Origin of the sequence: Bacteriovorax sp. BAL6_X (assembly GCF_000443995.1) — a bacterium.
GTDB lineage: Bacteria > Bdellovibrionota > Bacteriovoracia > Bacteriovoracales > Bacteriovoracaceae > Halobacteriovorax_A.
This window is the reverse complement of the sequence record NZ_AUMC01000006.1, coordinates 1-57671: the sequence shown is the minus strand read 5'-3', so window position 1 is coordinate 57671 and position 57671 is coordinate 1. Positions and strand designations below refer to the sequence as shown.

The 57671-nt window shown below is 37.6% G+C and carries 51 protein-coding genes and 2 tRNA genes; 30 read left to right on the top strand and 23 right to left on the bottom strand.

What is annotated here, in order from left to right; genetic code table 11:
• Positions 1-1309 precede the first annotated feature (1309 nt).
• The 3 genes from M902_RS16815 to M902_RS04660 all read left to right on the top strand — a co-directional run bounded on the left by M902_RS16815 (position 1310) and on the right by M902_RS04660 (position 4449).
• Positions 1310-1414: a hypothetical protein gene (locus M902_RS16815; RefSeq protein WP_369793813.1), complete on the top strand. Its 105-nt coding sequence runs from the start codon at positions 1310-1312 to the stop codon at positions 1412-1414.
• A 1555-nt stretch (positions 1415-2969) separates the two neighbouring features.
• On the top strand, positions 2970-3941 hold the full coding sequence (locus M902_RS15755; protein ID WP_021267124.1) for a hypothetical protein: 972 nt from the start codon (positions 2970-2972) through the stop codon (positions 3939-3941).
• A 43-nt stretch (positions 3942-3984) separates the two neighbouring features.
• A complete protein-coding gene (locus M902_RS04660; RefSeq protein WP_021266609.1) occupies positions 3985-4449 on the top strand; it encodes a cyclic nucleotide-binding domain-containing protein in 465 nt (154 codons plus the stop codon).
• A gap of 60 nt (positions 4450-4509) precedes the next feature.
• On the opposite strand, the gene M902_RS04655 is transcribed toward M902_RS04660, so the two are convergent.
• On the bottom strand, positions 4510-5751 hold the full coding sequence (locus M902_RS04655) for a CinA family nicotinamide mononucleotide deamidase-related protein (RefSeq protein WP_021266676.1): 1242 nt from the start codon (positions 5749-5751) through the stop codon (positions 4510-4512).
• Between the two features lie 90 nt (positions 5752-5841).
• Between M902_RS04655 and M902_RS04650 the strand changes: the two genes are divergently transcribed.
• The gene (locus tag M902_RS04650) at positions 5842-7392 is read left to right on the top strand and encodes an NAD(P)/FAD-dependent oxidoreductase (protein ID WP_021266828.1); all 1551 of its coding nucleotides are present in this window, start codon (positions 5842-5844) and stop codon (positions 7390-7392) included.
• On the opposite strand, the gene M902_RS04645 is transcribed toward M902_RS04650, so the two are convergent.
• Positions 7389-14216, bottom strand: a complete 6828-nt coding sequence (locus M902_RS04645) for an Ig-like domain-containing protein (protein ID WP_021266754.1) — start codon at positions 14214-14216, stop codon at positions 7389-7391. The genes M902_RS04650 and M902_RS04645 overlap by 4 nt on opposite strands.
• 185 nt (positions 14217-14401) lie before the next feature.
• Positions 14402-16312, bottom strand: coding sequence for an ABC-F family ATP-binding cassette domain-containing protein (locus M902_RS04640; protein WP_021266823.1), 1911 nt, complete (start codon positions 16310-16312; stop codon positions 14402-14404).
• 131 nt (positions 16313-16443) lie between these two features.
• Between M902_RS04640 and M902_RS04635 the strand changes: the two genes are divergently transcribed.
• The 6 genes from M902_RS04635 to M902_RS04610 are packed head-to-tail and all read left to right on the top strand — an operon-like array spanning position 16444 to position 22206.
• Positions 16444-17592, top strand: a complete 1149-nt coding sequence (locus tag M902_RS04635) for a hypothetical protein (RefSeq protein ID WP_021266697.1) — start codon at positions 16444-16446, stop codon at positions 17590-17592.
• A gap of 25 nt (positions 17593-17617) precedes the next feature.
• The gene (locus M902_RS04630) at positions 17618-19057 is read left to right on the top strand and encodes an NAD(P)/FAD-dependent oxidoreductase (protein ID WP_021266562.1); all 1440 of its coding nucleotides are present in this window, start codon (positions 17618-17620) and stop codon (positions 19055-19057) included.
• Between the two features lie 18 nt (positions 19058-19075).
• Positions 19076-19816, top strand: coding sequence for a 3-oxoacyl-ACP reductase FabG (gene fabG, locus M902_RS04625; RefSeq protein WP_021266760.1), 741 nt, complete (start codon positions 19076-19078; stop codon positions 19814-19816).
• A complete protein-coding gene (gene fabZ, locus M902_RS04620) occupies positions 19816-20217 on the top strand; it encodes a 3-hydroxyacyl-ACP dehydratase FabZ (RefSeq protein ID WP_021266642.1) in 402 nt (133 codons plus the stop codon). The genes fabG and fabZ overlap by 1 nt, the downstream gene beginning before the upstream one ends.
• 9 nt (positions 20218-20226) lie before the next feature.
• Entirely contained in the window at positions 20227-21009 is a 783-nt protein-coding gene (locus tag M902_RS04615; protein ID WP_021266580.1) for an enoyl-ACP reductase, read from the top strand.
• A gap of 42 nt (positions 21010-21051) precedes the next feature.
• Complete coding sequence (locus M902_RS04610; RefSeq protein WP_021267083.1) at positions 21052-22206, top strand: hypothetical protein; 1155 nt, start codon at positions 21052-21054, stop codon at positions 22204-22206.
• Here the strand turns inward: M902_RS04610 and M902_RS04605 are convergent.
• On the bottom strand, positions 22203-22631 hold the full coding sequence (locus tag M902_RS04605) for a hypothetical protein (protein WP_021267085.1): 429 nt from the start codon (positions 22629-22631) through the stop codon (positions 22203-22205). The genes M902_RS04610 and M902_RS04605 overlap by 4 nt on opposite strands.
• A 48-nt stretch (positions 22632-22679) precedes the next feature.
• On the opposite strand from M902_RS04605, the gene M902_RS04600 reads away from it, so the two are divergent.
• From M902_RS04600 to M902_RS04590, 3 genes are all read left to right on the top strand, one after another.
• A complete protein-coding gene (locus tag M902_RS04600; RefSeq protein WP_198011867.1) occupies positions 22680-24356 on the top strand; it encodes an ABC transporter ATP-binding protein in 1677 nt (558 codons plus the stop codon).
• The gene (locus tag M902_RS04595; protein WP_021266925.1) at positions 24356-26161 is read left to right on the top strand and encodes an ABC transporter ATP-binding protein; all 1806 of its coding nucleotides are present in this window, start codon (positions 24356-24358) and stop codon (positions 26159-26161) included. Before M902_RS04600 ends, M902_RS04595 begins: the two co-directional genes overlap by 1 nt.
• Before the next feature lie 96 nt (positions 26162-26257).
• Positions 26258-27313 carry a methyltransferase domain-containing protein gene (locus M902_RS04590; RefSeq protein ID WP_021266811.1) on the top strand — a complete coding sequence of 352 codons (1056 nt, stop codon included), beginning with the start codon at positions 26258-26260 and terminating at the stop codon, positions 27311-27313.
• 6 nt (positions 27314-27319) lie between these two features.
• On the opposite strand, the gene M902_RS04585 is transcribed toward M902_RS04590, so the two are convergent.
• Together M902_RS04585 and M902_RS04580 are read right to left on the bottom strand one after the other, a co-directional pair.
• Positions 27320-28357: a Ppx/GppA phosphatase family protein gene (locus M902_RS04585; RefSeq protein ID WP_021266948.1), complete on the bottom strand. Its 1038-nt coding sequence runs from the start codon at positions 28355-28357 to the stop codon at positions 27320-27322.
• The gene (locus M902_RS04580) at positions 28344-29519 is read right to left on the bottom strand and encodes a DNA cytosine methyltransferase (RefSeq protein ID WP_021266891.1); all 1176 of its coding nucleotides are present in this window, start codon (positions 29517-29519) and stop codon (positions 28344-28346) included. Before M902_RS04580 ends, M902_RS04585 begins: the two co-directional genes overlap by 14 nt.
• A 161-nt stretch (positions 29520-29680) precedes the next feature.
• Between M902_RS04580 and M902_RS04575 the strand changes: the two genes are divergently transcribed.
• From M902_RS04575 to mnmA, 3 genes are read left to right on the top strand one after another with little or no spacing between them, the layout of a single operon-like run.
• Positions 29681-31054 carry a tRNA methyltransferase gene (locus M902_RS04575; RefSeq protein WP_021266979.1) on the top strand — a complete coding sequence of 458 codons (1374 nt, stop codon included), beginning with the start codon at positions 29681-29683 and terminating at the stop codon, positions 31052-31054.
• On the top strand, positions 31055-32203 hold the full coding sequence (locus tag M902_RS04570) for a M28 family metallopeptidase (RefSeq protein ID WP_021266961.1): 1149 nt from the start codon (positions 31055-31057) through the stop codon (positions 32201-32203). It begins immediately after the preceding gene.
• A gap of 25 nt (positions 32204-32228) precedes the next feature.
• Complete coding sequence (mnmA, locus tag M902_RS04565) at positions 32229-33374, top strand: tRNA 2-thiouridine(34) synthase MnmA (protein ID WP_021267129.1); 1146 nt, start codon at positions 32229-32231, stop codon at positions 33372-33374.
• Here mnmA and M902_RS04560 read toward each other — a convergent pair.
• Positions 33363-34085, bottom strand: a complete 723-nt coding sequence (locus tag M902_RS04560) for a Fic family protein (protein ID WP_198011866.1) — start codon at positions 34083-34085, stop codon at positions 33363-33365. The two genes, mnmA and M902_RS04560, sit on opposite strands and share 12 nt — an antisense overlap.
• Positions 34051-34593: a hypothetical protein gene (locus M902_RS04555; RefSeq protein ID WP_021266975.1), complete on the bottom strand. Its 543-nt coding sequence runs from the start codon at positions 34591-34593 to the stop codon at positions 34051-34053. Before M902_RS04555 ends, M902_RS04560 begins: the two co-directional genes overlap by 35 nt.
• 568 nt (positions 34594-35161) lie before the next feature.
• Between M902_RS04555 and M902_RS04545 the strand changes: the two genes are divergently transcribed.
• Positions 35162-35491 (top strand): hypothetical protein, encoded by a 330-nt coding sequence (locus M902_RS04545; protein WP_021266608.1) that lies wholly within the window; start codon positions 35162-35164, stop codon positions 35489-35491.
• A 295-nt stretch (positions 35492-35786) separates the two neighbouring features.
• On the opposite strand, the gene M902_RS04540 is transcribed toward M902_RS04545, so the two are convergent.
• Positions 35787-35871 (bottom strand) — tRNA-Leu (locus M902_RS04540).
• A gap of 112 nt (positions 35872-35983) precedes the next feature.
• On the opposite strand from M902_RS04540, the gene M902_RS04535 reads away from it, so the two are divergent.
• A complete protein-coding gene (locus M902_RS04535; protein WP_156979716.1) occupies positions 35984-36652 on the top strand; it encodes a hypothetical protein in 669 nt (222 codons plus the stop codon).
• Here M902_RS04535 and M902_RS04530 read toward each other — a convergent pair.
• The 7 genes from M902_RS04530 to M902_RS04500 form a co-directional block, all read right to left on the bottom strand.
• The gene (locus tag M902_RS04530; protein ID WP_156979715.1) at positions 36649-37212 is read right to left on the bottom strand and encodes a zinc-dependent peptidase; all 564 of its coding nucleotides are present in this window, start codon (positions 37210-37212) and stop codon (positions 36649-36651) included. The two genes, M902_RS04535 and M902_RS04530, sit on opposite strands and share 4 nt — an antisense overlap.
• A gap of 24 nt (positions 37213-37236) precedes the next feature.
• Positions 37237-37878, bottom strand: coding sequence for an NAD(P)H-dependent oxidoreductase (locus tag M902_RS04525; protein ID WP_021266894.1), 642 nt, complete (start codon positions 37876-37878; stop codon positions 37237-37239).
• Complete coding sequence (locus M902_RS04520) at positions 37868-38308, bottom strand: MarR family winged helix-turn-helix transcriptional regulator (RefSeq protein WP_021266583.1); 441 nt, start codon at positions 38306-38308, stop codon at positions 37868-37870. Before M902_RS04520 ends, M902_RS04525 begins: the two co-directional genes overlap by 11 nt.
• Positions 38308-38784: a glutathione peroxidase gene (locus M902_RS04515; protein ID WP_021266818.1), complete on the bottom strand. Its 477-nt coding sequence runs from the start codon at positions 38782-38784 to the stop codon at positions 38308-38310. Before M902_RS04515 ends, M902_RS04520 begins: the two co-directional genes overlap by 1 nt.
• A gap of 101 nt (positions 38785-38885) precedes the next feature.
• Positions 38886-39176 carry a hypothetical protein gene (locus M902_RS04510; protein WP_021267032.1) on the bottom strand — a complete coding sequence of 97 codons (291 nt, stop codon included), beginning with the start codon at positions 39174-39176 and terminating at the stop codon, positions 38886-38888.
• 30 nt (positions 39177-39206) lie between these two features.
• Complete coding sequence (locus M902_RS04505; RefSeq protein WP_021266691.1) at positions 39207-39428, bottom strand: hypothetical protein; 222 nt, start codon at positions 39426-39428, stop codon at positions 39207-39209.
• Positions 39429-39534: 106 nt separating this feature from the next.
• A complete protein-coding gene (locus M902_RS04500; protein ID WP_040314137.1) occupies positions 39535-39798 on the bottom strand; it encodes a hypothetical protein in 264 nt (87 codons plus the stop codon).
• 123 nt (positions 39799-39921) lie between these two features.
• Here M902_RS04500 and M902_RS04495 point away from each other — a divergent pair, with 123 nt between their 5' ends.
• From M902_RS04495 to M902_RS04485, 3 genes are all read left to right on the top strand, one after another.
• Positions 39922-40851, top strand: coding sequence for an alpha/beta hydrolase fold domain-containing protein (locus M902_RS04495; protein WP_040314136.1), 930 nt, complete (start codon positions 39922-39924; stop codon positions 40849-40851).
• Between the two features lie 537 nt (positions 40852-41388).
• A complete protein-coding gene (locus M902_RS16425) occupies positions 41389-41598 on the top strand; it encodes a hypothetical protein (protein WP_156979714.1) in 210 nt (69 codons plus the stop codon).
• 48 nt (positions 41599-41646) lie between these two features.
• A complete protein-coding gene (locus M902_RS04485) occupies positions 41647-42069 on the top strand; it encodes a thioesterase family protein (protein WP_021266784.1) in 423 nt (140 codons plus the stop codon).
• 37 nt (positions 42070-42106) lie between these two features.
• Here M902_RS04485 and M902_RS04480 read toward each other — a convergent pair whose 3' ends face one another.
• The 6 genes from M902_RS04480 to M902_RS15750 form a co-directional block, all read right to left on the bottom strand.
• On the bottom strand, positions 42107-43147 hold the full coding sequence (locus M902_RS04480; RefSeq protein ID WP_021266702.1) for a hypothetical protein: 1041 nt from the start codon (positions 43145-43147) through the stop codon (positions 42107-42109).
• A 110-nt stretch (positions 43148-43257) separates the two neighbouring features.
• Positions 43258-44652 carry an L-serine ammonia-lyase gene (locus M902_RS04475; RefSeq protein WP_021266692.1) on the bottom strand — a complete coding sequence of 465 codons (1395 nt, stop codon included), beginning with the start codon at positions 44650-44652 and terminating at the stop codon, positions 43258-43260.
• Between the two features lie 37 nt (positions 44653-44689).
• Positions 44690-46204, bottom strand: a complete 1515-nt coding sequence (locus M902_RS04470; protein ID WP_021266694.1) for a LamG-like jellyroll fold domain-containing protein — start codon at positions 46202-46204, stop codon at positions 44690-44692.
• Positions 46205-46276: 72 nt separating this feature from the next.
• Complete coding sequence (locus M902_RS04465; RefSeq protein ID WP_021266788.1) at positions 46277-46549, bottom strand: hypothetical protein; 273 nt, start codon at positions 46547-46549, stop codon at positions 46277-46279.
• A 58-nt stretch (positions 46550-46607) separates the two neighbouring features.
• Entirely contained in the window at positions 46608-47201 is a 594-nt protein-coding gene (locus M902_RS04460; RefSeq protein WP_021266842.1) for a 3'-5' exonuclease, read from the bottom strand.
• The gene (locus M902_RS15750; protein ID WP_021266934.1) at positions 47191-48216 is read right to left on the bottom strand and encodes a serine protease; all 1026 of its coding nucleotides are present in this window, start codon (positions 48214-48216) and stop codon (positions 47191-47193) included. The genes M902_RS04460 and M902_RS15750 overlap by 11 nt, the downstream gene beginning before the upstream one ends.
• A 123-nt stretch (positions 48217-48339) precedes the next feature.
• On the opposite strand from M902_RS15750, the gene queA reads away from it, so the two are divergent.
• The 7 genes from queA to M902_RS04420 all read left to right on the top strand — a co-directional run bounded on the left by queA (position 48340) and on the right by M902_RS04420 (position 54661).
• Entirely contained in the window at positions 48340-49395 is a 1056-nt protein-coding gene (gene queA / locus M902_RS16600) for a tRNA preQ1(34) S-adenosylmethionine ribosyltransferase-isomerase QueA (RefSeq protein WP_021266939.1), read from the top strand.
• A 6-nt stretch (positions 49396-49401) separates the two neighbouring features.
• Positions 49402-50520: a tRNA guanosine(34) transglycosylase Tgt gene (gene tgt / locus M902_RS16595; protein ID WP_021267052.1), complete on the top strand. Its 1119-nt coding sequence runs from the start codon at positions 49402-49404 to the stop codon at positions 50518-50520.
• Positions 50521-50546: 26 nt separating this feature from the next.
• Positions 50547-50885 (top strand): preprotein translocase subunit YajC, encoded by a 339-nt coding sequence (gene yajC / locus M902_RS04440; RefSeq protein WP_021267106.1) that lies wholly within the window; start codon positions 50547-50549, stop codon positions 50883-50885.
• A 2-nt stretch (positions 50886-50887) separates the two neighbouring features.
• The gene (locus tag M902_RS16740) at positions 50888-51211 is read left to right on the top strand and encodes a twin-arginine translocase TatA/TatE family subunit (RefSeq protein ID WP_021266935.1); all 324 of its coding nucleotides are present in this window, start codon (positions 50888-50890) and stop codon (positions 51209-51211) included.
• A gap of 122 nt (positions 51212-51333) precedes the next feature.
• Positions 51334-53043: a protein translocase subunit SecD gene (gene secD / locus M902_RS04430; RefSeq protein WP_021266670.1), complete on the top strand. Its 1710-nt coding sequence runs from the start codon at positions 51334-51336 to the stop codon at positions 53041-53043.
• Positions 53044-53058: 15 nt separating this feature from the next.
• The gene (gene secF / locus M902_RS04425) at positions 53059-53985 is read left to right on the top strand and encodes a protein translocase subunit SecF (protein ID WP_021267025.1); all 927 of its coding nucleotides are present in this window, start codon (positions 53059-53061) and stop codon (positions 53983-53985) included.
• On the top strand, positions 53972-54661 hold the full coding sequence (locus M902_RS04420; RefSeq protein WP_021266618.1) for a FlxA-like family protein: 690 nt from the start codon (positions 53972-53974) through the stop codon (positions 54659-54661). The genes secF and M902_RS04420 overlap by 14 nt, the downstream gene beginning before the upstream one ends.
• A gap of 3 nt (positions 54662-54664) precedes the next feature.
• On the opposite strand, the gene M902_RS04415 is transcribed toward M902_RS04420, so the two are convergent.
• Positions 54665-56374, bottom strand: a complete 1710-nt coding sequence (locus M902_RS04415; protein ID WP_021266669.1) for a hypothetical protein — start codon at positions 56372-56374, stop codon at positions 54665-54667.
• A gap of 282 nt (positions 56375-56656) precedes the next feature.
• On the opposite strand from M902_RS04415, the gene M902_RS04410 reads away from it, so the two are divergent.
• Both M902_RS04410 and M902_RS04405 read left to right on the top strand, forming a co-directional pair.
• Positions 56657-56962, top strand: coding sequence for an HU family DNA-binding protein (locus M902_RS04410; RefSeq protein WP_021266755.1), 306 nt, complete (start codon positions 56657-56659; stop codon positions 56960-56962).
• A 130-nt stretch (positions 56963-57092) separates the two neighbouring features.
• A tRNA-Cys gene (locus M902_RS04405) sits at positions 57093-57169 on the top strand.
• Positions 57170-57671 lie beyond the last annotated feature (502 nt).

Below are 57671 nucleotides of genomic sequence, written 5' to 3'. Positions count from 1 at the left end.
TCTCATCAAAAACAGCAACAGAATACAAAAATGGGTTATGAGTCGAAAATTGCAAATCTTAATAAGAAGCACCAGTCTGAACTCGATACAAAAGAAGCTCAACTTGCAGGAACGATTAAAAAGTCTCAAGAAACTATTGCAAAACTAAACTCTGATCACGCTAAGAAGATTACTGATCTAGAAAAAATGCATAAAAAATCTGAGGCCAAGCAAAAGGCAGGATATGAATCAAAGATTGCTGATCTTAATAAGAAGTATCAATCTGAACTTGATACGAAGGAAAAGCAGCTTGCTGGTGTGAAAAAAGATGCTCAGTCGCAAATTGCAAAGTTAAACTCTGATCACAAGCGAGAGCTTACAGATTTAACAAAGCAATATGAAAAGAATAAGGCCGATCAGAAAATGGCCTATGATAATCAAATTAAGGATCTAAAAGGTAAGCACGCTCAGGCGATGGATTCTCTTACAGCACAAAAAGACTCTCAAATCAAAAAACTAAATGCTGATGTTAGCGCTCGTGATGGGAAGATTGCAGGGCTTAATGAGGATGTTAAAGGTCTTAAGTCGAACCTTGCTCGCTCACAACAAAACAACCAAGGCCTAAAAGGTGATATTAAAAACCTTCAATCTAAACTTGCACAAGGGGACGCTAAGAATAAGGGTCTTTCTGGGGAAGTTGATCGTTTAAAAGCGATGGTAGGTAAACTTGAAGGTGATAAGAAGTCTCTAATGGCACAAAACGGTGGACTTAAAGATGCCCTAGGGCAAGCTGAAGGAAAGCTTAAGGGGATGTCAGAAGAGAATGGTGGACTTAAGAAAGCTCTAGGTCAGGCCCAAGGAAAACTTGCTGGTATGTCTGAAGAGAATGGTGGGCTTAAGAAGGCGCTTGGCGAGGCCAAGGGAAAACTTAAGGGAATGTCTGAAGAAAACGGAGGGCTTAAGAAAGCTCTTGGAGAGGCCCAAGGGAAGCTTGCTGGTATGTCAGAAGAAAATGGAGGGCTTAAAAAAGCTCTAGGACAGGCAAAAGGCAAGATGAAAGGTATGGGTGAAGAAATCGGTGGACTTAAGAAGGCCCTTGGTCAGGCCAAAGGTAAGATGGCCGGTATGGGTAAAGAGATCGGTGGCCTAAAAGAAGCACTTGGACAGGCCAAAGGCAAGATGGCCGGAATGGGCAAAGAGATCGGTGGTCTTAAAGACGCTCTTGGAAAAGCTAAGGGTGAGCTAGCTGGTCTTGGTAAAGAGAACGGTGGACTTAAAGAAGCTCTAGGGCAAGCAAAAGGTAAGCTTGCCGGTATGGGTAAAGAAATAGGTGGACTTAAAGAAGCTCTTGGACAGGCCAAAGGTAAGATGGCCGGAATGGGTAAAGAGATCGGTGGTCTTAAAGACGCTCTTGGAAAAGCTAAGGGTGAGCTAGCTGGTCTTGGTAAAGAGAACGGTGGACTTAAAGAAGCTCTAGGGCAAGCAAAAGGTAAACTTGCCGGTATGGGCAAAGAAATAGGTGGTCTTAAAGACGCTCTTGGAAAAGCTAAGGGTGAGCTAGCTGGTCTTGGTAAAGAGAACGGTGGCCTAAAAGAAGCTCTTGGTAAGGCACAAGGTAAACTTGCTGGACTTGGTAAAGAGAACGGTGGACTTAAAGAAGCTCTTGGTAAGGCACAAGGTAAACTTGCCGGTATGGGTAAAGAAATCGGTGGACTTAAGGATGCTCTTGGAAAAGCTAAGGGTGAGCTAGCTGGTCTTGGTAAAGAGAATGGTGGACTTAAAGAAGCTCTTGGTAAGGCACAAGGTAAACTTGCTGGACTTGGTAAAGAGAACGGTGGACTTAAAGAAGCTCTAGGGCAAGCAAAAGGTAAACTTGCCGGTATGGGCAAAGAAATAGGTGGTCTTAAAGACGCTCTTGGAAAAGCTAAGGGTGAGCTAGCTGGTCTTGGTAAAGAAAATAATGATTTAAAAGGGAAGGTTGCAGGACTTGGTAAAGAGGTAAGTGACCTACAAAATGCTCTTGCTAATAAGAATGATGAAAATGGTAATCTTGGCCGTAAAATCGCCTCTCTTGGTGAAGACCTAAATGCTTGTGAGTCTGGATCAAGTATCTTGAATCAGAAAGTCACAGAGCTTGGTAACGGACTTGATGGTGCTAATAAGAAGCTTAATTCATGTCTAGCTGAAGTTAATGATAAGAAAGACTTCATGAAGCAAGTTAAGAAGATTGCAAAAAAAGTTGAAGATCAGAAGAAGAACTTACGTGCAAATATTGCGAGAAATCTTGCTGACAAATTTAGAAATAATAATATCGATGCAGCGGTTGATCCAAAAACAGGTAACGTAACACTTCTAATGGATAAGAACTTACTTTTTGAAACAGGTTCTTCAAGACTAAGTAGGCATGCTAAGAAGAAGCTTAAATCGCTTATTCCACTATATTCTGAAGTTTTATTTGCTGATGATACAGTAAGAGAGCAACTTGATAGCTTCAATGTTGAAGGTCACGCCTCACCACTATTTGCTGGTAAGGCCCTTGACCCAATGATGGCAGAAGCTTACTCGTATAACTATAACTTAAACTTATCATCACGTCGTGCCCTAGCTATTTCGAATTATATTTATAGCGATGGTATGAACTACCCATATAAGTTCTATATGAGAAATGTGACGAAGTCGATTGGGTATGGTTTCTCAAGACCGATTCCTCTTGAGACGGTAATCGAAAGACAAAATGAATCGATTGCAGCAGAACTAATTGAGCCTAAAGGGTTTATTGTTGAAGAAAGAAAGCCGGCGAGTTTTGCAGTACCACTTGCAAACGAAGACATGAAATGTGGCGAGTATAGTTGTTCACAGTCACAACGAGTTGAGCTGAGCTTTACATTAAAAGATGATCCAAAAGCGATGGAGAGGTTACTGCAACTGTCTCCAAAAGTGAAATAGAATACCAATAGTCGAGGATTGGTAGACCTAACAAAGAGGTACGTATGATTGAGATTGTTTTAGGGTTTTTCGGTACATATCTTATCGAATTTATGATGGGGCTTCTTGTATGTGCCCTTGTATTCCGCTACTTAGCATACCGTCACAGTAAAGACGACGATGCTTACTATTCGCGATTTACAAGAGAGCTTGATGCGGCCATCGATGATGACAAGCAAAAGAATATACCAATCGATGATATCGATTCTTATATGTCTAATCTTTTAGGACGTGTAAACGCGGCCCTACCAGATAATGCTCTTCGTTTTAGTAATAACGCCAATATTCAAAACCGTCATTACGACGGAAAAGAAGTGATGCAACAGCAGCAAAGACAGATTGATAAAGAAATCGATCAAACAGATGGATCAAGTATATCTCTAAATCAGTATATTGGCTCTAAGCACGGTCTTATTGCTTCGATTCACGGGGAGAGTTCCGTTTTTAAATCAACTGTTCCTCCAAATTACACTGAGCTTACAGATCGTATTATGAGTGATGATAAAAACTGGACAAAGTTATATGGACATATTCCAATCGATGGTGCTTCTCGTATGATCGATATTCTACCAAACCTGTTTATTGTATTTGGGGTTTTCGGAACGTTTATTGGTATTGCCATGGCCCTTCCTGAAATTGCGGCCATTGACTTTAATAATATTGAAAAATCTTCAGATAACCTTACTCGTTTCGTTATCAACGTTGCCTTCTCGATGAAGACTTCGATTGCGGGGATTTTCTTTTCTCTAATTTTAACTTTCCTAAACACACTTTTCCCTTTGCCAGAAAAGCGTTACAAAATTTTTAAGAAAGTTGAAACTTCAATGCAGAATCTTTGGTATCACCTACAAAGAGGTAATGCTAAGGAGCAGAGTACAATGCAAGGTGTACTTAAAGTTCTTCAAAGTATCGAAAGGTATATGCGTGAAGATGCTCCAATTAAAAAAGTGGACTCTGATAAGAAGAATGTTGCTTAACCAAGTGTTTACTTAAAGCTGACTTTAATTCTGGAGATGAGAAATGAGTGTATTATCAATCGTTAAGGGTTGCCCGCTATTTTTCGACCTATACGACAATGAAATTATGACTATATGTGAGCACTGTAAAGTTCTTACGCTGAAGCCAGGTGACTATGTTTTCAAACACGGTGATATTGGTGAAGAATTATTTCTCATCTTAAATGGTTCCGCAAAAGTTTTTAATACTGATGAGAAGGAAATTGCTCGATGTAAGAAGGGGGACCTCTTTGGTGAGATGGTACTCCTAAAAGAGAACGTTCGCTATGGAACCGTTCAATCAGATAATTATACAGATGTTCTCGTCATGAACTACTCGGACATATTCGGCCTGTACAAAACCAATCCTCGAATCTTTTCACTCTTGATACTCAATCTATCAAGATTACTGGCCGGACGTTTACAAGGCGCAGGTAAACGAATTTCAACCCTAATCATGGAAATGGAAGAAATTAAGAAAGCTGCCTAAAGCTAGCGCTGAGATGGGGGGAGGGGCAGTTCACTGAGCTGCCCCCCTTATTTTAGTACCTTAAAGGTCGCGTACCTTCGCAAGTAGTAAGATTAAGCCTTGCTGACAGAATTTATTTTTTAAACGCATGCGATCACCACGAAACTCGTATCTTTCTGCCGAAGCACCTTCACTTGTGGCAACACCGATGCAAACAGTACCAACTGGCTTGCCTGGTGTCGCACCACCTGGCCCAGCTATTCCAGTATAAGAGATTGCAATGTCAACACCTAGGGCCTTGCGAGAACCTGTTGCCATCTCTGTTGCTGTTTCAATGCTGACTGCACCATGGTTTTTGAGAGTTTCTTCTTTAACGTTAATAATATTTTCTTTCACTGAGTTGGCGTAACTAACGACTCCTCCAAGAAAGACTGAAGATGAGCCAGAGACATTTGTGATTGTTGAGCTGGCAAGTCCGCCAGTACAGCTTTCTGCAAAACCAATTGTAAGTCCTTTGGTCTTTGCTTCTTCAACAATCACTTCTTCAATTGAGCGAAGTCCGTATGTCCAGATATTATTTTTAATTTCAGTGGCCTCAATAATATCGCGAATCTTTTGACGAGACTCCTCATTTTGGAATTCAGGCTTAAGGTTAATTGTAATATCAACTCCTGAAATGATAGGAAGAGAGCTAACTTTTCCAAATTCTTCTAAGTCTTTCCAGAGGTTAGGACAAAGTTTGAAAAAAATTGTTTCTTCTGGGATGCTGTGAGTACGGCAAACAAAAAGTTCATGAGCGCTTTGTGCACGATCCTTAAGCATTGGAACAATACTGTCACGAATCATTGCTTCACATTCGCGTGGGACACCTGGTGTACAAAAGATTTCACAGCTTCCAAGCTTTGCATGAATTCCTGGTGCGAGTCCTGATGGGTTATAAATTGGAGATGTATCTTTTGGGAGCATATGGTAATTGCTCGATTCACGTGAAAATACTCTGCCAAATGCTTTGTATTGCTTAATCGCTATCTTTTCTGCCTCAAGATTTTCAACTAGTTCAACTGCTAGAGCATTTGCAACAATGGATTTTGTTAAGTCATCTTTTGTTGGCCCTAGCCCTCCCGTAATGATAAGAAAGTCATTTTCAGTGGCCTGTTTTTTTATTTCTTGAGTTACTTGATCAAAATTGTCACCTAGGACTGTGCACTTTTTAAAGTCAAATCCAAGAGGAGCAATCTCTTTTGCAAGTATTTGCAAGTTAAGATCATTAATTTTTGCATTTAGTAGCTCATCACCAATGATTATTTGGGAAATTTTGGCCATGTTAATCCTTTAATTTGGGCAAGATAGGTTATAATATACGCTGATTATTTTATCACATAACTATATCATATAGAGAAAGAAAGAGTACGAATGAGTAAAATTACAAATTTTAAATTAGACTTCGATCAAGACTTAGAGTTTTACCTAAACAAAAACTTCCCTGGTTTTGCAGATTATCGAATCCATAACAAGGCCCTTGACGCTCGTGGTGCAAATCGCGGCAAGAAGCCTATTTATAATTATAAAGTAGAAATTATTTATCCTGGAGAAGAGTTTGCGGCTTACCGTGAGCAATTCAATTTTCTTGATAACTTTTCTCAGACGCCTGTCATTATTGGAGCGGGGCCCGCTGGCCTTTTTTGTGCTTTACGCTTGGCCGAGTATGGGATTAAGTCCATTATCATAGAAAGGGGAGATCGTGCTCATAATCGTATGAAGCATATTGCACGTTTTTGGCGATATAATGAGTTTGATGATGATAATAACGTTTGCTTTGGTGAAGGTGGCGCTGGACTGTTTTCTGATGGAAAGTTGATTACGCGAATTAAGTCACCTTACGTTCAATATGTAATGAATCGTTTTGTTGACTTTGGTGCACCTCCTGAGACGGCCTATGTTTCTAACCCACACTTGGGATCAAATAAGATTCGTGGCCTAATTAAAAAAATTACTGACCATCTTAAAGATAAGGGTTGTGAGATCCACTACAATGTAAAGGTTGATGAAGTTCTCTTTGAAGAAGATAAGAAGGTTGCAGGTGTAAAGCTTAGTGATGGTAGACTTCTAGAGACTAATAATGTTGTTCTCGCTACAGGTCACTCAGCAAAAGAAATATACTATCATTTGAAAGATAAAGAAGTTGCGATGGAGGCAAAGGACTTTGCTGTTGGTGTGCGTATTGAGCACCGACGGTCGCAGGTCGACTTTCTTCAGTATGGGCGCTTTGTTCAAGAGGACCTAGGGGCCGCTCGCTACAAGCTTACTTACCATAATAAAGAAGTAGATAAAGGGACTTACTCTTTTTGTATGTGTCCTGGTGGTTATGTACTTTCTTCCGGTACTGATGCTGATGGAATTGTTGTAAACGGAATGAGTAACTTTGCTCGAAACTCACCGTGGTCAAATTCGGCACTTGTTGTCTCTGTTAATGCTGGAAAAGACTTTGGCCTTGATGATGTATTAAATGGACATTACTTTCAACGTGATATTGAAAAAAAGGCCTATGAGGCTTCTCTTGCAAATGCTACAGGAAAAGAGATTCCTTCTCAAAGAGTTCAAGACTTTCTTGATGGGAGAATCTCAAAAGATCTTCCAAAGACATCTTGTCCTTCAGGGATATTCTCTCATAACTTAACAACGATCTTACCTGAATTTATTTCACAAGGCTTACGTGAAGGTTTAGAGTCTTTTGATAAGAAAATGAAGGGCTTTGTGAATAATGATGCTCTTTTATTAGCGCCTGAAACTCGTACTTCAGCGCCTGTTACAATTAAAAGAAGTCGTGCAACATTTGAATCAGATTCTCACAAAGGTCTATATCCTTGCGGAGAAGGTGCCGGATATGCAGGTGGAATTACATCTGCTGCTGTTGATGGTGTTAAAGTTGCCATGGCCATGATTCGAAAAGAAAAAAATATTTAAAGAAAATACTCTGCAACCGCAAATAGTCCATTCTGTACTACTAAGAAGTGAACAGAGTGATTAGTTGGGTTGTAGAGAATCTTTCTCTGTGAAGAATAACAGCTAACCTGTGCATCCCAACTTAATTCAGTTTCAATATCGTCTGTAAAATTATACTGCCATAATTTATTACTAGAGCAGTAATAGTAGTATTCCTTTGAATTGTGGCGTACGTGTGTGAATCCGTTAGTTGTTCTAGGTAGTATAGTGTAGTCAACAATATTTCCATCGCCACCTTTTACCATAACACGGGCAGAACCTGTTTGCTTGAACATCCATCCTAGTGTTGAGTCGTAATGTGCATTAACCATACCACCATATGTTGGTACACGAGAAGTTGCTAGAGGTGTTCCTGCACCATAGAAGCTTCCACGTTCTGTACTTGGCATTCCTGCAAAGTGTGACTGACGGTAGCTATCATTCATGTCATAAAGTTTAATGAATGCATCAGATGTTGTTGTGCCATTATATCGTGACTTGTGAAGCATAAGTTCTCCATTTGCCACTCCAAGAATTTGCTCGTTATACCAATCAAATTTAATATCTGTTCCGACTAGGCCATCTGATCCTGCATCAAAATACCAAGTTGCACCACTTCCAATAACGCGTGTATTCGTTAATGTTGCTCTGCTGTAGCGATTTACACCTGAACCAACATCATCAAAAATATCTCCAGTTGTTCGATCAACAGAAAAACTGTATGAGCGAGCTGAGTAACCACCTACGATATTTTCGATGGTTCCACCAATTGTGAATTCTCGATATGTTCCGGAAACATAATCCCCAACGACAATTGTGTTGTCTAAGCCGTTATCTTTTCCCCAATCAATTTGCCATGAGGCAGAGATACGGGCCGAGAGTGCACTTTCTCCATCTCCTGAAGATGAGAATTGACCAGCTAGAGTTATGACATTACCACTGTCATCTAATGTTCTAATAAGGCCGTGGTCATTAAAATAGATTTTACCTTGTTGGTTAATAAAATAACCTTGAAGATCAATAGGGCATGACGTTGCCGCAGTCCCATCTGCACATGGCGTACTTGAAGTTGAGTCTGTACCTAGAACTCTTGTGTACGTATTTGTTACGTGATCATAGAGCATGAGATTTCGGCCGTGTTTATAATCAAAGTAGATTTTTCCATCAAGACCAGTTTTATAGATTGAACGATAACCTGTATAGATATCATAAGGGGCAATTGCATTATAAGTTGTTGTTGGCGTTCCTGAAGCGTAATCGAGCCTTGCCACTCGGTAATGAGTATTTCCTGGTACTGGCTTGTGAACTGATACATGCATATGCTCCAGTGCTGAGTTTACTGAATTAAATGCAATGGCCATATTTGTAACACTTCTACCTGACCAACTATAAGTTTCCTCATTGTAGATACCGACACCATCAATTTGTACTCGATTAACGATATTCTCACTTGCATCGAAATGAAACCAATTTCGATCAGTATTACTTGAAGTACTTCTAAAGTAGAGGTCGCCGTTTGGTAGGGGAACAAGTGTACCTAGAAAACGGTGAAAGCTCGCAATATCAATTGCATTCGGTGCAAAACTAGATCCTGGATTTGAGCTTGCACCTCCACCGATTAGTGTCGAAATTTGCCAAGGAGTGGTATTCATATCAATACGCCTAATACTTCCTTTATCGACAATTAAAAGTCCATTGTTATAATCAAGCGTAATGGCACTTGCAAAACCAATTGTGGCATTGTCAATTGATCCGCCATCTCCACTAGGTGTCCCCGTAGTCGGAATTAATTCTGTGATTATCCCAGTTGTGGGATCAACCCATAAGAGACCAGCATCTAGGTCACGGTAGAAAATATCACCACGATCAGTGACCACCGTAGAAAATAGGTCAATTTCATATGTTGAATTTCCATCTTTGAAAATAACTGAACGTCCACTTCCGCCAATTCCTTTTTCAGTACTTCCTGCAATAATTCTAAAGTTAGATTCATTAAGAGGGGCCGAAGTCATGAAAGTTTCACTACCGTCACTATCAAGGGCTACAACTCTAATCTTATAAACAGCGTTAGTTGGTGAAAGTGCTGTTAGCTTGATACAGCCTGTTTCTTGGGCCGAAATAGTACAACCGCTTCCTTGAATATTGGCAACACTATCCATTAGAAGTTCATATTTCTCTTCTGTCCCATCCATATAAGAATAGTAAATACTAATTGGATTCGTTGCTAATCCCTCATTATCAATGGCCTTCCATTTGACATAGATATCACTATTTTGAGGAGCCTGAAGTTGTGCAAGTGTGGCCGGTGAGCTTGGCGTATTTGTATTTGTTGCACTAATATTAAAAATTTCAGGAGGTGTTCCTGGTATATAATTAATCGACTCTTTATCAACACCAGCTACTTGAGTATTAGTGGAAATATTTCCAGCGGCATCGGCCGCCCACGCATAAACACTATAGCTATTAGTGACAAAACCAACTCTTACATAAATATTATCTGCACTTGAAATTGTTAAGTTTTGTGTTCTTTTCGCTTCTGGTAGGGTCGTGAAGCATTCATCGCTAATACTCATTGGCTGAGTTGTATCATCATACTTTAAACAGATATATGTGATATCAGAAGCAGAGTCGTTTGCAGCAAGGTCAACCTGGACGTTATTATTCCCAGTTGTCGTTGCACCACCATTTAATGAGATTGATGAAATTGTTGGTGCTGTTCCATCAATGACAAATGTTTTTTGAATTGTTGTGTTATGTCCTGCTGCATCGGTGAAACTCACTTCAAAGATTGCATTATTGACCTCACTACCTAAGCTAATGTCAGTTGAGTAGCTCTTTGAAACATTTTCACTTGTTAGCGCCGCTACTGCTGTTAGGTTTTGCCAAGTGCTTCCATCATAGAATCTAAGTGCAAAGTTATTAGCGCCAGCATCAATATGTTTTTCTGTTAGTGTCCATGAAAATGTCTTAGTTGAGCTTTGTCCATATGATGTAAAAGTATCATGGGCGATTTGCGGCGCTGTCGAATCTATCCAGAATGTATTTGATTCTACTGTATTAGTATTTCCAGCCAGGTCGCTAAGAGAAATCCTTATCTTTGCGTCTTCAATATCAAGGTTTGGTACAGTCCAAGATTGTGTGAATGTTGTATTTGATAATGGGCCAACACTTGCATTATGAGCGGATGTGATATTTACCCAAGAACTACCATTCCAATAGTCGATTGTATGAGTTTGAGAAGCTGAAATATAATCTTCCGTAATATCCCAAGAAAGAGTAATACCATTTGATCCTGCTTGATTGGCAACTGTAGCAATAGAGATCGCTGGTGCAACTGTATCATAGTAAACAGAGATATCTGTAGATGTTAATGATACGTTGCCATTTACATCTTTTGACCATGCCTTAAGAGTATGGAGTCCTTGATTTGTATTGGCCAGGATATATGTAATGGCCGATGCTGAAGTTGTACAAGACTGCCAAGAGCTATCTGCAGGAGTTGGTTGAGTTCCTTCATTAATTAGGACAAAACTTATATCACTACATGAACTAACTGTAAGATTAGTGTTTGTCGAATTTGTATAAAGAGCAGAACTAAGTGCAATACTAGGTGGTGCAGAAGGAGTTTTGTCTGCTACTGTAATTGTAATAGTCGCTGAACTAAGGGCATCGGTTGCTGAGTCATTGGCGATGAAAGAAAATGAATCAACACCATTGTAGTTTACGTTAGAAGTGTATGTACAAGTTAGATCTGTTCCGTAACTTCCTGCCGTAATACAATTTGTTAATGTTCCGTTTGTCGGCAATGATGTAATTTTATAAGTTAAGCTATCCCCATCAATATCTGTTGCATTTGTTAGAGTAATACTTAGTGGAGTGTTATCATCAGTTGTGAAGCTCTGATTTGAGGCCATTACTGGTGCATCGTTAACTGCTGTCACGTCTATTGTTACTGTTGCAGTATTTGAGTCAAGGCCCGGGTCATTTGCTTTATAAGTGAATGTGTCTTGACCATTAAAATTTACATTCGGAGTATAAGTACATGCTCTTGAACTACCTTCGTCACATACAAGTGTACCACTCGTAGTTGTTGAGACGATAGTGTATGTCAGAGCATCGTTTTCGATATCTGTTGCCGCGTTTAAATTAAAACTGATTGGATTATCTTCGCTTGTTAAAACACTTTGTGTTGCCGCAAGTGCTGGAGCATCATTTACAGCAGCAATAGTGATTGTAACTGTTGCTTCTGTTGGAGAGTCTGCTTGAGTGTCATTAGCTCTATATGTAAAAGTATCAGTACCATTAAAATTAGAACTAGGAGTGTAGTCACAAGTAATGTCTGTTGTGTAGCTTCCAGTAGTAATACAGTTTGCAAGGGTACCATTAGTAGGGCCAGTAATGAGCTTGTATTGAATTGTTTGTGCCGGTACATCAATATCTGTCGCACTATTTAGCGTGAAGCTTACAAGAGTATCCTCATTTGTTGATACACTTTGATCACTGCCAATTAGTGGAGCATCGTTTTCAGAAGAAATCGTTATAGATACAGTTGCGATATTTGAATCGAGGCTTCCATCATTAACTTTATATGTAAATGAATCAACACCATTGAAGTTTGCTGAAGGCATGTACTGACAATCTCTAGAAGTACCTCCTGTACAAGTTAAAACACCATTAGAAGTCGTTGATACGATTATATAAGATAGGGGATCGGCCTCAATATCACTTCCTGTATTTAGTGTGAAGGCAAGAAGTGTGTCTTCTGCTGTTGTAAGTGTCTGCGTTGAAGAAAGTGTCGGAGCATCATTTACAGCAGTTGTATTTATTGTAACTGTTGCTTGGCCAATTGAGTCGTATTGGCCATCATTTACGATATAAGTAAATGTGTCTGAACCGTTATGATTTGCATTTGGTGTATACGTACAGTTTAAGTCTGACAGATAGCTTCCCGTTGTAAAGCAATTAGAAAGAACCCCATTCGTAGGAGGTGTAGTTAGCTTATAGCTAAGTTCAGTGCTTGTATTATCAATGTCTGTCGAGTCAGAAATAGTAAAGTTTAAGGCATTGTCTTCGACAGCAGTAAAAGTTTCATCTGCTGCAATTGTTGGCCTATCATTCACGTTAGCAACATTAATATTAACGATAGCAATATTTGAATCCAGCTCAGAATCATTAGCCTTATATGTAAAGCTGTCACTACCTGTAAAATTAAGATTAGGTGTATATGTACAAGTTGTTGTACTAGTACTACAGCTCAGGGTTCCATTTGTCGGTTGCGTTTCAATTGAATATGTTAATGAGAATGAGTCTGGGTCAACACCTTCTGTTAAGCTAAAGTCTAGATTTGAGTCTTCTGTTGCACTAATTGTTTGTGGTGTTGATAAAGTAGGGGCGTCATTGACTTGATTAATATCAATTTCATAACTTTTTTCGTGAAATGGAAAATTTGTATCGACACGATCATTACCACTTTGTTTCTTTCCAACTTTAAGTGTGATTGTTGCCTTTGGAAGAGTATTTGTTGGAGGAGTGTAGCTCCATGCATTCCCCGTTCCAGCTGATATACCATCAACAAACCATTCATAGGCAATTTGATAAGTCGAGTCCCAGTGATCTGCAAGTGCAGAATACGAAGCCGAAACCCCTTCATCCATAAAGGTTGGTGTTAGAATTGTTTTAATCTTAGGTTTAGAGCTTTTTAGAACTTCTAAGTTTTCACCATCTGTTAGCTCGTTAAAAGTATTTTGTATTTCGCTATCACTTTCAATTTGCGTATAGGCATCTTCAAGATTAGTAAGGTTCTCATCAAGAGTTTTTGATAGCGCCTCTTCTGCTTCTTCTAATTTTTTTGTAAAGTTTGCATCAGTCGAGTAATCAACATTAGTAGAAGGAAGTTGCGCAAGTATTGTTGAAGCTGCTGTAATATTTTGGTTCCTATAGAAACTTGTGACAATTTTTTCGAGTTCAATGTCACAACCTAGAAGCTTGATCTTGTAGCGCGCTGGTGCTGTTAAGTCTAAATCAAGGTCACTAATATTAAACTCAAATTGTGTCGTTGTCGCAATTGTCTCTAAATCAATCGGATTGTCCTCTAGTATCGTCATTGTCACCGTATCAAAAACTGCTACCTTTGGATCAGGGCAAGTAGTCGCTGCATAAGCACTAAATTGACGAGAGAAGAAGTTTGTATGTGTAATAACGCCATTTAGCGGTGGTACTAGTCCCTGTAGCCTTGGTGTCGGTGGGATATATGGATCTGATTTAGAAGAAGACGAGGAGTTTGAACTTGAGCTTGACGATGAACTCGACTCTTCTTGTGCCTGTACTGTTGTTTGGTAATAAAAGCTTGAACTAGATGAAGTTGATGACTCTTGATCGATATCTTTGTTGTTGCTTAAATCTCTAGACGGCGCAGTTGGATCATAATTCGAAGAACTTAAATTATTAGAGTTTGTATATGCTGGACTAGCATCTCTTGATAGATTTAATGGATTCTCTCTAGTATTAACTTCCGTATTCGAGTGAGTCGAGTCGCTAGAATTATTATTAATATAGGCCGGTGTGTTGTGATCGTTACCTGCAGTCTTGTTAACAACGACAGGCCTCTTTGGAGCGAATATTTTCTTTTTCGAATTTACTGACGCAGAAGCAGGTACACGATTGAGATTATATTCTTTATTCTCTTCAATAGTATTTGTGTTTTTTAGTTTGCTAGAAATAACTAGACTTTCGTCCTTTGATTCTTTATTCGTCAATAGTAAGGCCAGCGTTAGTATAACGATGGCCGATATTGCCTTAAGTTTCAAACTTGTTCCTATCCTGTTTACGTACCACTTTTATACATCAAGTTCTTATCGGGAATTTTATATATTTTTTAAGTCTTTTTTATCGTAACAGAAAATTGGAGTAGTAAAGAATTCAATGACTTAGGTAGGTAATATGGCCATTTCCTCTAGGAAGTAGCCACTCTTATTTGGCAGTTGGAAACTATTTATGATAACAGCTCAAAAAGTTCTTCAATTTTTTCATTTAGAACACTCTTTTTTTGATTTAGCCCTGCAATCAATTGGTTCTTTTCATCATCCATATTTGAATAGTCAAAGCGTGATAAAAGCTCGTCAATTTTTGAAATTTGTTCTTCAATATCCATGATTTCAGCTTCAACTTTATCTGTATCAACTTCAGGTTTGTTTTCAACTTTAATTTCTTCAACTGCTTGAGGCCTAACTTCTTGCTCGTTTTGCTGATTCTCAAGATCTTTTTCAATCTCGCGGGCCTCTAAATATGGACGTACAAAAGTAAATCCACTTGAAAACTTTGTGACTGATTGTTTTTCAATTAACCATACACGATTTGTGATATTTTCTAAGAATGATCGATCGTGAGATATGATAATAACTGTACCCTGAAACTCAGAGAGCTTTTGTTCTAAAATTTCAATCGACTCAATATCAAGATCGTTTGTTGGCTCATCAAAGATCCAAATATCCGCTTCGTTCTTTAGGTTTAGTGCCAATTGTAGTCGATTTAGCTCTCCTCCTGAAAAACTAGAAAGAGGACGATGAAGTTCACCGCGATCAAAGAGGAAGTTTTGAAAATAACTGGCGACATGGATTGAGCGGCCATTTTTGAAATGAATAAAGTCTTCACCTTCACCAAGTAGGTCATATGGTGATTTTGTTAAGTCAAACTCATCTCTTTTTTGTGAAAAAAGACAGACCTTTAAATCATCTGCTCTTTTGATAATTCCGCTTGTGTTTGTAAGACGGTCTGCAACTAATTTCATAAGTGTTGACTTACCGGCCCCGTTCTCTCCGAGAACACCAATTTTATCGCCTTTAAAAATTGAAAGATTTATCCCATTAAATAATGGGGCATGATTTTCAAAACCAAATGAAACATCTTTTAATTGGACAAGTTGTTTTGTCTTTCGATTGCTATCATTCATTGCAAGATCAAGTTGACTTCGTGCCTGATCTTTTAGTTTTTGAACTGCTTTAGATAGGTCGTTAAAGTTTTCAACACGCTTCTTTGAGCGTGTCCCGCGGGCCTTGATTCCCTGGCGCATCCAAGCCGTTTCGCGCCTAAGTGAGTTCTTCAGTTTCGTTAAAGAGTTTAATCGCATTTCTTCTTGTGCGGCCGTAAACTCTAAGTACTCTGCGTATGTTCCTTTGAAAGGTGAAACAATTCCTGCATGTATATGAAAAATCTTCGTCGTAACTTTTGAAAGTAAGTATCTATCATGGGAGATGATTACGTGAGTCTTATTTGACTTCATGATCTCATCTTCAAATTGTTCAATGGTTTCAAAGTCTAAGTGGTTAGTTGGCTCATCCCATAGAATGAGATTTTCCTTAGCAGTAAGGCCAAGACTTAGTTGAATCTTTTTCTGTTCTCCACCTGATAATCCTTTCACCTTCAGATGAAGATCAGTTAGGCCAAAGGCCTTTATGTAACTTTCATAGTTGTTTTTGAGCTCCCAATAATTTCTATGCTCAAGCTCTTCCATGATATTATTTTGCTGCTCAAGACCTTTGTCTGTTGATAAGTCTAGAGCAACTAAATCATCATTAAGTTTTTTAAATTCACGATATTGAAAATAAAAATATTCAGCAATAGTGATATCGTCATTAGGTATCGTAAAGTTTTGATCAACTTTGAATACATTAAATTCGAGAGTCGCTCCCTGTGCCTTAGTGGCCTTTTCAAATGTAAATGGGGGCGTTGATGAATCTGGTGCTAATTCTTCATTTATAATCTTTAGAAGTGAAGACTTTCCCATACCGTTTAGGCCTATGAGACCAATTTTGTCCCCGTGCTCAATATAGAATTGTGCGTTATTGAAAATGACTTTCTGCCCAAAGGCAAGATTGATGTTTTTTAAGTTGCAAAGGATCGACATGTGTCAAATCTAACCTATTTTTAGTCATTTGGCCCAAAAAATTCTTATCCATTTTCTAGCCGAAATGATGCCTCTTAGGTATGATGATGCCTTTAATAACACATACTTTCACTTATTTCGGGGTAAATATTATGAAGAATTTATTTAAAATAGCATTGGCCGCTTTCGCAATGTTCAATGCACAAGCAAGTTACGAATTGTTAGCAAGTAGTGGTGAATTAAAACTTAATCTTCCTGATCAAACATTTTGGATCAGTACATCTCTTAGGTTAGAGAACTCAGGTAAAGTTTGTTTTTCTCTTAGTGGTGCAGACAACGGGATTTCTAAATACGGAATTCTTTGTGGTAATCATGGCGATAATGTGAAGCTTTATGCTGGAAATGGTGATGAGGCCATTAGTGAATTCTATCTTTTTAATGATGGATCAACAGGACAAGATCACGTCGTTTTCGCACCTAATAATGGCTATGAACACACTGGCATTTATACGATCAACTTAGAAACAGGTAAGCGTATTGAACATGAAAATTTCGAAGGGATGTTTACCGGTGTTTCTGGTGTTGCCATGAATAGTGAAGATACTCTGGTATATCGTCATTCTTTTGGAACAAGCAAAGCAAAAGTTGTGATGAAGAACCTTGATGGTCAAAAAGATGTGTTTACAAGCTTTACTAAAGAAATGGGATATATCTTTTCTCCTGTAATGGCCGGCAATTTTGTTCTAACAAAAGTGAGAATGGGAGAGTCTACTGCTGAGTCTCAACCAGATCGCCTCTACCTTTACAATATTAAAAAGGGTAGCCGTCAAATTGTTATGCAAGATAGAGATGGACAACCATCTTCAAAAATTAAAGCGATTCAAAACCAATACACTGTGAATAAAAATGGTGATATTGCAGTTTGGGCACAAACAAGTGAAGGTGTAAAATTATTTGCTTCTAAAAATGGAATCGTTAAGCCTATTTTAACTTTAGGAAAAGTTATTTCTAAGTTTGACGGCTTTGCTCCTTCAATGAACGCAAATGGAGATATCATTATCCGTGGCTATGATAAGGCCGGTGTTGCGGCGATCTTTACATACAGCAACGGACAGTGGTCAAAGCTTATTGGCGAAGGAGATGCTCTTTCGTTCAATGGTATCGATTATGAAGTTGTTGATGCAACGACTTCGCCATTTGTTCATGCTCCACGTATTAACGATAACGGTACCGTTGCATTTATTGTTTATGTAATTAATCCAAAAACAAAAAAATTATCAACAATGGTATTAAAGAAATAAGTTGATAAAAAAGAAAAGTTAAAAAATGGCATTACTGAAAAAGAAAGATTCGATTACAAAGTTTTATGACGTTATTATTGTAGGCTCAGGTCTTGCAGGGATGACGGCCGCTAATAAATTGGCCAAAGATGGAAGAAGTGTACTTCTTCTTGAGGCCCATAATAAATTAGGTGGCTTTGCTACTTGGTTTAGACGTCCAACAAATGAAGGTGAAAGACATATTTTTGATATCTCTCTTCATGGTTTTCCTGTTGGGATGATTAAGACATGTCGCCGATATTGGTCAAAAGATATCGCTGACTGTATTGAGCGTGTAGATAAGATTCGTTTTATCAATCCACAGTTTGAGATTGATACTGATTTTACTAAAGAAGACTATATCAATATCATGGTTGAAAAGTTTAATCTTGAGCGTGATTACGTTGTAGGTTTCTTTAACGAACTTCGCGCCATGAATTTTTATGATGATGAGGCCATGACGAATGGCCAGTTATTTGAAAAATATTTTCCTGGTCGAAACGATGTTGTTCGTTTTTTACTTGAACCTATTGCTTACGCTAATGGTTCAACTCTTGAAGATGAGGCCATTACATTTGGAATTGTTTTTTCTAATTTCATGAATAAAGGTGCCTATATCTTTAGAGGTGGTACGGATAAGCTTATTGGGATGATGAAAGATGAACTTCTTGCCAATGGTGTTGATATCAAACTTCATGCAAAAGTCGATGAAATCTTAGTTGAAGATAATGTCGCAAAAGGCGTGCGTATCGGAGAAGAAAAGGTATTATCGAAATCAGTACTATCTAACTCTGCTCTCTATAATACGATCTTTAAGATGACTCCAAATGCGAATTATTCTGAAAAATTTGCTAAAGAAGCAAAGGCCGTAAGAGTAAACTCGTCTTCATGTCAGGTTTTTATGGGACTTAAAGAAGGAGAGTCGATTCCAAATATCGGTGAGCTGATCTTTTACTCAAGCTCTGATAAGTTTGATACAAATCTTCTTTTATCACCTAATGCATACTCTCAGACATTCTCAATTTATTACCCTGAAATGAGAAAGCATATGAAACAAAAATATGCGGTTGTTTCAAGTATAAATGCTCGCTACGAAGATTGGATGCACTTAAGTGACGAAGAATATAAAGAACGAAAAGACTATCTTGCACAGAATGCTCTTGATACGATGGAAAAACTTGTTCCTGGCTTTAAGGACAAGGTTGAACATGTAAATGTTTCTTCTCCTCGTACTGTTGAGAAGTATACACATCATCACTTTGGTTCTTCGTTTGGAACAAAGTTTGAAGGACTCGCTGTATCTAAAGAGCTTCCAAATGAAATAAAGGGCCTTTTTCATGCAGGCTCTGTTGGGATTATAATGTCTGGTTGGCTTGGGGCCGCAAACTACGGTGTTATCGTAGGACATGACTTAAATACTTACTTAGATAAATCTAGCGAAAAATAAAAATTAAAAGGAATTAATATGTTTGATTTTAAAGATCAGGTTGCAATTGTTACTGGTGGAACTCGTGGGATTGGCCGTGGAATCACTGAAGCTTTCTTAAAAAGTGGAGCACGAGTTATCGCTACTTATGCTGGTAACCACGATGCTGCTAATGCATTTAAAACAGAGCTAGGCGCAATGGGCGAAAACCTCTTTCTTGAAGCCTTTGATGTTTCAAATGCGACAGAAGTTGAAGCTTTTTGGAATCGTATGAATGAGCAATTTGATCAAATACACATTCTTGTAAATAACTCAGGTATCAGAAAGGATAATCTTTCTCCAATTATGCCAGATGAAGATTGGGCCCGTGTCCTTGATATTAACTTAACGGGAACATTTCTAATGACAAAAAGAGCAGTAAATCACTTTCTTTCAAAGAGATACGGCCGAATCATTAATATGAGTTCTGTTGGTGGAAGTCTTGGCCTTCCTGGCCAAGCAAATTATGCGGCATCCAAGGCCGGACAAATTGCCATGAGTAAATCAATCTCTAAAGAAGTTGGTAAGAAAGGGATTACAATTAATAATGTATGTCCAGGCTTCATTGAAACAGAGTTAATTGCAGATCTACCTGCTGAGCAAGTTAAAGAGTACAAGAAGCAAGTTCCTTTAAAAAGGTTTGGAAAGGTTTCAGAAGTTGCACATGCTGTACAATTTCTAGCATCTAAAGAAGCTGCCTATATCACAGGTGCATCACTTGAAGTTACAGGTGGGCTTTAATGAATGTAAAAGACCTTATTCCACAAAGAGCGCCATTTCTATTTGTCGATAAGATTATAGAAAGAGAAGGTAATAAAATTGTAACAAGTTATCAGGTCACTGGTGATGAGGACTTTTTTAAAGGTCACTTCCCTGGAAACCCAATTATGCCTGGTGTTCTTCTACAAGAGGCGCTATTTCAATCGGGGGCCTGTCTAATGGCCACTGGTTCTGATGGTGGGCTTGGTGTCGTTGCTAAAGTATCAAATGCAAAATTTAAAAATATGGTTCGTCCTGGTGATGAATTGGTGATGGAGGTTGAACTTACTGAACAAATCTCTAATGCTTTCTATTTTAAAGGGAAGACTAAGGTTGCTGGTAAGATGGTACTTTCTATCGAATTTACATGCGCAAAAGTATAAAGGTATAAAGTGAGTTTTTTAAATTTTGAAAATAAATTATTTCTAATCACTGGTGTTGCAAATAAGAAAAGTGTTGCTTACTTCAGTGCTAAAACAATCATCGATAATGGTGGAAAATGTATTTTCACTGTCCAAAGTGAGGATCACCAAGCAAAACTTTCAAAGCTTTTTCCTGAATCGAAGAGTTACCTTGTTGATGTAACTAGTGATGAACAGATTAAGGCCCTTGCCCTTGAACTAAAAAAAGATGAAGTGAAGTTAGATGGAATGCTACATTCAATTGCATTTGCAAATTTAGCAAATCCTAAACCTTTTCATGAGACTTCCTGGGAAGACTTTGCACAAGCGACTCAGATTTCTTCTTTCTCATTAGTTCAGTTATCAAATGAATTATCATCTCTTTTTAATCAAGATGCTTCAGTTGTGACTATTTCAATTTCTGATACAAAGGCCACTTCATATGGTTATATGGGCCCTATTAAATCAATGCTTGAAACAACTTGTTCTTACTTAGCAAAGAGTTTTAGTGAGTTTTCAAGAGTGCGTTTTAACAGTGTTTGTTCTGGCCCATTAAAAACTTCTGCGTCTGCAGGAATTCCTGGCTATATTGATAATTATATCTTTGCAGAAAAGCTTACGATGAGAAAGGAAGCACTTAAAACACAAGAAGTTGCCAACACGGTAGCTTTCTTATTATCAAATGCTTCAAGTGGAGTTAATGCTGCAGGTATTTTAGTCGACTGCGGAATGCGCTCTAACCACTTTGATCAATCGGTTGTTTCCGGTAAATAAGTCCATACAATCCGTTTGTTCTTTTTAAGCTATAATAGGGGAATGAAGTTTATATTCCCCTTTTTTATTTCACTGGGCCTCTTTGCCAACCCTACATTCAATTCATATTGTAAGAAGGTTAGTTTTGATAAAGATGAATCAATTTACAATGAAATTGCAAGGCTCAAGGTCGATCTTGCTAACTCAAAGCCAATAGCTGCTGTTGCAGATGAAGCGCTTGGAAGTTTAATCGCTAAAAAGAGTCCTGTTGTGACTAGTTGGATTAAACGAAGAAAACTCGATGTTAACGATCCCGTCAATGTGGCCAAACAGTGGCGTCTTTATTATATCGAAAATATCGTTCTTTCATCTGGAACATTCAAAGAACGTCCAAAGGTTATTCAGGACTTACTTGATAAAGAGTTAAGTAAGGTTTTTTCTGAGCTTTATACTAAGAACAAAGTTGCTTTATTAGAAAATACTTTTAAGTTGGCCAAGAAAAGTGCCCTTTCTGTTTTGAAGATTCAGCTAGGTAATTCTAAGGCACTTAATGAAATTGAGAATAAAGTTAAGGCAATTAACATCTTTATACCAAAGAAAGTCTCTGGTACTAAGGTGGCGCAAGCTCCCCGAGATTTCTTAGAATGGGGTTTTTCTTATGATCCGAAATCTAATGAAATTAATATTGGTCTTGAAGGATTAAATTTTGCTTATGCCAAGTATCGCTCAACTTTAGTAAGTCTAATGGCCCATGAGATTGCTCACTCATTTGATAGTTGTCGCTACTCAGGCTTCTATAAGAGTCAGAACCCTTTTGAATCAATTCAAAAATGTTTAAGGAACTCCACAAGTGCTGGTGCCAAGTATAGAGACGACTCACAACTAAACTTCCTAGTTCAAAATAAAGTATTAACTAAAGAGGTAGGAGAGAATATCTTAGCAAATCCTACTTGTAATCGTTCCCTCTATCCTCTTCCTGGAAAGCAAAGAGATCAACTTGATGAGATTTTTGCGGACTGGTTTAGTGCTGAAGTCGTTGCACATAGTGGTATTGCTATTGATAATTTACGAAGTGAACTTTGTTTAGATAAAGAGTTAAGGAAGGGCTCTTCTTACGTTTCTAATAAGAGAAGGTTAACTTCTATTTATTTAACTCAGCCAACGATTGCTAAGAAGTTAAAAATAATTGAAAATGAGTATCGTCATTGTTCACACTAAGGTTTTTGAAGATATTTTTCAAAGACTTGTATACGTTGCAAAATCTTATTTGATAAATCGAGTAGTGATTGATCAATATTTTGCTGTAGGTTTCTAAAATCGGCCTGCATCTTCTTGACGTCATCAGCATGCTTTAGTTCTAGCTTATTTAGGCGATCTTCGATAACTTTGAGGCCGTCCATATTTGTTTCTTTATTCTTAAGTTCTTCAATCTGGGCCTTAAGAGACTTAAGCTCCTTACCCATTTTATCATCCATTCCAGTTTCAACTCGATTAATTTCATCTCTGATTTTTTTAACGTAGTTTTCAAGTGCATCAATTCTAAATATTTTTGCATTACCTGGTCCTGAATCGAACTCCGCAAGTTCGGCGTAGATTGGTGATGTGATAAAAAATATTAACAATAAAAGAATATGAAATTTCATTTTTAAATCATATAATATTTTACAATGACTATGCACTATAAAATTTGGTTGAATTATTTACGCCGCAAAAAATCAGCTTACTTCTTAGGAATTATTTCAATAGTAGTTTGTAATATTTGTCAGGTATTTTACTCTCGTGCCATGGGTGATGTCGTAGATTTCTTTACGAATAAAACCATGCCTTCTTGGACAATTGATTATTTTATTAAGGGTGATGATTTAAGGCATAAGTTCTTCTATATTTTCTCTGTTGTCTTATTCTCAAGAGTAATGCTCTATTTTGGCCGCGTTGGTTGGCGTGTCTTTCTGGGGAGACAAACACATCATGCTGGTGGCTTCTTAAAAGACGATATCTGGCAAAATGCTCAATACTTTTCAATGGACACACTTGTTAATAAATATCCTAAGGGAATTCTTATGAGTGCTGCCAATAGTGATGTTGGACAGGCCCGTTTTATATTTGGCTTCACTCTAGTAGGTGCTGCAGATGTACTGTTTTTAGGCTTATTTACTGTTGTTTCTCTCTTTATGATTAATATTCATATTACAATTATTTCTGTACTGGCCTTATTAGTTGTACCAATTCTTGTTCGCTATATTTCAACAATTGAAATGGAGCGCTACGATGTGGCCCAAGATTATCTTTCATATTTTAATGATGAAACTTCAAAGGCCATCTCAACAGTGAGGCTTCAAAAACTCGGAAATACGGCCTTCTTCTGGTATAAGCGTTTATTTGCTGGTGCTCAAAAGTATCGTAAAATGCGACTAGAGGCCAATAACACTTCAATGCTCTATATTCCTTCTTCAGGACTAGCATCATTTGCAACTTATATTATTTTATTTACTTATGGTTTTAGTATTCTTATGAAGGGTGAAATTACTGTTGGTGAGTTTGTAGCTATTCAAGGTCTTGTACTTCTTCTACAAGACCCACTTATGGAGCTTGGCTATATTATTTCAGACTGGAGAAAGTCTTTCACTTCTCTAAGACGTCTGGCCGAAATCTATACTCATTTAAAAGAAGAGTACTTACTAGATAAGAAAGTCGATCATGAGCTAACTGGTGATACGGTTTTTAATCTCAAGAACTTGAGTTTTAAATATGATGAAGAACACGATATTCTTTCAAATATTAATCTTGAAGTGAAGCGTGGTATGCGTATCGGAATTATCGGTCAGATTGGTACTGGAAAAACGACTCTCTTAAATATTCTAAGTGGACTTGAACGAGATATTCGTGGAGAGGTGACTTTCTTTGGCCGACCTTTTAATGAGTATGGCCATAAATTCTTAAGAACTCATATTACAATGGTTCATCAAAAGTCATTTCTCTTTGCTGACTCTATTCGAAATAATATTTTAATGGACCAAGATTTTGATGATGAGGTTCTATGGCAAGTTTTAGAAATAGCAGGTCTTAAGAGCGATATTGAAGGCTTTGATGACGGCCTTGATACACAACTTGGAGAGTGGGGGGTTAACCTTTCAGGTGGCCAAAAGCAGAGACTGACTCTAGCGCGTGCCCTTGTGAGAAAACCAAAGATTCTACTATTAGATGACTGTTTATCAGCAGTGGACACAGTTACGGAAGAAACAATTTTATCAAATATTAATAACTACCTGCCTGAGTCAACTCTCGTTTGGGTTGCTCACAGACAATCAACTCTTAAGTATTGCGAAAAAGTGATTAATTTAGATCGTATTGAAGCAGGGGCCGAGTAATGAGTGATGCAAAACAATTTCTAGCACAAGATGATCAAGAGGAATCGAAGCACAAAGAGCAAGGACATTCGGCCTTAAAGACAACAGCATTTTTGTTTAAGTTTGCCAAAGGACATCGTCTTAAAATTCTAGTGTCGATTCTTATGCTTGTCACATTTACTGTTTTCTCAATGCTTTCAGGTCATGCCCTTGGGGTGTTAGTTGGTGAAGGACTTGCCAAATCAGATTGGGAGCTTGCCAAAAAATGGGCCGTTTATGTTCTAGCTCTTGAGTTGGGTGGTGTTCTTATCCACTACGTTGGCCGTCGTTACTTAATTGTGCAAACGAGCTATGTCATCTTAAAGATTAGAGATCGTCTTTTTCAAAAGCTATCTCACTTACCTCTAAAGTTTTTTGATTCATGGCCTCAAGGTAGAATTGTCACACGTATGACTCACGATGTGGAAGGAATTGAGAAATTCTTTACAAGCTCTCTTGGACGCCTGGCCATTTCTGTTTTAATGATTATTTCATCTGCAACAGCAATGCTTATAACTGATTTTAAAATTGGATTAATGGTTATCTCAGGGATGATTCCTGCGGTCATCTTTCTAGTTGTTACACGTGATAAAATCGGATCACTTAATAGGGCCATTAGTAAGTACTCATCAAATATAAATTCAAAACTTTCGGAGTATATTGATGGAATCCATGTCATTCGCTCTTTTGGGGTAGAAGATTGGTCTTATGATAATTTTAAGTCAGCTGTTAATGAACAACAGGTTGTACAATTAAGCGCAAATTCATACTACGCTCTAACTATGCCAATGTTGTCTTTTCTATGTGGGCTTCCACTTTTAATTCTAGTTTGGTTTGGTGGGAATGCTTACTTAGATGGCACACTTACTCTGGCACTCTTTATCGCTCTAATGCGCTATTGTGAGAGGTTCTTCTGGCCAGTTCTTTCTCTCTTTAGAGAGATGGCCAATATTATTACGGCCTTCACAAGTGTAAATCGTGTAGCTAATTTTATTGAAGTCGAAACGGAAAGAGAAGTCTTTGATCAATATGATAATAGACATCACAAGATCAATGGTGAAATTGAGTTTAAAAACGTCATTATGGGCTATAACGATATCAGTACGGCCTTAAATGATATTTCATTTAAAATTCACAAGGGTGAAAGGATTGGGATCGTTGGGCCAACTGGTTCTGGAAAAACGACGGCGGTTGCTGTTCTTTCTCGTCTTTATGATTATCAAAAAGGTGAGGTTTTAATCGATGGCCAAAATCTCAAAGAGTTAGATATTGATCACTACCGTGATCAGATTGGTATCGTTTCACAAGATGTTATTATTTTTGATGGAACACTTAGAGAAAACCTCTCGGTAAATCCAGATTTAACAGATAAGGATATCCTTTCTATTTGTGATAAGACAGGAATGAGTAAGGTCATGAGTTATTCAAAACTTATGTTAGATAGTGTCTTAAAAGACGGTGGCTCCAATCTGTCTGCAGGTGAGAAACAAGTGATCTCTCTTACGCGAGTATGTTTACAAAATCCTAATATTTTAATTCTTGATGAGGCCACAGCACATGTTGATCCTTACTTTGAAAAAATACTTCATGATGGAATTCATAATGTGATGGAAGGTAAGACATCATTCTTCATTGCTCACAGACTCGATACAATTAAAGAATGTGATAGGATTTTAGTTTTCAAAGATGGAAAATTGGCCGAATTCGATACTCCTGATAGTCTAATGCTACAAAAAGGGATCTTTTATAACCTCACACAAGCGACTAGCTCTAATAATGGCCTCTAATTTTACTTAGGGCCATTATAAAGCTATGATCTAATTACTTTAATAAGCTCATGCTTAGCAACCATGATCGTTTTAGTTAAACACCATGGAGACGCTATGAGTATATCTGAATTAATATTCTTAAATTTATTAGAAGGTAAGAAAGGTGATACGACTGATTTTTCACCTGTACAACTTGCATCTCTCTACACAAACTCTGCTTTCTTAGTGACGGTTATGGACTTTCTTAAAGATGAGCTTTGGTTGCAAAAACAAGAAGATAAAAAATATGGGCAAGTGACTTCTTATAAGAATTTCATAACGCCACTTTTTGATGATGAGTTAGAGGCCGTCTCTTTCCTTAGTGAATTCCTAGTTGAAAGTGGGCCAAGTAAATTAAAAGATATAAAGAAGCGTTCTAAAAATATTGAAACTAAGATCTTAGAATCAATCATTGATAAAGCTGGATCAGAACAGAAAGAATTTCTTATTCACTCTTTAAATACAATGAGTGACTTCTTTATCAAAGAAGAAAAAGACCAGGAAGGGCGCTCTCAAGGCATGGGACATCTCGGCCCTAATCTTTATCGAACTTTTGATAATCTCGATGATATATTTGACCTTAATTATAATCTCGATCAAGAAATGGAATATGACCATAAAACAAAAGAGCGACTTTATCAAAGGGCAGGTGTTGGTGTTCAGTCTGGTTATTCCACGATCTTACTCGCGCTTCATCAAATTAACGCTGATACGGGGAGCACTATTGTAGACCTTGGTTCTGGTTATGGACGTGTCGGCCTAGTTTGCTCTCTTGTCAGGCCTGATCTAAATTTTGTCGGTTATGAATATGTTCCTCATCGTGTTGAAATTTCTAATAATGCTTGTGAGGAATTAGGCCTAGAAGATAATTTAGTTTTTAAAGTTCAAGACCTTTCTCTTCAGTCTTTTTCAATTCCTGTTGCTGATATTTACTATCTCTATGATCCATTCTCTAAAGAAACATATGAATATGTCTTGGATCAAATCTTAAAAATAAGTCGTCAAAAAGAAATAACTATTGTCACTAAGGGTAATGCTAATATTTGGCTAAGGGGTTTGGCCGAAGAAAATGGTTGGCCCTCACCGACAATTGTCGATGAAGGTAACCTTTGTATATTTAAGTCAAATTGAAAGTAATTAATTCCAGAAAGCTGGATTGATAAGTAGTCCATGGGCCATATTAACTTTAATAGGCTTTACTTCATCAACCTTAAGCGTTTGCATGAAGCCCAGAACAAGTGCCATATTTGTTACATCTGTTGATGCATACTTGCTGTTAATTTCTTTGTCAGTAAGCTTTGCTCTTTCAAGAAGCTTTGCTAGTAGTGTTGATTGATTGTAGACACGATTTGCTTTTTTGAATTGACCACCGATGCTGAAATAGTGAACTCCACCTACGCCATATACTTGATAATCTTTTAAATTTCCAAAGTCAGTAAGTTGATCCTTTGCTGTAACTCTAGCAAGGTCCATGGCCTTAAGAGCACGCTCTTCCTTCAACGGGTTTGGTGTCTTTGTACCTTTTGGATAAAACTCTTTAAGAACGAGGTTTTTAAAAGTCACTGATGCAACTTTTAAAAGCGCAACTTGTGTCTTTTCACCTTTTGCATCAATTGGCTTAGTGATTTGCATACTTCCACCACCAATATCCCAAATTGCAATAGGTGGTTTTTGGGAAACATTCATTGACTTAAGTTTTGAAAGTGCTGCTGAATATGCAAACTTTGCTTCTTGCTCTTGAGCGATAATCTCTAGGTCAACTCCCGTTTGCTCTTTTAATAGATCAGCGACATCACCACCATTGTCCGCCGTACGGAATGCAGATGTGGCCACAGCTCTAATATCATTTGCACCTTCACTCTTTGCTAGGTACTTGAACTCGTCAAAAACATCTCTTAGACGATTTTGCATTTCTTCATTAAATTCATTGTCATCTGATGCTTGTAGCTGATCTTTAAGAGGAACAGCTCTTTGTGCCTCAAAAAGAATCCCCTCAACCATACCACGGCACGTATCTACAAGTCCGACAACTAATTTAGTCGAACCTGAACCAAGGTCGATGGCCGCTCTCTTTGTGTGACAATTTGTTGTCTCAAGTTTTACTGATTCTGTATGACTTGCACAAGATAGGCTAAGTAGAAGTAAAAATAATGTCGAGATTCTAGCGATAGACAAATGCTCCTCCTCGGACATCATCAATTATAGACTTAACTTTTGTTTTCTTTTTCACTTTACCGTCTACTGCTGTTTTTAGATAAGCATTGTACATTTTCTTAATTGCGCTACCAATGGCCTTACCCATAAGCGGCGGAACGGCATTCCCAATCTGTCTCCACTGAGCAGAGATTGGCCCGCAGAATTCAAAGTGATTTGGAAAGCTTTGAATCTTTGCTGCTTCTCTTTGAGTAAGATAACGATGCTCTGTTGGGTGGTAGTAGCTATGTCGGTGAGTCATGATTGTTGGAGATACACTCTTTGAGTCAAGTCTCTGGTACTTCGTTTGTCTAAAGCGTCCTTCACGCATTGTCTTCCAGTCTACACCTAGTTTTAAAGATGGCGTAAGGTACATTTTTTCATCTTTTTCGTAACGAATACCTTTTCCTTCAGGAATACGCTTAATACGTTTTAAATCTAGTTTAGATTTAATTTTTGCACTATCAAGATCGTGATTTAAGATTTCACCTTTCTTTGTTTCAATATCACTTAGGGCCTCACCAACAGTTACTGGTGGACGAAAAGTCTTTGCAATGATTGTATCATGTGTAATTTTTGGAAATTCAACTTTTTCGTTAATACGGCTACCAATGAAAATTGTACGACGTCTCTTCTCTGGTACACCATAGTTTTGTGAACTCATGACTTTTACATCAAGGTTATAACCTAGAGAGTTGAATTTTTTAAATATTGCTTTGAGAGTGGACTCATTCTTCTTTGCAAGAAGACCGGTTACATTTTCGATAACAACAAACTCTGGATTTGTAAGCTTAACAACTCTTACGAATTCAAGAAATAACTTATTTCTAATATCATCAGGGTTTCCTGGCCCAACTGTTGAGAAACCTTGGCATGGAGGGCCTCCAACAACTAGATTAACTTCAGTATCGCCAAGAACTTCTTTAATTTTCTTATTTGTAAGCTTTGAAATATCACCACAATATGGGAAAGCTTTTTTATGATTTAGTGCGAATGTATCCATAGCGTGCTTATTAAAGTCAATTCCCATGACACATTCAAAGCCTGCCATCTCAAGTCCACAAGAGAAACCTCCTGCACCTGAAAAGATATCAATAAATTTTAGCTTCTTGCTTCTTTTACTATTACCCTTACTCGTTTTCATAATTTGTGTTGTGTCCTCGTGTGTTATTGCGTCGTGAATGAATATTATCTGATTTTGCGTTGAGTTATGTCAATGAATATATGAGGCTTTTAGTGGGATAAAGTTAGCGATATAATTAAATTTACCCTGTTTAAATTTTCAAAATCACTTATAATTTAATTATGCAATTCACTAAGAATGAAATGAAGAAGGAGAGGATTATCGTCGGTATGGACGGCGGTATAGACTCGGCCGTTACTGCACTGCTTTTAAAAAAGCAGGGCCATGAATGTATTGGTGTAAATATCTCATTTTTCGAGCGCATTACTAGTGATGATGAATTACTGGCCGAACAGTTTAAGGCCAAGTTAACTCCTGAGGGAAAGCTACCAGAAGAATTATCTGGAGATGAAGAACAGCTTGAGGCCTTTAGGCACTACGAAAAAATCATATGGTTACAAAAAATAAATAATATTTTTGCACCGTGGGCCAGTGAATCAGAAGAAAAAATTCGCGATATTTGCCGTTTGATTGGAATTCCCTTCTATGTGACAAGCGCTTCAAGTGCTTTTGAGCAAAGAGTTATTTCAAAATTACTTGAAGGCCGTATTGGAGGCGTCTGGGTCAACCCATCAATTGATAAAGCGACGCTCGTTTTGGAAACGCTCCATTCTAAGCTTGCTGCTCTAAAAGCAACAAGAATTGCAACGGGCCATTACTGTAGGGTGGTTCCGGTTCAAAACCGCTTTGTTTTGAGTGCTCCAAATGATCCAGAGAAGAATGATTGTCATTTATTGACTCAAGCTAGTGATGAAATAATGTCGTATCTAACTCTACCCTTGGCCGATTTGAAGACTTCTGAGGTCGATAAAATCGGACAGCTTGTTGATTCGAAAACGATTAGTCGAGTGCAACATGATAAGAAGGCGCAACTAAGAGCTCATGCCTATACAAGCGAAGAAATCATAGAATTAACTGATCGCTATATTGCACGAGGCTTTATAAAAGAAAATACAATCTATCTTCATGACGATGACAGTGTCATCGGTGAGCATAAAGGCCAGCACCAATATTACTTAGGGCAAACGCAGTATAAGACTTTCGATAACAAACCGAAGGTTCCTGATAGCAAAATTGTAACCATTAATATGTCTCGTGGTTTTATCTACGTCGCAAAGGCAAAAGAATTAACATTTGAGCGTATTGTTGGAAATCACTTTGTTAATTATGAAGTTGTGGACACTTCAAAGCCAGTAGAGTGTTACTGTCGTATTAGCTCATCAGGTGATGCTTATAAAGGAAATCTTTATCTATTAAATAATGGCAACATATATTTTGATCTACATGATAAGGCATCTGGTATCCTCTTTAGGGGGGATCATTTTATCTTTCTAACTAAGAATGGGCCAAGCGCTAAAGTTATTGGTCATGCCAGAATTATTCAAACTGGACAATTCATAGAAGGTGAATTCTACCGTCTTCCACTAAATAAGAAACAAAAAGAACAAAATGAAGAAGCACAATCTCGTCCAAAGAAAAGAGAACTAGGGTTTTAAATGAAGTATTTAATTATCGCATTATCAATGTCACTTTCTGTGACAGCTAAAGAATTTAAAAATTTTAAAGACACATATAAACTTTCTAAAAGTAAAAGATCTCCAAAGAAATTACGCTCTCTTTATTATGCTGTTTCAAAGAATTCTGAAAAAGATATTGGGGCACTTATCAATAGTTTTGTTAAAGAAACAAGGCCGAATCGCTTTGTAGGTACAAGTGGACACAAAACAGCTCAGGACTATATTGTTAGCTATATCGAAAGTAATGTACGAAAAAATAACACTTCTCTTAAAACAGTTAAGTTTGTTCCGGATATTGAATATGCAAAAGAACTCTTTAGGAAGGACTTGGCCGCATCAAAAGATAAATTGAGTGCTGTTAATTTAAAGAAGTGGCAAAGGCTTACTAATGAGAGAATCCAGCAAGTTGATGGACTCAAGTCCACAAATGGATACAATATCGTCTGGGAAAAAAAGGGGATAAAGAATCCAAATGAAGTCATCGTTGTCGGTGCTCATTACGATACTGCTGCTTATGACTTAAAGAATTTTAAGGTTGTAAACAAAGGACGCCAGCCTGGTGCAGATAATAATGCTTCAGGTGTTGTTGCTGCCTTGAGCTTAATTAATATCCTTGCAGAGCTTGACCTGCAAAAAACTGTTCGCGTGGTTTTCTTTGATTATGGTGAAAATGGTTTTTTAGGTTCATATGATTATGTAAAGAACCTTAACCTAGAAAAAGATATTCGTGTCTATTCCTATGTTGAACTCGTTATGCTTGGTTACGATACATTGACGCAAGATAAAGAGCAGAAGCTAGGAAATATGAAACTATATTATTCTCCTGCAAGCTCTGGCCTTCACAAGGCCGAAAAGTCTATCGCCCAAAGATTCTATGGTAAATCTTCTGAAGGAACTTTCCGTGTGGACTTTAAGGTGAGTCCTTATGATTTTGTCTATGGTGATAATACGTCATTTCAAAAGTTTAATATCCCTAGTGTTGTCTTTACACAAAATTGGGAGAGTGATTCAAATGCGACACGCATCCATACGCCAGCGGATCATGTGAACTCACTCAATATTAAGACTTTACATCACGCCACTAATAATATTGCCATGTCCATTGCTTCATGGGCACTAGACCTCTAGTACGTAAATGTGCTAAATAAGGCTCATGGAAAATGTAGGAAACGGAAAAACTGTCATTGTCGGAATGAGCGGAGGAGTGGACTCTTCTGTATGTGCTGCTTTACTAAAAGAGCAGGGCTACAACGTCATTGGTATGTTCATGAAAAACTGGGAAGAGCAAGATGAAAACGGAAATTGCAAGGCATCTCTTGAATTTGAAGATGTTGTGGCCGTTTGTGAAAAACTTGATATCCCATACTACTCGGTAGACTTTGTAAAAGAGTACCGTGATAACGTCTTTGCAAACTTCCTAGAAGAATACGAACAAGGCTTTACTCCTAACCCTGATATACTTTGTAATCGTGAAATCAAATTCAAGGTCTTCTTTAACAAGGCCATGGAACTTGGTGCAGATTATCTTGCAACAGGACACTACTGTCAGACAAAGAAAATAGATGGAAAGTCTAAGCTTATTAAAGGCCTAGATAATAATAAGGATCAAACTTACTTCTTATATACGATCAAATCAAAAGTACTTGATAAGGTGCTCTTTCCTGTCGGCGCCATTGAAAAGCCGCAAGTTAGAGAGATTGCAAAGAAGTATGATCTAATCACTCACGATAAAAAAGATTCAACAGGAATCTGTTTTATTGGTGAGAGAAATTTCAAAAACTTCTTATCAAATTATATCCATATCAAAGAAGGGGACTTTGAACTTCTTGATGGAACTAAAGTAGGCCGCCATAGCGGTAGTGCCTTTTATACCATTGGCCAAAGAAAGGGCCTAGGACTTGGAGGTCCTGGTGAGCCTTGGTTTGTAGTCGGTAAAGACACTGAAAGAAATGTTGTTATCGTTGAACGTGGTGAAAAGCATGGTGCTTTATACGCTGACTTCTTAACGGCCACTGACCTGTCATGGGTTGATGAAGACTTTAGGCCACAGGTGGGAATGAAGTTAAAGGCCAAGATTCGCTATCGTCAAAAAGATCAAGAATGTACAATTTCTGAAGTCTCTGAAGACTTTGTCAGAGTTGACTTTGATATTCCTCAACGTGCCATTGCTAAACGCCAGTCTATTGTCTTCTATACTAATATAGAAGGTGAGGAAGTGTGTCTTGGCGGTGGAATGATTAAAGAAGCCGGGCCAACTTATTATGAACAAGGTATTGAGCTACCAGACTCAAATGTCTAAGACAATTTCATAACTGCGCTTTATTGCTTTTAAGAAACTAAGATATTTATCTTCTTTATTTACCTTTCTTTCCTCAAGCATCTGTGCCACATGGGAGCGTACACTCGATTGGAAGCATAAGGGAAGTTTTCCGTTTTGCATGAGTATATAGTCAGCGCAAAGCCTTGAAGTTCTACCATTTCCATTTTCAAAGAAATGAAGACTTACGATCCATTGATATAGGTGAAAGGCCCTCTCATAAAAGCACATATCGACATCACTTAAGAGGTTTCTTATAAGAAGTGCTTTTGCTTTCTCTAGATATTGTGGCCTTATAAACTCGATGCCACCGCCGTAGATAGGAGTTTCTCTGATTTGTGAATTCTTAGCATTGTAGATGGAGTTAATTTTCGTGATGATCTCAAAACTAAGCTTGTTTTCATCTTGTATACAACTGCTGATGTAACGATTGGCCTCATCCCACCTTGCTAAGCTATCATCAATAGCTCTTGAAGCAGTGTTAGAAGAGAGCAGGCGAGATTTAGCAAGCTTCGTCCAATTAGGATTCGTCGATGCAATTAAGCGAGTTTCTAATTGTCCGATCTCACGAATAACTTCTTTAAATACATCCCCTTGACTTTGATCAAGGGGAGTTAACAAATATTCTAGAACTTCTTTTGAATTCACAAATTTCTTTCTATTTCTTAGTTTGAATGAAGAAAGCGTCTTCATAATCATCTTGTGAAAATACATACTTAAGATTCTTAATGAGAAGAACTTTCTCATCTCCGATATTCTCAAGAATCATTTCTGTATTGGCGTAATCACTTTGGCAATTAAGTGATGAATCACAGTTATATAGCTTGAACCTTTTATTTGTTAAACGATCAACACGGAATTCACTTTCAGAGCTTACAATATATCCATCTTCAAATACTTTATGAAGAACCAAGAAATACTCCATTTTTAATTCATCATCAGTATGAGTCATCGTTTCATCACTATTGTCTCTAATCTCGATTGCCCATTTGAATTTACGATAGTGTTTTGTGGCATCATTAAGGTCTTGGTTATAAGTCCAATAATGACCATCGAAAGATCTATTAGACTCAAATGATAAATTGGCCAAAGTTTCGTACTTTGAATGCATTTGCGCTTTGACTTCTGTAATCTCTTTTGCTTGTAGATTTACTACAGGGTTCATCATAATTAACGATGTTAATAGAATCTCTTTTTTCATTTTGCACCTCACATACTTGATTAATGAGGCTTATATATGATGTATTTATTTATATTAGAAATAGTATTATGGAATAGTTATTATACTAAATTGATATATATTGATTACCACAGGCTTGGGTCATTAAGATCGTCTAATTTCCCCTTTTTCTTCTTCAAGTGTTCTTTTTGTTCAAAGAAACTACAATCGGATCCACTAGATTGGCGTACGAGAATATAAGGCATATTTGTGGATTTCATATTAAATTTACGACATCCGCGAGGAGCATCCTTGTCCCATGTACTAAAGTAATATTTGCATTGCATACAGTTGATTCTTTTCACTCCAATATTGTACCACGCTCATGATATCTCGCAAGTTAGGTCCTAAATAAAATGTGACTAAGTGTTTGATATTGCGAGTGAAATTTGTCTAATGAACACCTTGGCTGACCAAACAATTGACGTTCACTTTTTATAACCTTCCAAATTTACATGGGATATCCCAAAAAATCTTGGCCTAGGTTATGCTTTATAAATAGCGAGAACAATTGAACGCTATAAATGCTTATTATGAGGAATTGAAATTAATGAAACAAATTGAATCAAACACAAAATCAGAAAACGATGTTCTAGTGATGTTTCCAGCATCAAAACACTTTCCTGTAGAAGATCGTACTGCTAAAGCACCGACACCTCTAAATAAGCTTATTGAAGAATTTGAAGAACAGGTAGCTTTAGAGCAGGAAAAAGAAAAAAGACCAGTCATGAATATCCCTTCTAAAGAGGGAATCGAATCAATCAAAACTCGCCGCTCATGTAATACGGCCATTGAAATCCGACTTGCGGCCCTTGAAGAAATTGAGCAACGCCTAAAGTTTTATCTTGATGATATTGGAACTGCTAAAAGAAAAGTCTAAAGACGTTATTGAGCTAGCTCATTGCTGTTTCAAAATTGAGATATTCACCGGCCGGACTGTAGTATATGTCGCTAGCACATTGAATTTGTTCGACGTCAAGCTACGCTTGCTTTTAACATCGTGCGGACAAAGGCGTGGCTTTCGGTAGGTTGGTAAGTATGCGTTGGACTTGGCCGACTCTCGGCTCCTGCCTCCGTGGGCATACACGCCATCCTGGCGCTAAACCATCAAGCTACGCTTGCTTTTAATTAAAAAGCTCTATACTTCGTAAATGGATTGAGATTGTATTTGGAAATGGTGCCTAGAACTGGACTTGAACCAGCAAGCCTTGCGGCACACGGCCCTCAACCGTGCGTGTTTACCAATTTCACCACCTAGGCACATTGAAATCACTTGAATTCTTTAGATATATTAATCACTTGGAGTTTAATTGGCAATGAAAAATCTTACTGGATATTGACCCGTTGTGCTATTGTCCCTTATGCTTTATTGGTGAGAGTTTTATTAACACTAGTGCTTGTAGCACTTTCATTTACTACAGAGGCGCGAGAGTACACGAGGCCTACTGATTACGCTGAATATACCGTTGAGATCAATGCTCCAATTGATGTTGTGTGGAATTATAATTCCAAAAATGAAAATGCTCGTGAGTGGTCGACATACTTCTATAAAATAGCTGCTTGCCCAGTTTCAGAGTGTCCATGGAATGCAAACTTAAAAGATCATGATATTGGCTTCACTCGTCGTTGCTATCGAAGAGAAAGTGAAAATGGTACTTTTTGGGATGAAACGACTACCAAAGTCACGAAGTCTGATGGAGAGTATTATAAACAAATTAGGGCCTATAACTTCAATGATTTTATGGACTTTATGAACTACGATGAAAAGGGAGAGTTTCTTGTGGAGCAATTCTATAAGAAGCTTGATGAAAATAAGACGTCTCTAACTTTTCGTTCTGGTTACATTAAGCGTCTTGAGCTTGAGAGTCCACCATCTAAATTTGAGTTCTTCTTTTGGGAACAAATCTTTAACTTCATAACAAAGAGAAGTGTTACTAATACCTTTAAGTGGAACTTGATTAATATAAAGGCCCATATTGAAATGGGTGAAGATTATAAGAGAATACATCCTTATAGTTCAAATGATGCTGACTTTTACTAGTCTCTTAAGCGGTAAAATTTGTTAAGGTTTTCGTAGACTAAAGGTTTTGAACTCTCAAGCTCTTGTGCCCTTTCAAAGTACATCAAAGAGAGTTTAGAAAAATCACCATTCATCTCTTTTAGGGCCAACTTTCCAAAATCTATTTCAAATTGTTTCTCATTGAACTCTAACCATTTTTCAAATGGCCATGTATGATCAATGGACTTTATGCTTGGGTAGTAATTTGTTTTCCTTTTAAAGATAGGTAGGCACGCATAGTACGAAGTCAGAATGCGTTGTTCTTCTTCGATTGATTCGTGCCAATTTTTCTCACTGTAGAAAACTAAGATCGAATTTAATAACTTATCTTTGTCTAGTGTCGTAAGTTCACTAAATAGGGAAGCCTGCGATGTAAGAAAATCATTCCACAATAATCTGTTTTGTTCATATTTCTTTTTCGTAAGATTTCTTCTTACTTTATGAGAGTAATGCTTATAGAAGAAGTAGCCAAATAGGAATAAAAAAAATAAAAGAATAGGAATGACAATCATACTGTCACCATAACATAAAAAAGCGGCCAATAAAATTGACCGCCTATAAATATTTTAGATGACTTTAAATACTTCGTCGAAACTAAAGCGTACTTTTTCAAGGTCCTTGTACTTATCTTCATCTGACCTGTAACCAAGTGCTACTGTTCCAAGAGTTTTATACTTTGTTCCTTCGAGGCCTAGAATTTTATCGTATTCTTCAGGAACTATACCTTCGATAGCACAAGTATCAATTCCTTGAATCGCCGCAGTCATTAAAAGCTGTCCCATGGCAATATAAGTTTGACGTTGTGACCACTCTGGAATCGTTTTTGAGCGAGGCCCATCAATTAGTGCTCCTTTCATGACGTCAAAGTAGCCTTGTAGACTTGCACGTTCAACATTTCGTTGCTCGGCAATTGATTGCACAAATTTCTCAACATACTCTTCATTAAGCTCTGTTAGGTAAGCAAGAACGACGTAGTGAGAAGCGTCTGTCACTTGAGATTGTCCCCACGAGTGTTCTCTAAGTTTTTCACGTGTTGCCTGGTCATTTACTAAAATAAATTTCCAAGGCTGTAGCCCAAATGAGCTGGCCGCAAGTCTTAATGACTCATTTAAAACGTGTAGGTCCTCATCTGATATCTTTTTCGTTTTATCAAATACCTTTGTAGCGTAACGCCAATTTAGTGCTTTTATAATTTCTTCATTTTTCATGTGTACTCCACTGGTTATAAATTTTATCTGCTTCAGCTTTTAGTTTTTGAATCTCTTTAAGATCAATATTATTTGAACAAGTAAGCTTTTGCGGGATTGTTTTTGCTTTGTTCTTTAACTTCTTTCCACTAGCTGTGGTTGTGATATAGACAATTCTTTCATCCTCAAGACAACGTTTCTTCTCAACCATACCTTTTTCAATAAGACGCTTTATTAGGGGAGTTAGAGTCCCATTATCAAGAGAGAGCTTTTCACCAAGTTGAGACATATTCACTTTGTCTGTCTCCCATAAGGCAAGCATGACAAGGTATTGTGGGTAGGTGAGGTTAATCTCGTCAAGGTATGGCCTATACTGACTCGTAATTAACTTACTAAGCCTGTAGAGACTAAAACATACTTGGTTTTCGATTAATAGAATGTCTTCAGTCATTACTTAAAACTCTTTTCAATATCTTTTTCTAAGCTTTCAGGTTTATCAGTAGGGGCATATCTTTTAATTGGATGTCCCTCACTATCAACAAGAAATTTTGTGAAGTTCCATTTTATATTCTTACTACCTAGAAGTCCTGGTAATTCGTCTTTAAGATATTGGTAAAGTGGGTGAGTGTTATCTCCATTAACATCGATTTTTTCAAAAAGTGGAAATGAAGTTTTGAAGGTTAAGTCGCAAAATGATTGAATATCTTCTGAACTTCCTGGCTCCTGCTTTCCAAATTGATTACATGGGAATGCCAAGATCTCTAATTTGCCCTGGTATTTATCGTATAACTTCTGTAGTCCTTCATATTGTGGTGTAAATCCACACTTGCTTGCGGTGTTTACAATAAGAAGACTCTTTCCTTTGAATTCTGTAAGGGATCTTTCATTTCCTCTTATATCAACAGCTTTATAATCATAGACACTCATATATAATCTCCTATTTTCATTTATATGATATTATATAGCGCAAAATTATGTTTTGCACAATATAAATATGCAAAGTAAGATATTGAAGTAAATTCAATATCTTATTTATACTTACGATCAAATAGAGGAGGTCTAGCATGTCTTTCCATGTATTCATTCACTCTATAGTGATCTTGTTCTTGTGAAGCAGGTGTACGCTCCATTTTCTTCTCATCAATTTTTTCTTCACGTGACAGATTACGCTCTTGACTTGCTCGTTCTTCTTCACCATGAATTAGTCTCTGAACGGAGGGGTCATTTTCATCCATAATGGCCGTATAGCGCTCACCGTAAACCTCCATGCTGAATGCAAGAAGAGTCAATGTAATTAAGATATAAGTGAGGACTTTCATTTTAAACCTCTTTCCTCTCTATAAGTTTTCTTATTCGTAAATGAGAAAGTGAGTGTCTGTAAGTGAAACTCCTTTCTTCCCTTCTTTTGAAGCAGGTACACGTTCTCTATGCTGCTTCATTTTTGTTTTCTTATCTTTTTTCATCATTTCTTGAGCTTCTGATTTTTTAGACATATTTTTCTGCTTATCTTTGTGCGCAAAAGCAGGAGTAGTCAGTAGGAGAACAATTAATGAAATGGGAATTAGTTTCATATCTTACCTCTTTTTTCTGTTATGGCCCTATTAGCTCTTTGGTCTGATTATGAAACGGTAATTTGAATTTTTTATGTGATTATTGTGGATATTGATTGATAGTTTTTTATTTGTGAAGTCTCTTATAATTCTTGTCACTATCTTGAATTTGACCATTTTCATCTTCGGTTGGAATGCTTGCTGGAAACCTACTTTGTTCAATTTCTTTTGGCATGACAGGTCCCATTCCATCATCATCAATCTTGAATAACTTTGCTTTTGTATCGTTAGTAGGTGGTTGTGACAGAATATTGTCATCTACAATGAAATAACCATAACTATTTAAGGCCATAAATGTACAAGTCAGAACAATTGATGAGAATGCTTTCATTGGCCTTGTTACCTTTATTTGATTAAAATATCGAAAATAGTTTTACTAATTTTAACTATCGGAATTTTATTTATATTCTTTATTTAATAAATACTATTCTGTGTAAATGTAATGGGTTACACATTGTCTAAATCAATAACTGAATTCATTCATCAGAAACGTCTTTCATCAATGCAGTCATTCTTTGATGTTGGTATTAAGCGCTTTTCTCGAATCACTCTTGATGAGCTTAGAAAGGCCATGGTGCTCATTGAAGGAGAGTATAAGAGTCTAGTACATTGTACAAATCAAACAATGCTTAATCATACATGTTTGGTTTGGGGTGAGCCTCGGCCTCATTGTATAATGCATCTTCATTCTGGTGGTTATGTTACTGGACATGAATATACAAGTGCTCAATTCTGCCAAGCTCTCTTTAATGAGCATAAAGAGTCTTCTTATATCATCTGCCCTGATTACCCATTGTCTCCTGAGCTTAGTATTCCTGAGATAACAAGTTGGTGTCTGGCCCTCTTAAATGATCTTCATCTTAAAGGTGTGAAGACTTTTACGATTACAGGTGTCTCCGCTGGTGCAAATCTTGCGACTCTGCTTAGCTTGGCCAATAACCGCTTAGGAGATAAAAGTTTTACAATCACCGATCTTCACCTTCTAACTGGCCATTATCAAAGTGACTTTGAGACAGCTTCTGCTAATAGGTTCGAAAGTGGGGAAGAGAGTGGATTATCAAAATCAATGCTCTTAAAGCTTTTAGATTATGCAATATCTAATAGAGAAGTTCATATGCTTGATCCTGCGATATTTCCACTTTACAGCGATGAGCTTGAAACTTTACCAAGGACTTATATTTATGCTGCTAAATATGATGTTCTCTATGATGATAGTTTAATGTTTTATGAGAAGCTACTCAGAGAAGGTGTAGAAGTAACCTACAAAGAATTCTCACATGGCTTCCATGCTTGGTCTAATCATGTTCTTGAAAACGAGGCCCTGCTTGAGTATGCGAAGGAACATATTTTTAATGAAATCTCTGCTTCGCAGATTCGTGAGTGATCTAATCTTTTAAGCTAAGCTGTGTGGAGATGGCCACTAAATTGGTCAATATTTAAAAATAAAAACTCTCAAATCTATCGTAAACAGGTATATTTAGAAGATTTCGTCAGTAACGGTAAAATCTAACTTGAGAGAGGTTTTATGAAGGATCAATGGGGTTTTTACAGGCGTTATTTAGCAATTGGAGAGTTATATTCTCTAAAAGGCCTGCTTAAATTTACGATTCTATTTTCTCTATTTTTTCTTCTCTCACTTACAATTCTAATATTAACGATCCTATTTGATTATATTCCCTATGTTCCAAATATGAGCTTTATTCTTATTGCTTCTTTATTAATATACCAACTACGTTTTTCTAAAGAACACGAGGGGATCTTTGGGAATTCTTTTTATCCATGTTCGCCACTGAAAAAATGGTTAGAAAGATGCTTTGTGATCTGTTGCTTGTTTCTAATAATTTCCTTTTTTTGCCTTTCGATACTTAGGTATACCCGCTATTCATTTGCAAATACACAACAGCTCTTATCGTACTTTCATATGGCCAAACCAGTCTACGCCTTTGTTTTTATCAAAAGTCGTCCTGACGATTTTTTAGCCTATTATGACAAAGGTATGCCTTTAGATCGAGACTTTAGATGGCTCAATGATGATATTCTTATTAAGGCCATGGTTGTTTATAATCGCCATGAGCTGCTGTCTAAGTTTCTATATAAGAAAAAAGGCCATAATATTTCTTCGGCCCAATAATGACCCATATCTCTTGTGTGTGTAAGTTTAATTAGTTAATATTTAACTATGGCACGTATAAAACTATCGACACCTCAAAGAGAAGCAGATTTTAAAACTAAAATTGAGTTAACAATTAACTTCGTCAATTATGGAAATCATATGGGAAATGATGCTGTGGCAACACTTTGTCATGAAGGGCGTCTACGTTTTTTAAAGTCTTTAGGTCATGATGAGCTTAATTGCTTTGGTAAGTCTCTTATTCAAGCTGATGCAGCTTATATGTACCGAGGAGAAGCTTTTCATGGTGATGTATTAGAAGTTGAAATGTATGTCGAAGATATTAGTGAATACGGCTATGACCTTCTATATAAATTCACTTGTGGTGATCGTCTTATTGCTTATGCTAAAAATGGCCTGGTCTTCTTTGACTACGAAGAGCGAAAGCTTGCCAAGGCCCCGCAGGAATTTTTAAATCATTTTAAGAAATAAAAAAAGGCCTCGTTTGAGGCCTTTTCTTTTATTTGAATTAATCGATTTTTTGAATTTGATAAATATATTCTCTGTACTCTTGAATATTGTCATTTTGAGCTTGGATATTATCTAGCTCTGGAAGTTCTACATTATCAAAAATATTTTTAACCTTGCTATCAATCTCATGTTTTACACCAATTGAAAGTAAGAAGTCATAACACTTAAGTGCTTCTTCGATCTTCTTATTCGCTTCGTGCATTGTTGCTGCATTTGAAGTTTCAAATGTTGAAGGAAGCTCTAGCTTTCCTAGTTTCCCACCTGAAATAACGTGAAGAAGACCTGGCCAAAAAGATGCTTCGTCTGCATCCATTGAGTCATTGATTGCAAGAGCAAGGATGATATCAATACGTGCTTTTAAAAGAGCAATTGAGATTTCACGATTGTGACCTGCAACGATATATTCCTCTGACTTACTTAAAGTTGCGCCTTGAGAGTCTTTGATAAGTGCATCTTTCATAAGTGTGTACATCGACATCTCAGCAAAGCCATTGTTTTTTGCATTAAATGTTTGACGGTGGTGAACCTTGTGAAGGGCCGCAGCTATAGCATAGAAAGATTGCTCATAGTTACGTTTTTTTAGTGACCACTTTCCTGTATGGATAGGAGTCATCTTGCCTTTCTTCATTGCTTTCTTAACATTGAATTCACCTTTGATATCTGTTTCATAAACAGATGCCATATTTTTGTAAAATTCTTCAACTGCATCGTAGAAGAGCATGTCGCGAATTTCCAGGTTGTCGTAAGGCTTAATTCCTGTGTAGAGATTGTACTCAAAGGCCATAAAGAACTTTGCAGCATTTGTAAGCTTTTGGCCCATTTCAATATTATCATTTAGGATAAGTGCGAAAGCATCACGTCTTTCAACTGAAGACTGTGCAGAGCGAAGCTGCGAGTATAGTTGTGATGTTGTATCACTCATACCGTCGGTCGTCTCACCAAGTTTATCCATCTTTTGTGGCATTTTAATGGCCTCTTTAACTTCCTTACAACCTGTAAACAGAGTAACTAGCATTAGAGGAATTAAGATCTTTTTCATGACTCTCTCCTAATTTTCTATATAAAAGTAGGTCTTTGTATGATGAGGGCCACTAAGATGAAAGTGTTTAACTTGATGTGTGAAAGAAGTAGCGTATCTAACTAGCTGATTTAACACTCAGTGACGTTTACAGCGAGTCCACCACGACTTGTTTCCTTGTACTTCGTTTGCATATCGGCACCAGTTTCTTTCATAGTTTTAATAACTTTATCAAGACTCACGTAGTGACTGCCATCTCCACGCATGGCCATTCTAGTTGCATTAATTGCTTTTACGGCACCCATTGCATTTCTCTCAATACATGGGATTTGTACAAGGCCACCAATTGGATCGCAAGTTAGCCCTAGGTTGTGCTCCATAGCTATTTCTGCAGCATTTTCAATTTGCTCGTTTGTTCCGCCAAGAACTTGTGCAAGCCCTGCTGCGGCCATTGAGCAAGCAACACCAACTTCACCTTGGCATCCAACTTCCGCACCTGAAATTGATGCGTTCTTTTTATAGAGAATACCAACACAGCCTGCGACTAAGAGAAAGTCCACAACTTTATCAATTGAGGCATCTTTAACAAATTTAAGATAGTATTTTATAACTGCTGGAATAATACCTGCCGCTCCATTTGTAGGGGCCGTTACTACTTTTCCACCAGAAGCATTCTCTTCGTTTACTGATATTGCAAAAAGATTTACCCAATCCATAATTGTTAGAGGATCGAGATTCTTTTCACAGTCTTTCTTTAATAGTGCTTCGTATAATTTCTTAGCGCGCTTATTGACTTTTAGGCCTCCGGGAAGTTGTCCTTCTGCCTTAAGGCCTCTATTGATACAATTATCCATTGCCTGCCAAATATCTAGCAGTCCTTTGTTAATCTCTTCTTCACTACGCCATGATCTTTCATTTGACTTAATTAATTCACATATAGAAATATCATTTTTATTGGCGGTTGCTAGAAGTTCATCTCCACATGTGAATGGGTACATAACTTTGCTAGAGTGCTGAGAAAAAATATCGCCATCATTATTCTCACCTTCGGCAACAATAAAGCCACCTCCAATCGAATAGTAGATTCTTTTAAATAGCTCTTTTCCAGCTTTATCAATCGCTTGAAAGCACATTCCATTTGAATGGAATTCTAGCGTTTGTTTACGGTGAAATAAAATATGTTCACGAGGAATATATGAGATTGTTTTAGCGTTTTCTTTGCCTTCAAAGAATGTAAGCTCTTCTTTATCATGGGCGAGATCTAGAATACGATCTATTTGATCAGGGCAAATATCTTCAGGAGTATAACCACTAAGTCCTAATATTACGGCCTTATCAGTACCGTGCCCTTTTCCTGTTAAGGCAAGAGATCCATAGAGTGCTGTTGAGACAACTTGTGTCTCATTGTAGAGGCCCATTGAAATGAGCTTATCCATAAATTCTTTAGCGGCCCTCATAGGCCCTACTGTATGGGAGCTACTTGGCCCTATACCGATTGAGTAGATATCAAATACACTTAAATTCATGAGGAATTTATATCAGATGATTATGATTTGAGCTAGCCTAGTTCCACTTATCTTCAAGATATGTATGAATTGTGTTCACTGTTGACGCATCTGGGGGGTCGTTAAAAAGCATCAGCTCCATGACGTCACCGTTAAAATAGCCGCCATTACCATTTAATGCTCCTGTATGAGTGTAGCTATCATTCAGATATGAACCAAGGGAGATGGCCCCGGAGTGTGCGTATAAAAGTGAAGTTGATGTTGTTGACCCAATTGAGCTTCCGTTGACATAACAGGTAAGCTCGCCATCAGGTCCTGCTGCCCCAGTGTAATTAGTGTAATCAAATACCCATGTCACGTGATAAATGGTATTTGTTGCTATTGGCGCACTGACAGAAGTAAAGCTTTGGCTTCCATCACCGTCGTTGTTAATATTCCAAAACCCACAGTAGAGATTTCCACTTTGAATATAGATATTCATTCCACGACTAGCTCCACCTTCTTCGTAGATAATTTGTAAGGTTGTAGTATCGGCGGAAGTCTCAAAAGATGCTGTGATATTCCTTTGATCAGTAGTTGCTGTGTTTAATTCTGCATGATTTGCAACAGTCAGGTATTGGTTTGTTCCATTGAAGACAACATGATTATCAACTCCATCAAAGATTGGTGCAGCACCATTTTGATAAAAGTGATGAGTGTTGGCACTTGAAGATGTATCAAGCCAGTCTTCAACTGAGCCATTAAAGGCACCATTTGAAGCATCTAGCCCTCCGCTATCTAAGATTGAACTAAGATCACTTGCATCCAAACGCGCCACCATATTTGGTAAAGAGGTGGCCGGGTTAAAAACTTGGAAGGCCCCCGAGTTTTGAATTACTTCAAAGCCTGCCTCATCTACGGCCTTTAAAGTTATATAGTAGTTTGTTGCTTCTGTAAGAGTGAAGCTTGCCCCATTAACACCATCTTGAATTTTATAAGATGTGACGTTACCAATATCAATCCAAGTTTGAACATCGGTAGCACCAGCACTTGTTCCAATAGCAATTTCATAGTGGTCAAGAACGCAGTTATCTGTTGCTGCTGTCCATGTTGTTGTCGTTGAGGAGCCTGCTGTTGCGTCATCTGCAGAAACATCCGGTACACCTAAACCTGCTGGAGGACTATTGTCCCAGTAGAAACTTGTGCTTGTTAGTGTTGTAGATATTTGCGCTGTCGCACTTACTGCACGGACAGAAGGGTAGTAGGCTTGACACTCAGTGAGACCCACAAGGCCTGTGTGAGTGTAGTTTGTGACAACTCCAATATCTGTCCAGGGCGTATGCTCTGAGCCTCCAGCGGAAGTACCGAGCGTATATTCAATATGATCTAAACTTGCTGGGTTAGTCCAAGAAATGCCTGGTGAATTTTGAGGCAGTGCGCCTGTAATCACAACTTGTGCTGTTGAGATAGCAGTAGGTGCCGCCTGACCAACAGGTGCTGCCTGAATTCCTGATGTTGCCTCCGCACCTCCAGAACAAGAAGTGAGAGTAAGTCCAAGGAAAGTTAATATTATTGCGTATTTAACAACCTTCATTCTAGTTAAATTATAGGATGAATGAGTTTGAATTTATTTAGGAAATAATTTACCTAGTCTAAGTTGCTGAAATCACTTCCCTCTAGAGTCTGGATAAATGCAACGGTCGCCGCAGTTTTCTTCGATGTCCTGCCATTTTGGCCTTTGTTCTAGTTCATACTTATACTTGTAGATTTCTTCAGAAGAAGGTTGACGAATTTTACGTTCATCTGGAATAGCAGCTTCTTCATATGGATTGGTTGTTCCAAAGCTATCCATACGATATGGCCCACTCTCATTTTCTGATTCTTGTGTAAAAACGCTAGTTGCGAAAACTAAAATTATTAATACTTTTAGGGCCTTCATAGTGCCTATCATGCGCAACAATCGTGAAGCTTTGATGAAAGATTATGAATAGATATTCTTACTTGCTTTCTAATGCCTGATAGAGCTTTAATGAAATCCAGGCGTCAGTTGCAGCATAGCGAATTTGAGCATCTGTTAGTTTATTATTTTCCCAATTTGTGAGCTTTGCCTTCTTAGAGATCTTTTTCTCTAAAAGAATCCCTGTAAGAGACTGTAGGCCGAGAGTGATATAGCCTTGGGCCTTGGCAAGGTCCTGAACATCAACAACACCTTTAGCATTGATATGATACTGTTTTTTTAGGTCACGACAGTCATCTTTCACAGCAACACCCGTTTTAATCAAATTTTGATCCTCTAAGTAGTTAACTAGATAGTCTGGGCATTGGATCTTATTTAAACGAAAGAGGAAGCATTCCTCTTCAAATGAGACTTGTATAAGACTTATTCGAAAGTTATCCGTTTTTTTAAAAGAAGGCCTTGATTCGGTATCAAGGCCTGTTACGTCGTATTTTTGATTTAATTCTTGAAATTTCTTAGCAATATCTTGGGCCTTTTGTTCTGTATCAATAAGATAAATCTGGCCCGTGTAATCAATCATCTCGTAAGAGTTGATTTCTTCTTTAGTGATTCTTGCTTTAATATTACTCTTCATACTCTTCAATGATTTCGTCCACTTCTTCAATATCAGAACCTTCTTCAAAGATATAAGGCCCCATTGATTTTTTTAATATGTAGTCTGTGTAAGCTGAGGCTGCTTTTGTTACCGTCTCGCCTAATGCTCCCATTAGAGGGTTTGATTGACGTTCACAAACACCTCCTTGCTTCTTACATACGTTTACTTTATAGCAACCTTTATTAAAGTCAAAGACATAATCGATCTCACCAGCTACTAAAATTCCAATAACTTCATCTTTATTATTCAACACTGGGGAACCTGAGTTGCCTCCAAATGTATCAAGATCCGTTTTAAATTCATTGCTGTAGCTTAAACTTGAAGTAACTTTGGCCCCTGCTGCAACTTTTAATGGGAGTCCTGTAGGATAGCCTGCTACATAAATATCTGTGCCTTTTCGTGTTGCACTTGCATTTAAATTTAGTGTTAGGGGCTTCTTGTCCGTTGCTTTACGTTCAAGTTCTACAATGGCGTAGTCTAGTGTACCTGTATTTGATGCCGCGACAACGCGTTTACAACCGAAGACATCACTTTTTTGAATCTCTAAATGGCCGTCCTTATTAACTGATGTCGAGTTATAATTAAATACCCATTTATTATCTCTACACTTTGAAGTCACTTGATCTGAAACTTCTGTCCCACCCGAAATCATACAGTGGCCGGCCGTCATTATAAGATTTTCACCAATTAGAAAGCCACTACAACCTGCAATCGTAGGTTGATCTCTAAATCTCATCTCGCCACATGTAGGGTAACCTCTGTGGTATTTTAAAGTAGGGAACTTTAAAAACTTCGTATCAGTAACATTTCCTTCTTCATCTTTTAAGAAAGCAAAACCTGGAACCATTGCTGCAACACTATCAACAAGAAATGCTTTATTTGATTCGTGTACATCGACTCTATTATCGATACCATAAATAACTTTATTAATGGCCATCGAATTTGTTGAAATTAACGCTGAAAATAATACGACTTTTGTAAGATTTAACTTCAAATTTTCCTCTCTTTTGCTTTTTGTAAGTTTTTACAGTTTTCTTTACATTTGAATATAAGAAAGTTGTGATTTGAAAAACTTACATGATGACGATTACCTAATTTCACGTTACTATCGGGTCCTATGAATCAATTAAATAATGTGGATTTACAGCTATCTTCGTACGATTACGACTTGCCTAAAGAGCAGATTGCGGAGCGCCCAATACAAGGTCGTCATCACTCAAGGTTATTAGTTTACAATTGTGAAACTGATACAATCTCGCACCACAAATTTAATGAACTTATTAACTTTCTTCCATGTGAGACAACTCTAGTTCTTAATCAGAGCAAGGTTTTTCCTTGTCGTCTCAAAGGTCACAAAGAAAGTGGTGGAAATGCAGAGGTTTTCTTTTTGACTGTTGAGCCTAATGAGATGGGGCAATATCGTGCCCTTGTTAAGGCCCGTGGAAAGAAAAAAGCCGGAGATAAGTATATTTTTGCTAATGACCTTTCAATATCAATTGTCGACAATATTGAAGGTGAATTCTTAATTGCGCCTTCTATTGTTGGGAATGATCTCATTGATTACTTAAATGCAAATGCATTTGTTCCAATTCCTCCTTATATTCGTGGGGGAGAGTCGGACGATCAAGATAAGAAAGACTATCAAACTGTTTTTGCAAATGAGCTTGGAAGTGTGGCTGCTCCAACTGCAGGGCTTCACTTCTCAGATGAGCTTTTAGAACAGATTAAGGGACAAGGGCATGACATTGCGAAGGTAACTTTACACGTAGGTCTTGGAACTTTTGCTCCTGTAAAAGTCGATAATCTTGAAGATCATAAAATGCATTCTGAAAATTACTTTGTTGATCAAGTGAACTTTGAAAAAATAAAAAATGCAAAAAAGCGTGTTGCTGTTGGAACAACGAGTTTGAGAACTCTTGAAACGATTTGGCAAAATGGAGTGAATGATTACACTCCTGGAGAGATGAAGGATACTTCAATCTTCTTGCACCCAGGTGTAGATGTGAAGAGTATTGATGGTTTAGTAACAAACTTTCATCTGCCAAAGTCAACACTACTTATGCTCGTGAGTGCATTAATTGGCCGTGAGAAAACATTAGAGATTTATAATATTGCAGTTAAAGAGGGATATCGTTTCTTTTCATATGGTGATGCGATGTTAATTTTAAGGTAAGAGAATATGATTAAAGTTGAAGGATATAGCGGTAAGGCCCGCGCAACAACAATTACAACTGAGCATGGTGAAATTAAAACACCTATCTTTATGCCTGTTGGGACTCGTGCATCAGTTAAGTGTATGTGGCAAGAAGATCTTTATGAGATGAATGCTCAAATCATTCTTGGAAATACGTATCACTTATACTTAAGACCAGGACACGAACTTATTGAAAAAGTTGGTGGTGGCCTTCATGGGTTTATGAATTGGGATCGTCCAATTCTAACTGACTCTGGTGGGTTTCAAGTATTCTCTCTTTCAGATATTAATAAGATTACAGAAGAAGGTGTAACTTTTTCTTCACATATTGATGGTTCAAAACACTTGATCTCTCCAGAAAAAAGTATGGAGATTCAAAAGGGCCTAGGCTCTGATATTGTCATGGCATTTGATGAGTGTCCAAAACTGCCAGCAACAAAAGAAACTCTTCGCGAGAGTATGGAACTAACTCTTAGATGGGCCAAGCGTTGTATCGACTACAAGCTTCGCGACTATCAGAAACTTTTTGGTATTGTTCAGGGGGGACTTCATAAAGATCTTCGTACGGAATGTATGCAACGCCTAGAAGAAATGGATTTCCCGGGACTTGCTCTTGGAGGACTTTCTGTTGGTGAGAAGAATGAAGAGATGGTTGATTTCTTAAATGACTTTGTTCACACAATGCCGGATCAAAAACCAAGATACCTAATGGGTGTTGGTAAGCCTCTTGATATTCTAAATGGAATCCGAGCTGGTATTGATATGTTTGATTGTGTTCTTCCTACGAGAAACGCACGTAATGGACAATTCCTAACACACGATGGGCCACTTAATATTAAGAATCTTCGCTTTAGAGAAGACACGCTTCCACCTGATCCAAGTTGTGATTGCAAAGTTTGTAAAACATATTCACGTTCTTATATTAGACATCTCTACACAACTGGAGAATTCCTTTCTGGTAACTTGATCACTTATCATAATCTTTATTTCATGATTAAGATGACTCAGGATGCACGTGAAGCGATTCTAACGGATAGGTTTGACGATTATTATAAAGAATTTTATAACAGATACACTTCACGAAAATGGGCCTCAGGCCAATAAATAAAAATAAAAGTTAGGAGAAACAAATGTTACAACTTTTTATATCTAATGCTTATGCTCAAGGTGGTGCTGCTGCTCCAGCTAATTCGGCAATGAACTTTGTTCCAATTATTGCTGTTGTTGCCATTTTTTATTTTCTTGTTTTCAGACCTCAAAAGAAACAAATGGAAGAAGAAAAGAAAATGCTTGATACTCTTGAAAAAGGTAACCGTGTTTACACAAAGTCAGGTATTTTTGGTACAATTGTTGGGATGACTGAAAAAGTTGTGGACCTTGAAATTGCAGAAGGTACACGTATTAAAATCCTACGTTCACAACTTGGTGGACTTGAAGAAAGTATCCTTTCTAATAAAAAAGAGGCGTAATTATGTTTGGTGGCTTTGGTGCTGGTGAATTACTTATTGTTTTAGTTTTTGCTCTGATTTTTATCGGACCTAAAAAATTACCTGAACTAGCAAAAGGTTTAGGTAAAGGACTTCGCGAGTTTCAAAAGGCCAAGGATGATTTAATGGATCACGTCAATGATGCTGCAGAGACCAATTCTCACAAAGAGGAATCTGTGGCATCACAAATCACAGAGTCACCGGATGCTAACATTGCAGCGCAAGGTGATGTCGAAAATGAGAATTCTAATAACTCTGAAGATGTAAAAGACCAAGTGATTGAGTCAGGAAAAACGAAGCAATCGTAAGTTTTTGAAATTAATATTCTCTTAATATTGTTTTTAAGTAGTTAATCTCATATAATTTTTGTAGTTTATTTAACTCAATTATTCGAGAAAACCAAAAGAAACCCAAGGATTAGGAGAATCTAATGAGAAGAGGCTGGTGGTATCGCTTCGTATTTCTACTTATTGTAGCGATCATTTCAGGTATTTCGATTGTACCTACTGCATTTAATTTTAAAGAAACTGACAATTTTCCAGTTAAATCTAAGATCAACTTAGGACTAGACCTTCAAGGTGGTCTGTACATGATCTTAGGAATTGACTTCAAAAAGGTCTACAAAGACGAGGTTAAAGGATACGCGCGCCGTTTAGAATTTAGCTTCAAAGACAAAACTGGTAACGGTTTTGAAATTGGTGATTTAGATTCATCTGATGAGCTAGATCCTCGCCAAGAAATTATCCTAGGTTCAGCTACTGATGCTGATGCTCTAAAGGATATTATTCACGACCAGTACAATGGTTTTCTAAGAGTAACTAAAGATACAGGTAGTACAATCTCTGTTGCCTTAACTAAGAAGGTTAAGACGGACATTGAAGATCAATCTGTAAAAAGATCAATCGAAGTTATTCGTAACCGTATTGATGAATTTGGTGTAACTGAGCCAGAGATTGTCTCTCAAGGTAAGGACCGAATCGTAGTTCAGCTTCCTGGTGTTAAAGATATCGAAAGAGCAAAAGAGCTAATCGGTAAAACAGCAAAGCTTGAATTTAAAATGGTTAACTCTGAAATTGCACCAATCACAATTCAAGGCTGGGTATCGAAAGCAAAAGATCAAGGCATTGAATATAAGAAAGGTGAGAGATTTTCCGATTACGTTTCAAAAGTAAATGAAATCGTAGCTTCTGATCTTCCTAAAGGTCATGTCCTCGCATTTGAAAGAGTGACCAATGCAAAAGGTGATATACTTCAATTAGTTCCATACTTAATTGAGTCTGTTGCTCGTCTTACAGGTGAAGACCTTGAAGATGCAAGAGTTCAATTCAACCCACAAAATAATAACAATCCAGAAGTAGGACTTAACTTTAAGTCTCGTGGTGCAAAGATTTTTGCAGATGTTACTGGTGAAAATGTAGGACGCCTAATGGCCATTACATTAGACGGTAATGTTTACTCAGCTCCACGTATCAATGGTAAAATCGCTGGTGGGCGTGCAACGATTTCACTAGGTGGAAAAAGTTATAATGAGCAACTTAAGGAAGCAAAGGACTTAGCTCTTGTTCTTCGTGCCGGTGCACTTCCTGTACAGCTTGATTTCCTTGAACAAAGAACAGTTGGTCCATCTCTTGGTGCTGATTCAATTGATAAAGCTAGATTTGCTGCAATTATTGGTTGTATTCTAGTATTTGGCTTCATTCTTGTTTACTATAGAATTTCTGGTGTATTCGCCGTTACAACTCTAGCTCTAAACGTTCTGATTGTTTTAGCTATGCTAGTTGGACTTGGTGCAACTCTAACTCTTCCAGGTATTGCAGGGATCGCTCTTACTGTTGGTATGGCAATTGATGCCAATATCATTATCTATGAGCGTATTCGAGAGGAAATACGAAATAATGTCGGCTTTTATAAAGCTGTTGAAAATGGATTCAACTCTGCTTTCTGGACAATTATTGATGCAAACATCACGACTGCTCTTGCTGGTATCTGTCTTCTAAATTTTGGTACAGGTCCAATTAGAGGTTTCGCTGTTACATTATTAATTGGTATTTTCGCAACTGTTTACACTTCTTACTTTGTTTCAAAGCTTTTCTTTGAGTTCTATATGAATAAAGTAGAAGGGCAGGACTTAAGCATTTAAGGAATGGAGTTTAAGATGTTTGAAATTATAAAAAGTAATACAAAATTCAATTTTGTTAATAAATTCGGAATTGCTGGTGTTATTTCTGCAATTCTTGTTATTGCTTCACTTGTTCTTATCGGTACTAAAATGAAATACGGGGTAGACTTCCGTGGTGGTGCAGAAATTCAAGTTAAGTTCCAAAAAACTGAAAACCTAGATGAACTTCGTCGTGAAATGAAGTCTGCAGGATTTAATGGGGTTTCGATCCAAACAATTGGTGAACCTCAAATGAATGAATACCTACTTAAGGTTAGTGCAAACGAAGGTAACTTAAATGAAGTTACTGAAAAGGTTTCACAGACACTAACGACTAAGTATGCGCAGGATGGTGTAGAAATCAGAAAGGTTGATATCGTTGGTCCAAAGGCCGGTGCTGAACTTAGAAAGTCTGGTTTCCTAGCAATGCTTTGGGCTCTTCTTGCAATTATGATCTATGTTGGTCTACGTTTCGATTTCAAATACTCGCCAGGTGCAATTGTTGCTCTTTTCCACGACGTAACAATCATTCTAGGTGTATTTGCTCTAACTGGTACAGAGTTTACTCTTCAGACTGTTGCTGCAATTCTTGCGGTAATCGGTTACTCAGTTAACGATACAGTTATTGTCTATGACCGTGTACGTGAACATGAAGCTAAGTTTGTTGGGCGTGATATTAAGGATCATATCAATAATGCAATTAACGAAACACTTTCAAGAACAATCCTTACTTCTGGTACAACACTTTTCGTATCAGCAACAATGTTCTTCGTAGGTGGTCTTGCAATCCGTGATTTCTTTATGGCAATCACTCTTGGTGTTGTTGTTGGTACTTACTCATCTAACTTCGTTGCAGCACCAGTAGTACTTCTATTTGATAGATTTAGAGGGGAGCAGGCGAAAACTGCAGATGCAAACGCTTAATTCAAAATTCAATTTTATTAAATATTTAATTGCCCTGTGTGTACTTCTTTGTACACATGGGGTTTTTGCGTATGGTGACGAAGATTACGATCGTCGCGATAAGACGACTTCTTCCGAGGATATCGAAAATCTTCAAGAATCAATTGAGACTCTTAATCAGGAAATCAAAAAAAATGGAGGCCAAGCTACAAATATCGTGGCCATGCCAACACAAGTGCCTGCTCTAAAAAATGGTAAGGCCGACCCAGAGATGATGAGACGTGCTATTAAGATGATTAATGCACAATTTAAAAATGTTCCTGATGCACAAGTTGCCCAGATGATTCGTGAAAATGCTACGCAGAATCCAATCATGCAATTCTTTGTAAATAGTGATAAGCTTGTAAACTTTGCCGTAGGGATTGTTAAAGATGATAAGGCCTTACTTTACTTATTTGAGTTAACTCAGGATAAGGATGTATTAAAGTTCGCTCTCGGTGTTGTCATTTTTCTTTTTATCGTAAGCTTCTTTTTAAAGCGAGCATTTATTAAGAAAGATGAATTCTTTGTCTTTCGCTACGTAAAGTCGCTAATCTTCTTTGTTTTTTCAACCGGATTAAAAGCAGGTGTTCTTTATTTTATTTATAAAGACTATTTAGATCCAAGCGTTGATGTTTTCATTAAGAGAGTTCTCTAGTTTCTAATTACCACTGGTTACTGGAATACAACCCATCTTACGATCAAGCGGTTTGATCGTTGTTGGAATCGATGTTGTGTAACCACTACTTGCAAGTTCACTTGAGTGCATTACTTGATAAAGCTTCTGATAACCACGTTTTTGCACATATGGTGCATCTTCATCAGCAGGCCAGTAGAAGTAGGTAGGTTGTGATTGTGTATCGCTAGTAGGTTTGTAATGGATTCCATCATTAGTTAAGTGAAACCAGATTTTCTTTAACTGGCCTTCTCTAATAAACATAACGTCAGCAGGCTTTATTTCTTGTTTATTTCCATCTCCAAGGTCAATAACTTCACGTGGTCCTTTTGCAAAGTAGAGGCCTTCCGTTGGTGTTCCAATAATTTCACCAAGCGCTTTAAATTCAATATTAGATGAACTGTATTCGGTGTGACCTGGGCAAATTGCACGTCCACTATTATCTGTAAAAAATGGAATCATTGCGAGTCCTGATTGGATTAGCCCTGATTCGGACCCTGAGCAGGCTTCTGGGAAGCCTCCGTCTTCAACACTAACATTTGGCGCCACACAAGTTTCAAGAGGTGCAAAGTACGTTTTTGTACCGCTAACATTTGCACCCATTTCAATCATACGATCTTTAATTAGGAAGTCTACCTTACGATTTTCTCCATCTGCAATAAAACGCACATCGTTTACATCCCACAGAGAAAAGTGATCTGGTACTAACTCGAGACGCGGAAATTGTGGAGCATCATCGTTTTGTCCAGTCTTAATATAGTCGTGACAAAATATAGTATCTGAAACACCCGGCGGTAGATATGGAGTCGGGTAGTCAACAGGCATGTAGAAGTGCTTTCTTACAGTATCAAGATATATCTGATCGTTTGGGTCATAGTTTGAGCTTGTGGCCGTCGCACGTATCATACAAGTGTATTGTGATATAAGCTTGATCTTAAGATTTCCTTCATACTCGTCATCATCGCCTGGTTCAAATAACTTAAACTGCTCATAATCACTTTTTGCATTCTCAACACCACTTCCAGTTTCTTCAATATGGAAAGTATAAGCTTCACCAAAATTAACTGTTGTGGCCTCAAGGTTTGCTTCAAAAATATTTGTTCCCTGATATGTTTTAAGGTCGGCCGTGTAACGACGTCCATCGATATCTGTGGCAACTAACTGACAAGAAGGTGGGTTTTGAGCACCGTTATCAATCGAGTTATTACAAAAACCAAAAAGGTTTTGTAGGTTTGCATCGTCTTTTATTTTTGGCCCAACTGTGACCGTTCCATATAGGGTAGCGACAGTGGCAGTCTTCTCTTGGCAAATTGCTGCACAAGAGGCACCACTTGTTACCGAGGCAACTTTTTGATTCTTACAAATACAAAAATCGTCATCAATGAAGACAGAGTCACTTGGACGAGCAATTACTTCGGGTGCCGTAATACAAACACCAGCTGAGGCTTCAATATTTTCACGAGTAAAGTCATCAAGACTTTCATCTGCCAGAATTTCTTCTAGTTGTGCTTCGTCTGCAACAACTTCTCCTTCACCGCATGAGCTTGCACAAACATTCCCCTCATTTAGTAGAAAGAATAGATCTTCGCAAGTATCGATATTATTGATGTCGTCAAAGAATCCATCTGGACGCGCAACCTGCGGAACACAAGATGATGTGATAAATAAGAATACAATTAAATATATTACCTTCATTGGCCTATTCCTTAATTTTCTACTTACTTAATCGCCAGTTTTCGTTGACTTCTTTAATTTTAGGTTAATTTCTTACATTTGATTGAAATTGTGTGAGAATTAACGTAATTTTAAGTAGTTATGTAGTTGGGAAATAAGATCTACTGTTTAATGATAGTAAAGTTTTTGTGGCACAATAAATATTCCTAATGTTTTTAGAGACTTGGACGATAAGTGAAGTAACTAAAAATCATAGGATTGAGTTTGTGCTCGAAAGAGTTCTCATATCGAGAGGAGATTATAATGACAAAAGCAGATTTAATTGCAGCAATCGAAAAGCAAGCAAATGTAACGCACAAGCAGGCCGAGACTGTTGTTAATATTTGTTTTGATGACATGATCAATGCTTTATTCAATGATGAAAGAATCGAAATCAGAGGTTTCGGATCTTTTGCAAACCGTAATTATAAAGCGTACGAAGGTCGTAACCCAAAGACTGGTAAGGTAGTGAAAGTACCACCGAAGAAAGTTCCATTTTTCAAAGTTGGTAAAGAGCTAAGAGAAATGGTTGATGAGGGTAAAGACAAGTACGTTATTCGCGAAGCTTAACGGCCACGCATCCTGTTTTTTTAATACTTAGGTATAGGCCTGCCGCATTAGTGGCAGGTCAATATTTTTAAGTATTTAAATTGACTTATTAAAAAATATCCATATTATAGAAAATCTAAAATCATTCTGCGGACGGGTGCTAGAGTGGTCTAATAGGGCAGTTTGCAAAACTGTTTTTCACCGGTTCAAATCCGGTCTCGTCCTCCAAAAAAAAAGCCAAGAACTTAATCGTCTTGGCTTTTTTTATTCCCAAAACTTAAATGCATGAAATGATTACAACGAGGTTTCGTTGGGTTATCTGCCTTCTTTCTTCGAATTCTTTCTACGTCTGTCGTGGGCCGTCTGTGATTGGCTTAATTTGTGCTAACGGTGTGCTTACTAAACAAAACGATGTTTTTTACTGTGCTTTCTCTAAATCAAATCGTTTGAAGCCCTTTATATATCGTTTATTGGAAGTACTCGGTAGACAGTGGAAGAATAACAAAACAAACCTCTAATAAATTAACTTGAACATTCTCATTTTCAATAACTTTGCCGTTAGTAATTTAAGTATCGGTTTTCTTATTAAATATTTTTAACTTTAAATGCACCTCTCCACTTGAATTCTATAATTCATGCTAAATAGACAATTTTAAATCTCAGACTATCGGCAGTCGTAAATCAGTTTAAGTCTATAATTTTCAAATTTTCGATATCCGTAGGCCTTTCT

What these genes read in the sequence shown, in the direction of transcription:
- M902_RS15755 (WP_021267124.1), top strand. Translation starts at nt 2,970, where the DNA reads ATGATTGAGATTGTTTTAGGGTTTTTCGGTACATATCTTATCGAATTT.
- mnmA (WP_021267129.1), top strand. Translation starts at nt 32,229, where the DNA reads ATGGAAAATGTAGGAAACGGAAAAACTGTCATTGTCGGAATGAGCGGA.
- M902_RS04480 (WP_021266702.1), bottom strand. Translation starts at nt 43,147, where the DNA reads ATGAAAAAGATCTTAATTCCTCTAATGCTAGTTACTCTGTTTACAGGT.
- M902_RS04590 (WP_021266811.1), top strand. Translation starts at nt 26,258, where the DNA reads ATGAGTATATCTGAATTAATATTCTTAAATTTATTAGAAGGTAAGAAA.
- yajC (WP_021267106.1), top strand. Translation starts at nt 50,547, where the DNA reads ATGTTACAACTTTTTATATCTAATGCTTATGCTCAAGGTGGTGCTGCT.
- queA (WP_021266939.1), top strand. Translation starts at nt 48,340, where the DNA reads ATGAATCAATTAAATAATGTGGATTTACAGCTATCTTCGTACGATTAC.
- M902_RS04475 (WP_021266692.1), bottom strand. Translation starts at nt 44,652, where the DNA reads ATGAATTTAAGTGTATTTGATATCTACTCAATCGGTATAGGGCCAAGT.
- M902_RS04575 (WP_021266979.1), top strand. Translation starts at nt 29,681, where the DNA reads ATGCAATTCACTAAGAATGAAATGAAGAAGGAGAGGATTATCGTCGGT.
- M902_RS04415 (WP_021266669.1), bottom strand. Translation starts at nt 56,374, where the DNA reads ATGAAGGTAATATATTTAATTGTATTCTTATTTATCACATCATCTTGT.
- M902_RS04630 (WP_021266562.1), top strand. Translation starts at nt 17,618, where the DNA reads ATGGCATTACTGAAAAAGAAAGATTCGATTACAAAGTTTTATGACGTT.
- M902_RS04460 (WP_021266842.1), bottom strand. Translation starts at nt 47,201, where the DNA reads ATGAAGAGTAATATTAAAGCAAGAATCACTAAAGAAGAAATCAACTCT.
- M902_RS04515 (WP_021266818.1), bottom strand. Translation starts at nt 38,784, where the DNA reads ATGAGTGTCTATGATTATAAAGCTGTTGATATAAGAGGAAATGAAAGA.
- M902_RS04505 (WP_021266691.1), bottom strand. Translation starts at nt 39,428, where the DNA reads ATGAAACTAATTCCCATTTCATTAATTGTTCTCCTACTGACTACTCCT.
- M902_RS04660 (WP_021266609.1), top strand. Translation starts at nt 3,985, where the DNA reads ATGAGTGTATTATCAATCGTTAAGGGTTGCCCGCTATTTTTCGACCTA.
- M902_RS04650 (WP_021266828.1), top strand. Translation starts at nt 5,842, where the DNA reads ATGAGTAAAATTACAAATTTTAAATTAGACTTCGATCAAGACTTAGAG.
- M902_RS04520 (WP_021266583.1), bottom strand. Translation starts at nt 38,308, where the DNA reads ATGACTGAAGACATTCTATTAATCGAAAACCAAGTATGTTTTAGTCTC.
- M902_RS04580 (WP_021266891.1), bottom strand. Translation starts at nt 29,519, where the DNA reads ATGAAAACGAGTAAGGGTAATAGTAAAAGAAGCAAGAAGCTAAAATTT.
- M902_RS04655 (WP_021266676.1), bottom strand. Translation starts at nt 5,751, where the DNA reads ATGGCCAAAATTTCCCAAATAATCATTGGTGATGAGCTACTAAATGCA.
- M902_RS04465 (WP_021266788.1), bottom strand. Translation starts at nt 46,549, where the DNA reads ATGAAGGCCCTAAAAGTATTAATAATTTTAGTTTTCGCAACTAGCGTT.
- M902_RS04560 (WP_198011866.1), bottom strand. Translation starts at nt 34,085, where the DNA reads ATGAAGACGCTTTCTTCATTCAAACTAAGAAATAGAAAGAAATTTGTG.
- M902_RS04525 (WP_021266894.1), bottom strand. Translation starts at nt 37,878, where the DNA reads ATGAAAAATGAAGAAATTATAAAAGCACTAAATTGGCGTTACGCTACA.
- M902_RS04635 (WP_021266697.1), top strand. Translation starts at nt 16,444, where the DNA reads ATGAAGAATTTATTTAAAATAGCATTGGCCGCTTTCGCAATGTTCAAT.
- fabZ (WP_021266642.1), top strand. Translation starts at nt 19,816, where the DNA reads ATGAATGTAAAAGACCTTATTCCACAAAGAGCGCCATTTCTATTTGTC.
- M902_RS04545 (WP_021266608.1), top strand. Translation starts at nt 35,162, where the DNA reads ATGAAACAAATTGAATCAAACACAAAATCAGAAAACGATGTTCTAGTG.
- M902_RS04500 (WP_040314137.1), bottom strand. Translation starts at nt 39,798, where the DNA reads ATGAAAGCATTCTCATCAATTGTTCTGACTTGTACATTTATGGCCTTA.
- fabG (WP_021266760.1), top strand. Translation starts at nt 19,076, where the DNA reads ATGTTTGATTTTAAAGATCAGGTTGCAATTGTTACTGGTGGAACTCGT.
- M902_RS16740 (WP_021266935.1), top strand. Translation starts at nt 50,888, where the DNA reads ATGTTTGGTGGCTTTGGTGCTGGTGAATTACTTATTGTTTTAGTTTTT.
- M902_RS04640 (WP_021266823.1), bottom strand. Translation starts at nt 16,312, where the DNA reads ATGTCGATCCTTTGCAACTTAAAAAACATCAATCTTGCCTTTGGGCAG.
- M902_RS04570 (WP_021266961.1), top strand. Translation starts at nt 31,055, where the DNA reads ATGAAGTATTTAATTATCGCATTATCAATGTCACTTTCTGTGACAGCT.
- M902_RS04605 (WP_021267085.1), bottom strand. Translation starts at nt 22,631, where the DNA reads ATGAAATTTCATATTCTTTTATTGTTAATATTTTTTATCACATCACCA.
- M902_RS04595 (WP_021266925.1), top strand. Translation starts at nt 24,356, where the DNA reads ATGAGTGATGCAAAACAATTTCTAGCACAAGATGATCAAGAGGAATCG.
- M902_RS04555 (WP_021266975.1), bottom strand. Translation starts at nt 34,593, where the DNA reads ATGAAAAAAGAGATTCTATTAACATCGTTAATTATGATGAACCCTGTA.
- secF (WP_021267025.1), top strand. Translation starts at nt 53,059, where the DNA reads ATGTTTGAAATTATAAAAAGTAATACAAAATTCAATTTTGTTAATAAA.
- M902_RS04420 (WP_021266618.1), top strand. Translation starts at nt 53,972, where the DNA reads ATGCAAACGCTTAATTCAAAATTCAATTTTATTAAATATTTAATTGCC.
- M902_RS04610 (WP_021267083.1), top strand. Translation starts at nt 21,052, where the DNA reads ATGAAGTTTATATTCCCCTTTTTTATTTCACTGGGCCTCTTTGCCAAC.
- M902_RS04470 (WP_021266694.1), bottom strand. Translation starts at nt 46,204, where the DNA reads ATGAAGGTTGTTAAATACGCAATAATATTAACTTTCCTTGGACTTACT.
- M902_RS04510 (WP_021267032.1), bottom strand. Translation starts at nt 39,176, where the DNA reads ATGAAAGTCCTCACTTATATCTTAATTACATTGACTCTTCTTGCATTC.
- M902_RS16425 (WP_156979714.1), top strand. Translation starts at nt 41,389, where the DNA reads ATGGCCAAACCAGTCTACGCCTTTGTTTTTATCAAAAGTCGTCCTGAC.
- M902_RS04410 (WP_021266755.1), top strand. Translation starts at nt 56,657, where the DNA reads ATGACAAAAGCAGATTTAATTGCAGCAATCGAAAAGCAAGCAAATGTA.
- secD (WP_021266670.1), top strand. Translation starts at nt 51,334, where the DNA reads ATGAGAAGAGGCTGGTGGTATCGCTTCGTATTTCTACTTATTGTAGCG.
- M902_RS04485 (WP_021266784.1), top strand. Translation starts at nt 41,647, where the DNA reads ATGGCACGTATAAAACTATCGACACCTCAAAGAGAAGCAGATTTTAAA.
- tgt (WP_021267052.1), top strand. Translation starts at nt 49,402, where the DNA reads ATGATTAAAGTTGAAGGATATAGCGGTAAGGCCCGCGCAACAACAATT.